The sequence below is a fragment of the Dehalococcoidia bacterium genome (genome assembly GCA_030018455.1).
GTDB lineage: Bacteria > Chloroflexota > Dehalococcoidia > DSTF01 > JALHUB01 > JASEFU01.
Genome location: JASEFU010000001.1, coordinates 654,195 through 711,865 on the forward strand (window position 1 = coordinate 654,195; position 57,671 = coordinate 711,865).

54 protein-coding genes (1 of these 54 only partly in view) are annotated in these 57,671 nt (G+C 65.8%); 30 read left to right on the forward strand and 24 right to left on the reverse strand.

Translation table 11 applies throughout. From position 1 onward, the window contains the following. Positions 1-193 (forward strand): hypothetical protein (locus QME71_03155; protein MDI6857295.1); only part of this gene is annotated, 193 nt, incomplete at its 5' end. A gap of 34 nt (positions 194-227) precedes the next feature. Then, positions 228-1,163, forward strand: coding sequence for a diacylglycerol kinase family lipid kinase (locus QME71_03160; protein ID MDI6857296.1), 936 nt, complete (start codon positions 228-230; stop codon positions 1,161-1,163). On the opposite strand, the gene QME71_03165 is transcribed toward QME71_03160, so the two are convergent. From QME71_03165 to QME71_03185, 5 genes are all read right to left on the reverse strand, one after another. Further along, positions 1,129-2,346 (reverse strand): DNA replication/repair protein RecF, encoded by a 1,218-nt coding sequence (locus tag QME71_03165; protein ID MDI6857297.1) that lies wholly within the window; start codon positions 2,344-2,346, stop codon positions 1,129-1,131. The genes QME71_03160 and QME71_03165 overlap by 35 nt on opposite strands. A 182-nt stretch (positions 2,347-2,528) precedes the next feature. Beyond that, entirely contained in the window at positions 2,529-3,572 is a 1,044-nt protein-coding gene (locus tag QME71_03170; GenBank protein ID MDI6857298.1) for a hypothetical protein, read from the reverse strand. A gap of 178 nt (positions 3,573-3,750) precedes the next feature. Then, the gene (locus QME71_03175; GenBank protein ID MDI6857299.1) at positions 3,751-4,242 is read right to left on the reverse strand and encodes a hypothetical protein; all 492 of its coding nucleotides are present in this window, start codon (positions 4,240-4,242) and stop codon (positions 3,751-3,753) included. Beyond that, positions 4,178-4,465 carry an RNA-binding protein gene (locus QME71_03180; GenBank protein ID MDI6857300.1) on the reverse strand — a complete coding sequence of 96 codons (288 nt, stop codon included), beginning with the start codon at positions 4,463-4,465 and terminating at the stop codon, positions 4,178-4,180. Before QME71_03180 ends, QME71_03175 begins: the two co-directional genes overlap by 65 nt. Before the next feature lie 78 nt (positions 4,466-4,543). Next, entirely contained in the window at positions 4,544-4,864 is a 321-nt protein-coding gene (locus QME71_03185; GenBank protein ID MDI6857301.1) for a zinc-ribbon domain containing protein, read from the reverse strand. A 322-nt stretch (positions 4,865-5,186) separates the two neighbouring features. Here QME71_03185 and QME71_03190 point away from each other — a divergent pair, with 322 nt between their 5' ends. The 4 genes from QME71_03190 (at position 5,187) to QME71_03205 (ending at position 10,487) form a co-directional block, all read left to right on the forward strand. Next, positions 5,187-6,869 carry a CTP synthase gene (locus QME71_03190; protein ID MDI6857302.1) on the forward strand — a complete coding sequence of 561 codons (1,683 nt, stop codon included), beginning with the start codon at positions 5,187-5,189 and terminating at the stop codon, positions 6,867-6,869. A gap of 91 nt (positions 6,870-6,960) precedes the next feature. Then, a complete protein-coding gene (gene fsa, locus QME71_03195) occupies positions 6,961-7,629 on the forward strand; it encodes a fructose-6-phosphate aldolase (protein MDI6857303.1) in 669 nt (222 codons plus the stop codon). A 139-nt stretch (positions 7,630-7,768) separates the two neighbouring features. Beyond that, complete coding sequence (gene rho, locus QME71_03200) at positions 7,769-9,049, forward strand: transcription termination factor Rho (GenBank protein ID MDI6857304.1); 1,281 nt, start codon at positions 7,769-7,771, stop codon at positions 9,047-9,049. 544 nt (positions 9,050-9,593) lie between these two features. Further along, entirely contained in the window at positions 9,594-10,487 is an 894-nt protein-coding gene (locus QME71_03205) for a M23 family metallopeptidase (GenBank protein MDI6857305.1), read from the forward strand. A 38-nt stretch (positions 10,488-10,525) separates the two neighbouring features. On the opposite strand, the gene QME71_03210 is transcribed toward QME71_03205, so the two are convergent. Next, a complete protein-coding gene (locus tag QME71_03210) occupies positions 10,526-11,179 on the reverse strand; it encodes an MBL fold metallo-hydrolase (GenBank protein ID MDI6857306.1) in 654 nt (217 codons plus the stop codon). Between the two features lie 230 nt (positions 11,180-11,409). On the opposite strand from QME71_03210, the gene QME71_03215 reads away from it, so the two are divergent. The 8 genes from QME71_03215 (at position 11,410) to QME71_03250 (ending at position 21,227) form a co-directional block, all read left to right on the forward strand. Continuing rightward, positions 11,410-12,297 (forward strand): hypothetical protein, encoded by an 888-nt coding sequence (locus QME71_03215; protein ID MDI6857307.1) that lies wholly within the window; start codon positions 11,410-11,412, stop codon positions 12,295-12,297. Between the two features lie 327 nt (positions 12,298-12,624). After that, positions 12,625-13,653: a heat-inducible transcriptional repressor HrcA gene (gene hrcA / locus QME71_03220; GenBank protein ID MDI6857308.1), complete on the forward strand. Its 1,029-nt coding sequence runs from the start codon at positions 12,625-12,627 to the stop codon at positions 13,651-13,653. A 24-nt stretch (positions 13,654-13,677) separates the two neighbouring features. After that, the gene (locus QME71_03225) at positions 13,678-14,283 is read left to right on the forward strand and encodes a nucleotide exchange factor GrpE (GenBank protein MDI6857309.1); all 606 of its coding nucleotides are present in this window, start codon (positions 13,678-13,680) and stop codon (positions 14,281-14,283) included. Positions 14,284-14,599: 316 nt separating this feature from the next. Continuing rightward, positions 14,600-16,489: a molecular chaperone DnaK gene (gene dnaK, locus QME71_03230; GenBank protein ID MDI6857310.1), complete on the forward strand. Its 1,890-nt coding sequence runs from the start codon at positions 14,600-14,602 to the stop codon at positions 16,487-16,489. A 337-nt stretch (positions 16,490-16,826) separates the two neighbouring features. Continuing rightward, on the forward strand, positions 16,827-18,179 hold the full coding sequence (locus QME71_03235; GenBank protein ID MDI6857311.1) for an MFS transporter: 1,353 nt from the start codon (positions 16,827-16,829) through the stop codon (positions 18,177-18,179). A 75-nt stretch (positions 18,180-18,254) separates the two neighbouring features. Further along, complete coding sequence (gene dnaJ, locus QME71_03240; protein MDI6857312.1) at positions 18,255-19,367, forward strand: molecular chaperone DnaJ; 1,113 nt, start codon at positions 18,255-18,257, stop codon at positions 19,365-19,367. Between the two features lie 197 nt (positions 19,368-19,564). Continuing rightward, the gene (gene prmA, locus QME71_03245; protein ID MDI6857313.1) at positions 19,565-20,473 is read left to right on the forward strand and encodes a 50S ribosomal protein L11 methyltransferase; all 909 of its coding nucleotides are present in this window, start codon (positions 19,565-19,567) and stop codon (positions 20,471-20,473) included. Position 20,474: 1 nt separating this feature from the next. Continuing rightward, positions 20,475-21,227, forward strand: coding sequence for a 16S rRNA (uracil(1498)-N(3))-methyltransferase (locus QME71_03250; protein MDI6857314.1), 753 nt, complete (start codon positions 20,475-20,477; stop codon positions 21,225-21,227). Between the two features lie 164 nt (positions 21,228-21,391). On the opposite strand, the gene QME71_03255 is transcribed toward QME71_03250, so the two are convergent. The 3 genes from QME71_03255 to QME71_03265 form a co-directional block, all read right to left on the reverse strand. Then, the gene (locus QME71_03255) at positions 21,392-22,453 is read right to left on the reverse strand and encodes a M23 family metallopeptidase (GenBank protein MDI6857315.1); all 1,062 of its coding nucleotides are present in this window, start codon (positions 22,451-22,453) and stop codon (positions 21,392-21,394) included. A gap of 80 nt (positions 22,454-22,533) precedes the next feature. Then, positions 22,534-23,619: a DUF2961 domain-containing protein gene (locus tag QME71_03260; protein MDI6857316.1), complete on the reverse strand. Its 1,086-nt coding sequence runs from the start codon at positions 23,617-23,619 to the stop codon at positions 22,534-22,536. Positions 23,620-23,695: 76 nt separating this feature from the next. Next, positions 23,696-25,801 carry a diguanylate cyclase gene (locus QME71_03265; protein ID MDI6857317.1) on the reverse strand — a complete coding sequence of 702 codons (2,106 nt, stop codon included), beginning with the start codon at positions 25,799-25,801 and terminating at the stop codon, positions 23,696-23,698. 169 nt (positions 25,802-25,970) lie between these two features. Between QME71_03265 and QME71_03270 the strand changes: the two genes are divergently transcribed. The 9 genes from QME71_03270 (at position 25,971) to QME71_03310 (ending at position 33,977) form a co-directional block, all read left to right on the forward strand. Next, positions 25,971-26,858, forward strand: coding sequence for an amidohydrolase family protein (locus QME71_03270; protein ID MDI6857318.1), 888 nt, complete (start codon positions 25,971-25,973; stop codon positions 26,856-26,858). 15 nt (positions 26,859-26,873) lie between these two features. Further along, a complete protein-coding gene (locus tag QME71_03275; GenBank protein ID MDI6857319.1) occupies positions 26,874-27,368 on the forward strand; it encodes a glycine/sarcosine/betaine reductase selenoprotein B family protein in 495 nt (164 codons plus the stop codon). Between the two features lie 24 nt (positions 27,369-27,392). Further along, positions 27,393-27,755, forward strand: coding sequence for a hypothetical protein (locus QME71_03280; GenBank protein ID MDI6857320.1), 363 nt, complete (start codon positions 27,393-27,395; stop codon positions 27,753-27,755). Further along, on the forward strand, positions 27,752-28,654 hold the full coding sequence (locus QME71_03285; GenBank protein ID MDI6857321.1) for an alpha/beta fold hydrolase: 903 nt from the start codon (positions 27,752-27,754) through the stop codon (positions 28,652-28,654). Before QME71_03280 ends, QME71_03285 begins: the two co-directional genes overlap by 4 nt. 9 nt (positions 28,655-28,663) lie before the next feature. After that, positions 28,664-29,068 carry a hypothetical protein gene (locus QME71_03290; GenBank protein ID MDI6857322.1) on the forward strand — a complete coding sequence of 135 codons (405 nt, stop codon included), beginning with the start codon at positions 28,664-28,666 and terminating at the stop codon, positions 29,066-29,068. A 36-nt stretch (positions 29,069-29,104) separates the two neighbouring features. Then, entirely contained in the window at positions 29,105-29,620 is a 516-nt protein-coding gene (locus QME71_03295; GenBank protein ID MDI6857323.1) for a nitroreductase family protein, read from the forward strand. Between the two features lie 359 nt (positions 29,621-29,979). Then, complete coding sequence (locus QME71_03300) at positions 29,980-31,947, forward strand: efflux RND transporter periplasmic adaptor subunit (GenBank protein MDI6857324.1); 1,968 nt, start codon at positions 29,980-29,982, stop codon at positions 31,945-31,947. Between the two features lie 20 nt (positions 31,948-31,967). Next, the gene (locus QME71_03305) at positions 31,968-32,702 is read left to right on the forward strand and encodes an ABC transporter ATP-binding protein (GenBank protein MDI6857325.1); all 735 of its coding nucleotides are present in this window, start codon (positions 31,968-31,970) and stop codon (positions 32,700-32,702) included. A gap of 9 nt (positions 32,703-32,711) precedes the next feature. Next, positions 32,712-33,977: an ABC transporter permease gene (locus QME71_03310; GenBank protein ID MDI6857326.1), complete on the forward strand. Its 1,266-nt coding sequence runs from the start codon at positions 32,712-32,714 to the stop codon at positions 33,975-33,977. 38 nt (positions 33,978-34,015) lie between these two features. Here the strand turns inward: QME71_03310 and QME71_03315 are convergent, their stop codons facing one another. Both QME71_03315 and QME71_03320 read right to left on the reverse strand, forming a co-directional pair. Further along, positions 34,016-34,678 (reverse strand): CocE/NonD family hydrolase, encoded by a 663-nt coding sequence (locus QME71_03315; GenBank protein MDI6857327.1) that lies wholly within the window; start codon positions 34,676-34,678, stop codon positions 34,016-34,018. Between the two features lie 88 nt (positions 34,679-34,766). Further along, positions 34,767-35,216: a MarR family transcriptional regulator gene (locus QME71_03320; protein ID MDI6857328.1), complete on the reverse strand. Its 450-nt coding sequence runs from the start codon at positions 35,214-35,216 to the stop codon at positions 34,767-34,769. 246 nt (positions 35,217-35,462) lie between these two features. Between QME71_03320 and QME71_03325 the strand changes: the two genes are divergently transcribed. The 3 genes from QME71_03325 (at position 35,463) to QME71_03335 (ending at position 39,583) form a co-directional block, all read left to right on the forward strand. Next, a complete protein-coding gene (locus QME71_03325) occupies positions 35,463-35,963 on the forward strand; it encodes a winged helix DNA-binding protein (GenBank protein MDI6857329.1) in 501 nt (166 codons plus the stop codon). A 235-nt stretch (positions 35,964-36,198) separates the two neighbouring features. Next, on the forward strand, positions 36,199-37,809 hold the full coding sequence (gene groL, locus QME71_03330; protein MDI6857330.1) for a chaperonin GroEL: 1,611 nt from the start codon (positions 36,199-36,201) through the stop codon (positions 37,807-37,809). A gap of 787 nt (positions 37,810-38,596) precedes the next feature. Next, positions 38,597-39,583 (forward strand): ROK family protein, encoded by a 987-nt coding sequence (locus QME71_03335; protein MDI6857331.1) that lies wholly within the window; start codon positions 38,597-38,599, stop codon positions 39,581-39,583. Positions 39,584-39,883: 300 nt separating this feature from the next. On the opposite strand, the gene QME71_03340 is transcribed toward QME71_03335, so the two are convergent. After that, positions 39,884-40,303: a hypothetical protein gene (locus QME71_03340; GenBank protein MDI6857332.1), complete on the reverse strand. Its 420-nt coding sequence runs from the start codon at positions 40,301-40,303 to the stop codon at positions 39,884-39,886. A gap of 300 nt (positions 40,304-40,603) precedes the next feature. Here QME71_03340 and nfi point away from each other — a divergent pair, with 300 nt between their 5' ends. The 3 genes from nfi to QME71_03355 all read left to right on the forward strand — a co-directional run bounded on the left by nfi (position 40,604) and on the right by QME71_03355 (position 43,716). Continuing rightward, the gene (nfi, locus tag QME71_03345; protein MDI6857333.1) at positions 40,604-41,293 is read left to right on the forward strand and encodes a deoxyribonuclease V; all 690 of its coding nucleotides are present in this window, start codon (positions 40,604-40,606) and stop codon (positions 41,291-41,293) included. A 2-nt stretch (positions 41,294-41,295) separates the two neighbouring features. After that, positions 41,296-42,403 (forward strand): peptide chain release factor 2 gene (gene prfB / locus QME71_03350; protein MDI6857334.1). Its coding sequence is split into 2 segments (ribosomal slippage): positions 41,296-41,361 and positions 41,363-42,403, totalling 1,107 coding nucleotides; the frame shifts between segments, so codons are not numbered across the junction. After that, on the forward strand, positions 42,403-43,716 hold the full coding sequence (locus QME71_03355) for a peptidase MA family metallohydrolase (GenBank protein ID MDI6857335.1): 1,314 nt from the start codon (positions 42,403-42,405) through the stop codon (positions 43,714-43,716). The genes prfB and QME71_03355 overlap by 1 nt, the downstream gene beginning before the upstream one ends. A gap of 43 nt (positions 43,717-43,759) precedes the next feature. Here the strand turns inward: QME71_03355 and QME71_03360 are convergent, their stop codons facing one another. From QME71_03360 to QME71_03395, 8 genes are all read right to left on the reverse strand, one after another. Next, positions 43,760-45,289, reverse strand: a complete 1,530-nt coding sequence (locus QME71_03360; protein ID MDI6857336.1) for a hypothetical protein — start codon at positions 45,287-45,289, stop codon at positions 43,760-43,762. A gap of 19 nt (positions 45,290-45,308) precedes the next feature. Next, entirely contained in the window at positions 45,309-46,076 is a 768-nt protein-coding gene (locus tag QME71_03365) for a thioredoxin family protein (protein ID MDI6857337.1), read from the reverse strand. After that, entirely contained in the window at positions 46,060-46,698 is a 639-nt protein-coding gene (locus QME71_03370) for a CDP-alcohol phosphatidyltransferase family protein (GenBank protein MDI6857338.1), read from the reverse strand. Before QME71_03370 ends, QME71_03365 begins: the two co-directional genes overlap by 17 nt. After that, on the reverse strand, positions 46,698-47,876 hold the full coding sequence (locus QME71_03375; GenBank protein ID MDI6857339.1) for a glycosyltransferase family 4 protein: 1,179 nt from the start codon (positions 47,874-47,876) through the stop codon (positions 46,698-46,700). The genes QME71_03370 and QME71_03375 overlap by 1 nt, the downstream gene beginning before the upstream one ends. Further along, on the reverse strand, positions 47,873-48,628 hold the full coding sequence (locus QME71_03380) for a PHP-associated domain-containing protein (GenBank protein ID MDI6857340.1): 756 nt from the start codon (positions 48,626-48,628) through the stop codon (positions 47,873-47,875). Before QME71_03380 ends, QME71_03375 begins: the two co-directional genes overlap by 4 nt. Positions 48,629-48,888: 260 nt before the next feature. Continuing rightward, positions 48,889-51,327 carry an ATP-dependent DNA helicase RecG gene (gene recG, locus QME71_03385; GenBank protein MDI6857341.1) on the reverse strand — a complete coding sequence of 813 codons (2,439 nt, stop codon included), beginning with the start codon at positions 51,325-51,327 and terminating at the stop codon, positions 48,889-48,891. Further along, complete coding sequence (locus tag QME71_03390; protein MDI6857342.1) at positions 51,324-52,169, reverse strand: DegV family protein; 846 nt, start codon at positions 52,167-52,169, stop codon at positions 51,324-51,326. The genes recG and QME71_03390 overlap by 4 nt, the downstream gene beginning before the upstream one ends. 21 nt (positions 52,170-52,190) lie before the next feature. Next, positions 52,191-53,873 carry a DAK2 domain-containing protein gene (locus QME71_03395; GenBank protein MDI6857343.1) on the reverse strand — a complete coding sequence of 561 codons (1,683 nt, stop codon included), beginning with the start codon at positions 53,871-53,873 and terminating at the stop codon, positions 52,191-52,193. An 88-nt stretch (positions 53,874-53,961) separates the two neighbouring features. Here QME71_03395 and rpmB point away from each other — a divergent pair, with 88 nt between their 5' ends. Continuing rightward, positions 53,962-54,180: a 50S ribosomal protein L28 gene (gene rpmB, locus QME71_03400; protein ID MDI6857344.1), complete on the forward strand. Its 219-nt coding sequence runs from the start codon at positions 53,962-53,964 to the stop codon at positions 54,178-54,180. A gap of 98 nt (positions 54,181-54,278) precedes the next feature. Here the strand turns inward: rpmB and QME71_03405 are convergent, their stop codons facing one another. The 4 genes from QME71_03405 to QME71_03420 all read right to left on the reverse strand — a co-directional run. After that, positions 54,279-55,109: a DUF3800 domain-containing protein gene (locus tag QME71_03405; GenBank protein ID MDI6857345.1), complete on the reverse strand. Its 831-nt coding sequence runs from the start codon at positions 55,107-55,109 to the stop codon at positions 54,279-54,281. Positions 55,110-55,141: 32 nt separating this feature from the next. After that, complete coding sequence (rpe, locus tag QME71_03410) at positions 55,142-55,813, reverse strand: ribulose-phosphate 3-epimerase (protein ID MDI6857346.1); 672 nt, start codon at positions 55,811-55,813, stop codon at positions 55,142-55,144. Further along, positions 55,810-57,240, reverse strand: coding sequence for an argininosuccinate lyase (gene argH, locus QME71_03415; GenBank protein MDI6857347.1), 1,431 nt, complete (start codon positions 57,238-57,240; stop codon positions 55,810-55,812). Before argH ends, rpe begins: the two co-directional genes overlap by 4 nt. A 140-nt stretch (positions 57,241-57,380) precedes the next feature. Continuing rightward, on the reverse strand, positions 57,381-57,671 hold the 3' portion of the coding sequence (locus QME71_03420; GenBank protein MDI6857348.1) for an MraY family glycosyltransferase. 837 nt of this gene lie beyond the right edge of the window; the window shows 291 of its 1,128 coding nt (coding positions 838-1,128); the start codon falls outside the window, past its right edge; the stop codon is at positions 57,381-57,383.

A 57,671-nucleotide genomic window follows, 5' to 3' on the forward strand; every position in this document is an offset into this window, starting at 1 on the left:
GAGCGTCGAGGAGCTTGTGCCGGCGTCGAGCGAGGCGGTGGTGCTGGCGATACAGCGGTCGACCGGCGACCTGGTGCTGGGTCCGAGCAGTTCCGCTACGGTTCAGAAGGATGACATCCTTATCGTCGTCGGCTACGAGGCGGACCTGGAGCCGCTTTTCAGGCTGGGCCACCCCGGTCCGCACGCTCCTTGACAGGCCGCGACCCGCGAGAACGTGTCGGAGGCGCATGAGGAACAAGCGTTGCCTTCTCATCTTTAACCCCACTGCCAGAGGCGCCCCTTCGGTTGAGAAGCTGCAAGCGTGTCTTCGTTGGCTCGAACAGGAGGAGTGGGACGCGGCGCTCACGCTTACAGAGGAGCGCGGGCACGCGATCTCGCTGGCCCGCCGGGCAGCGGAGGAGGGTACAGAAATCGTCGTCGCCTGCGGCGGCGACGGCACCGTCAACGAAGTGACGAACGGCCTTGCCGGTTCAGCCAGCGCGCTTGCCGTCATCCCCGGCGGCACTGCCAACGTCTGGGCCAAGGAAGTCAGAATTCCGCGGAATCCCCTGCGCGCCGTGCGTCTGCTCGCCGAAGGGGAGGTACGAAGGGTCGACCTCGGCCGCGTGCGGTTCCACTCCGGGGGCGAGCGCTACTTCCTGCTCATGGCCGGCGTCGGGCTCGATGGGCATATCGTAGGCATTGTGCCCGAGCGGCTGAAGCGCCGGCTGGGCGCGGCCGCCTACGTTGTGCACGGCCTCCGGGAGGCGTTGCGCTACCGCAGCACCCGCACCACTCTCGCTATCGACGGCTCTCCACTGGAAGCAGAGCTCAACTGGCTGCTGGCCGGCAATACGCGCTCGTACGGCGGCGTGGTGAACGTGGCCCGTCAGGCATGCGCCGATGACGGGCTGCTCGACGTGTACGTCTTCCAGGGCCACGGCGTCCGGCGGATGTTCGTGCACGGGCTGCGGATATTGGCCCGTGCGCACGAAAGGGCGCCCGGCGTCGTCTATATGAGGGCGAAAGATATCGAACTTGCCGAGCCCTGCGCGCTACCCGTGCAGGTCGACGGCGATTTCGTGGGGCTGGCACCCCTCACGATGTCCGTCGCGCCCGCGGCCCTCGCGGTCGTCGTCCCCGCGGGCGTCAAGAGTCCGCTGTTCCAGCAGGCGCTCCCCTGAAGGCCTGCTCCAGCCTTCGCACCCGACCGTCTTCCACCACGAAGACTGTCGCTCCCACCGCAATCCGTTCGATCTCCCCTTGCTCGGCAGAGGTGATCCACACCTGGTCGAAGCCGCCGGCCGCCTCCAGGACGCTTGTCCGCCGCCGCGCGTCCATCTCCGAGAGGATGTCGTCGAGGAGCAGCACGGGGTGCTCTCCGGAGCGTTCGAGCAGCAGGCGGGCCTCGGCGAGGCGGAGCGCGAGGGCGATGGTGCGCGCCTGCGCCCGCGAGGCGAAAGCGACGGCGGGCCGGCCGTTCAGCGTGAGGGCAACGTCGTCGCGGTGCGGCCCCCACAGCGATGCGGCGGCCGCGACTTCGCGCTCGCGGTTGCGGTTCAGCGTTTCGACGAGGCCGGCGGCGATGTCGCGTTCCTCGGCGTCGCTGAGGTCGGCGCCGTCCCATTCTCTGCCGCCGCGCGGTCGGTACGCCACCATGAGCTCTTCACGGGCGTCGCTCAGGAAGGCGTGCGTCTCCCCCGCATAGCCGGAAAGGAGCGCGACGGCGCGGGCGCGCCTGCTGACGATGGCGGCGGCCAGGTCGGCGAAGCGGACGTCCCAGAAGGCAAGCTCGTCCCTGCCTGCTAGGGCGGACTGGACGCGGTGCAACAATGCGTTCCGCTGCGTCAGGACCTTGCCATACTGCTGGAGGGCGCCGAGATAGGCTTCGTCGACCTGCGAGAGCGCCACGTCGAGGTAGCGACGGCGCAGGGCGGGCGGCCCGCCCACGAGGTCGATGTCCGGTGAGGTGAAGAGGACGGCCTTGATGCGCCCCATCGCCCCCGACAGCCGCCTAGGGGTGCCGTTCACCCGTACTTTCTTCGCCGCCCGCGCGCGATCGTCCGTCGCGGACGCCGTCTGCTGTCCCTCGATAATCATCTCGACGCGGACGGGGCCCGAGGACGTCTCGGCATCGGCGACGAGGCGGGCGACGGGAATCGGGCCGTCGAGCGCTTCCCAGCGGATGAGTTCCACGTCCGTTGACACGCGCAGCGAGCGCATGGTCGACAGGAGATGGACGGCTTCGAGGAGGTTTGTCTTGCCCTGGGCGTTGTCTCCGAGGAAGAGCAGGCGTCCCGCCGGCAGCGAGAGGTCGAGGCGGCTGTAGTTGCGGAAGTCGCTGAGGCTCAGATGGGAGATGCGCATAGCGGCAAGGCTCCGGCGGCGGTGGAGTCACCTTCGAGTGTAGCGGAAGCGGGAGCGAGGGGATAGGGGTCGCGCGCCGCGGGGAAACGGTTGTGGGCGGGCACCGCCGCAAATGGGACGGGCGTCGAGCCCACGGGGTCGTTACCATAGGGCGGGCATCTTGCCCGCCTGGGAGAACAGGCCTACGGCGCTGCCGCGGCGAAGCGCACCCGCAGCCGCAGGGCGTCGGGGCGTGATTCCTCTATCTCCGCTTGCTGTCCCGTCGCCTGCGAGAGGGTATCGACCAGCTCGCGCGCGGTTACCGGCTCCCGGAGGGTGAGCACGATGCGAGCTTCGCCGTCGAAGTAGCGCTCTACGGATGCCCCTTCGACCGACGGCAACCGCATCAGCGCCCGTTGCGCCTCCATCAGCCCCTGGAAGCCGGGGACAGCGGAGATCGCCAGGGTGAGGGGCGCCTCTCCGGGCGAGAACTCCGGTTCCCTCTCCGCGGGCGGCGGCGCCTCTTCCGCCGGCTTGCCGGGCAGCGGCGTCGTCCGAAGCTTTTCGACCGAGGCCGCCAGCTCTTCCAGGCGCTTTTCCAGCCGCTCGTTTGCCCGCGCCAGCGAGCTCACCTGTTCGCTCAAGTGACGCCTGTCGTCGTCCATCCGGTCCTGCGCCCGCTCGATGTAGTCTTTGAGGGCGCGGGAGCCCGACTGGACCTCGTCGATAAGCGTGCGCCGTTCCTCCGTTAGGCGGTCGAGGGCGCGGTCGAAGTGCTCGGTGAGGGTGCGTATAAGCTGATTGATTTCCTCAAACGAAGGCCCCTGAGCGGGGGCGGCGACGCCGGCGGGGGTCGGCGCCGGCTGTTCCGGGGGAGCGCCCCCAAGCAGAGTTTCCGCCTCCGAAAGGGCCTGTGCCAGGATCTCTGCTGCCCGGCGGGCTGCTTCTCTTGCGGGTTCACGGCGTTCCTCGCCCGGCGTCTCCTCTGACGGAACGGGCTCCTCCGGCCGTTCCGGTGGTATCTGCGTCTTCTCCGGCATATATGCTACCTCTTCTTCGGAGGTCGAAGGTCGGGCGCGCGCCCGGCCCGCGGTCTTTTGCGGCTTCGGCGGCCCGGCGACGGCCTGCCACAGGCGCTCGAGCGGCGGAGGCAAAGGGATGCCTCGTTTGCGTCGCGCTTTGTGTGGGCTTTTCGGGAAGTCCTTTTCCGGCCCGCCTCTGGTCTCCGGTGACTTCTTCTGCTTCATCCCGCTTCCATGATGACAGTGGGGCCGTGGGAAGACGGCCTCATACGTTATATCGGCAGGAGAGGTGCCACATCGAAGAGAGGGCTTACCCCTATTCGAGAACAGCGATCATTATACCGCAGCGTCTTGAACGATGGTGGGGGCGGGAAATCGGCCCAAGATAGGCGACAGCAGCGTTTCAGGGCCGGCGTCGCTGCCGCGGCGGCGGGCGCACCTGCCCGCACCAGGCGCGTGCCTCCATCTTGAGGCGGGGGCCGACCGTCGTGTGAATGCCGTCGGACTGGCCGAGCAAGTCGCCGCCGCTTGTATAGAGCCGGTAGCAGATGTGTCCGTCAAGGTCGGCGGGGAGCTTGAGCAAGAGTTCGCCGTGGGAACAGCAGACGGTCAGACCATCGGGGAAAGGCACGGCGTTGCCGGAGTCGGCAACGGGCCGGCCGGCAGAATCGTAGAGGTGGAAAAAGACACGCGAACCCCCGTCCTCATCGATGCCGATATTGAGGATGACTTCGCCCGTAGGCGCGTCTATGAAGGCGATTGACGTGCCGGGCCTTCGGTGTCCGAGCCTCGTAGGGTCCTCCTGTCGCGAGAGTGTCCGGCGGCCGCTGTCAGCGACGGCGCCGAAAGCCTGTCCGCCGCGGATGCCGCCCCTGATGGCCGGAGGACGTATCAACAGCGACGTCCATCGTCCGGCCTTTGAGACCGGCCCCCTTGAGGGCCTCCATCGCTGCCCGCGCGGCTTCATCCTCGAGCTCGACGAAAGCAAAACCACGCGACCTGCCGCCGCGGCTGCGGGCAACGCGGAGGGATGTAATCCTTCCGAATGCCGCGAACGTGGCGTGCAGGTCGCTTTCGGTGGTTTCAGGGGACAAGTTTCCGACGAAGAGAGTAGTCAGTTCGCTCCTCCTTTCCGGGCGCCTTCGCCAGCGGCGACGGCGTCCCTGCCCCCTTACTGGAGACTTCGCTACCAGTCGTTACCAGTAGCGGCTTCGGGCGGGCGAGCGCTGAGCGAAGCAGTCGCGACAGTAGACGGCCCTATCGCCGCGGGGCTCGAAGGGCACCTCGGCGGTGCGGCCGCACTGCGCGCAGACGGTGGTGTACATCCTTCGCGGGGATGCTCCGTAACCGCCGCCCCAGCCCCCTCCGCGCTCCATCTTCCTGGCGGCGCGGCAGGTGGCGCAGCGCTTGGGCTCGTTGGTGAACCCGCTGCGGGCATGGTACTCCTGGTCTTCTACGGAGAAAATGAACTCGGCTCCGCAGTCCACGCAGGTTAGGGTTTTGTCGGTGTAGGACACTCGACGACCTCCTTTATTTGCTGCTCCTTGTCGTCGAGTGCGAGAGAGAACGAAGGCTCTGTACTGGCAGTTCGAGGACAGGACACTAACTTGCACGTAGTATATCACACCCTGCGACCTTTGTCACTCGTGTTGGCGATTCTCCAGGGCTCCCCCTGCGTCCGGGTGTGGGGACGCATCTGGCCGCCCTGATGCCCCTGCCGCGCAACCCCGAATCCACGGGCACCCGCGCCGTCGTCTCCCGCGGGAAAAGTTGACACTGTCGGTGCCCTCCAGTAAGATACTCGGTGGGCGGCGCCTCCCGGCGTCGCTGAGTCTTTAGATGGCCAAATACATATTCGTCACCGGCGGTGTCGTAAGCTCCGTCGGCAAGGGAATAACCACAGCCGCCATCGGTCGCCTTCTCAAGAGCCGCAACATCTCCGTCTCAATCCAGAAGCTCGACCCCTACCTCAACGTCGACCCCGGCACCATGTCGCCCTACCAGCACGGCGAGGTCTTCGTCACCGGCGACGGCGCCGAGACCGACCTCGACCTCGGCCACTACGAGCGCTTCATCGACGAAGACCTGACGGGCCGCAGCTCGGTGACGACGGGGCAGATCTACCAAGCGGTCATCCAGAAGGAGCGGCGCGGCGATTTCCTCGGCGGCACTATCCAGGCCATCCCCCACATCACGGGCGAGATCAAGGCGCGCATCCGCGAAGTGGCGGAGGTGAGCGGCGCCGACGTGGTCATCGTCGAGGTCGGCGGCACCGTGGGCGACATCGAGGGGCAGCCGTTCCTGGAAGCGATACGCCAGATGCGCAACGAGGAGCCGCGCGACGCCATACTCTCGATACACGTCACGCTGCTCCCTCACATCGGCTCCACCGGCGAAATCAAGACCAAGCCCACGCAGCACAGCGTCCGCGAGCTGCGGAGCGTGGGCATCCAGCCCGACATCATCGTCTGCCGCAGCGATTATCCGGTGACCCAGGAGATCAAAGATAAGGTCGCGCTGTTCTGCGACGTGGAGAAGCGCGCCGTGATCCCTCTGCGCACCATGCCGAGCATCTACCAGGTGCCGCTCGTCCTCGAGGAGGCGGGCCTGGGCGACCTCATTATCGAGCGCCTCCGCCTGCCCGCCGGCTCGCGCGACCTCTCCGGCTGGCGACAGCTGGTGGAGCGCTTGCTTCACCCGAGCGGGCGCGTGCGGGTGGGCATCGTCGGGAAGTACACGGAGCTGCCCGACGCGTATCTCTCCGTCAAGGAGTCGCTCATCCACGCCGGCATATACTATGACGTGGCCGTCGACATCGAGTGGATTCATTCGCAATCGCTGGAGGAGCCGGACGGGGAGTCGGCGTTGCAGCGGGTGCAGGGCATCATTGTGCCGGGAGGCTTCGGGGAGCGCGGCATCGAGGGGAAGATAAAGGCGGCGCGCTTCGCCCGCGAGCAGGGCGTGCCCTATCTGGGGCTTTGCCTGGGGATGCAGGTGATGGTGGTGGAGGCGGCGCGCCTCGCCTTCGGCTGCGACCTGCCCAACTCGACCGAGTTCGACGCCGACACGCCCTATCCCGTGATCAGTCTGCTCGAGGAGCAGGAGGGCGTGCGTCAGAAAGGCGGCACGATGCGGCTCGGCGTCTACCCCTGCCGCCTGGTGCTGGGCACGAAAGCGCATGCCGCCTACGCCGTCGACGAGGTGAAGGAGCGGCACCGCCACCGCTACGAGTTCAACAACGCCTTCCGCGAAGCGCTGGAGGGGGTCGGGCTCGTCGCCAGCGGACTCTCGCCCGACGGCTCGCTGGTCGAGATATGCGAGATCAGGGACCACCCGTTCATGGTGGGCACCCAGTTCCACCCCGAGTTCCGCTCCCGGCCCGACCGTCCGCACCCGCTGTTCCGCGAGTTCATGGCCGCGGTCAAGGAGCGCTCGCTGGCGCACGCTTCGCTCCTCGGCATGAGAGCGGCCGCCGATGCGCCGGTCAGAGAGAGCGTGAGCGACCATCCGAATGGCCCGTAGGGTCGTAACGTCGGCGCAACGTGTACATTCACCCGGCAAACCGATTAGAATCGTGAGAAGAGAGCCTTAGTCCGGAACTTGGGAGAAGCGAGTGCGTCTGTTCCTCGACACGGCCAATATCGACGAGATACGCGAAGCGGCGCGGCTCGGCGTTATCTCCGGTGTCACCACCAACCCCACCCTCATGGCCAAGGAAGAGGGGGTCGACTATAGAGACAGGGTGGTGGAGATATGCGAGGTCGTGAACGGCCCCGTCTCCGCCGAATGCCTTTCCCGCGATGTCCCTGGCCTGATTGCTGAGGCGAAGGAGGTCGCGTCCTGGCATCCCAACGTGGTGGTGAAGATCCCGATCGATGCCGCCGGCCTCGAAGCCACGTCGAAGCTCGCGCGCGAAGGCGTGAAGGTGAATATGACGCTCGTCTTCTCCGCCAACCAGGCGCTCCTGGCCGCTCTCGCCGGCGCGGCCTACGTGAGCCCGTTCGTCGGGCGCCTCGACGACGCCGGCCACGACGGCATGGAGGTGGTCCGCGACGCGGTGGAGATAATTGACCGCTACCGGCTTCCGTCTCAGGTGATCGCCGCCAGCCTGCGCCACCCCAGGCACGTTGTCGCCGCCGCCAGGTGCGGGGCGCCCATCGCCACCGTGCCCTACCAGGTGTTCAAGGCGATGCTGAAGCACCCGCTGACGGACGCCGGGATAGAGCGCTTTCTGGCCGACGCACGGCGCTATTCGAAGTCGGAGGCGCGGCGGGAAAACTGAATTTGTGGCAGATGTAGTTGTTGCAAATCCGGTGCTGGTGTAATATATAGTCGAACCGCGGACTGAAGTGCCTTATCTCCCTGCACCAGTTACCGAATCCCCAATCCCTGACAATCTTAAAGAATAGAGGACTATCAAGATGGGTCCAGCCAATGGACTGAATATCGCTGAGTTGGAGACGAAGACCCGCGAGGACCTCATGGACATCGCGAAGGAGCTGGGTATCTCCGGCTACAGCACACTCAAGAAACAAGACCTCATCTTCCGCCTGCTGCAGGCGCAGACGGAACGAGAGGGGAATATATTCAGCGGCGGCGTCCTCGAGGTCGTGGATGACGGCTACGGCTTTCTGCGCGGCGAAAGCCTTCTTCCCGGCCTGAACGACGTTTACGTCTCGCAGTCGCAGATCCGCCGCTTTGCCCTGCGCACCGGCGATTACGTCACCGGCCAGGTGCGGCCGCCCAAAGACAGCGAGCGCTACTACGGGCTGCTGCGCGTGGAGGCGGTGAACGGGCTCGACCCGGAGGTGGCCAAGAACCGGCCCTACTTCGAGAACCTGACCGCCATCTTCCCCAACCGAATGCTGAACCTAGAGACGGCGCCTAATCAGCTCTCGCAGCGCGTCATCAACCTCGTGGCGCCGATTGGAAGGGGACAGCGCGGGCTCATCGTCTCGCCGCCCAAGGCCGGCAAGACCTTCCTCCTAAAGGCGATCGCTAACGGCGTGACAACGAACGCCAGCGACGTCCACCTCATGGTCCTCCTCATCGGTGAGCGGCCGGAAGAGGTGACAGACATGCGACGCTCCGTCCAGGGGGAGGTCATAAGTTCCACGTTCGACGAGCCCGTGGAGGACCACGTGCGCGTCGCCGAGCTAGGACTCGACCGCGCCAAGCGGCTCGTGGAGTGCGGCAAAGACGTCGTGATCTTGCTCGATAGCATCACGCGCCTCACCCGCGCCTACAACCTGGCGATGCCCACGAGCGGCCGCACCCTCTCTGGCGGCATCGACCCCATTGCCCTGCACCCGCCCAAGCGCTTCTTCGGCGCCGCCCGCAACACGGAAGAAAGCGGCAGCCTCACCATCATCGGCACGTGTCTCGTCGACACCGGCAGCCGCATGGACGAGGTGATCTACGAGGAGTTCAAGGGCACGGGCAACATGGAGATCCACCTCGACCGGCGCCTCGCCGAGCGGCGAATCTGGCCCGCCATCGACATCCTGCGCAGCGGCACCCGTCGCGAAGAACTGCTGCTGGACGAGGAGACGCTGCGCCAGGTGTGGCTCGTCCGCAGGATGACGGCGATGATCGGCGCCAACGCGCCCAACCCCACTGAGGCTACCGAGCGGCTGCTCGAGAGACTGGCCAAGACGCGGAATAACGCGGAGTTCCTGGCCACCCTCAAGCAAGAGATGTAGCGTTCTCTTATTCCTCTCGTTCCTTCCGAAAGACCGCGCGCGGGCAACAACTGCCGCAAAAATTACATTTTCGTGTCGAAAACCCCTAGACTTATAAGAGAATGGCGGCTAAAATGCGCGCAAATCGGCTTGTCGCCGTCTTGACAACGTGGTGTAGAATAGCAAAGGTTTTTCGGCGGCCACGACCGAGTAGGAGGCAGGGAGCATTAGAGGCACGCTCAGCCCACGCTACCCGGGTCGTAGAAAACGATCAGGGACGTGTACCGGAGACCAGGGACAGACCTCTCCCGCCACTGCCGCCTTCTGTGGAAAACACAGGGCAGGCTTCCACTTAACCGTCCTCATCGCAGCTTTCATCGCCGTACTCTTCACCTCTTTTCTCGCCGGGCGCATCGATCTCGCTAAACACCGCTTTTCTTCCCCCGTTTCGCTTTCTCTGCCGGGAGTGGCGGCGGCTATCATCCCGCCCGAGCACTCGGTGCTGCGCTCGCCTATGCTGCCGTACACGGAACGGGGCATCCGCGGTGAAGAACCCTTGCCGACAGTGGCGCCGGTGCCCACCCTGCCGGCGCAGCAAGAAGAGGACATGCTCTTCGCGGCCGCGGCCCCCTTGCCCGCTCCTAAGCCGCCGTTCTTCGTCTACACCGTGCAGGAAGGAGATTCCGTCGGCGCCCTGGCGTCCCGCTTTGGTCTGGCGCCCGCTTCCATCCTCTGGAACAACCTTGACCTCGAGAACGCCGACGTCCTTACCGTCGGGCAGCAGCTGCGAATACCCACCAGCGATGGCCTGATCTACGAGGTCAGGCTGGGAGACACCCTGAGCGACATCGCCGAGCGCTTCGGCGTAACTGTCGACGACATCGTTGCCTTCCCTGCTAACGGGCTGAGCGGGCCGGACGGCATCGTTGAGAACCAGACGCTGTTCGTGCCTAACGGCGTGTTGCCTGCGCCGGCGGAGACACCGGTCGTGGAAGTCCCGCCGCCCGCTCCCATACTACCGTCGCCGGGGCCGACGAGCCCGCCGGCGAGCCCACCCCCGACGATCCCGCCCGCGAGAGGGCCGTCGTCCACCGGCTTCATCTGGCCGACCACCGGCAACATATCCAGCTACTTCGGGCCGTCGCACCCCCTGGGCATCGACATCGATATGTTCGGGCGTGGAGGCGCGCCTATCTACGCCGCCGCGTCGGGCACCGTCACCTTTGCGGGCGGGAACGCCTGCTGCTCCTACGGCCTCTACGTAATAGTGAACCACGGGAACGGCTTCGAGACGCTATACGCCCACCTGGGTTCGATCGCCGTGTACCAGGGGCAGTGGGTCGAGCAGGGGCAGATTGTCGGCTACGTCGGCCTCACCGGCTACACCACCGGTTATCACCTGCACTTCGAGGTCCACCTCAACGGAGTCCACGTTAACCCGCTGAACTACCTCCCTTAGGGGCAGCCCGTCCGTAGCGTAGTCTCCTGTCGCCTGTGCTACTTTGGGGTTTTTCGCGGCGCCGTGTGGTCGAGGAGCACTATCTCCGATTCGGCGGGAAGCGTCGCGTGGGTAACGGTTAGCCGCGGCTGAAGCTCGGAGGGGGACGCCCCCATCTCGCGCAGGAAACGGTCTACTCCGTCGAGCTTGAGGTCGGAGCCGGGCATCGCGTAGTGCATGGGCACGATCATCCGCGGCTCGAGGAGGCTCACCGTCTCGGCAGCGGTCGCCGCGTCGAGACCGCCCTGCCCGCCGATGGGGACAAGCAGGAGGTCGACGTTGCTCATCGTCTCCGCCTGCTCTGCGCTGGGGACCTGCGCCAGCCGTCCCAGGTGGCAGACGCGCATCCCCTCGAGCTCGATGACGTAGGCGGTGTTCTTGCCGTCCTTGCCGCGTCCCTTAGCGGAGTTCGTCGCGATCCCCGTAATCAGGATGCCCGCGCTCTCGTACTCCCCGGGGCCCCAGATCACGAGCGGGGAACCGCTGACGCCGCCCACGTAGCTATGATCGGGGTGGGCGCAGCTAACGGTGACGATATCGGCTGCGGGGCGGCCCATCGACAAACCGCCGGTCTTGGGGAAGGGGTCAGTCAGAATTGCGGCCTCTCTGCCGCGAATACGGAAGCAGGAGAGGCCAAGCCATATGAGTTCCATCGGACGCAGTATAGCATCCCTTTCCTCTTCAGGCAGCCCCTGCGACGGGGGTTGACAGACCCACCGGCACGCTTATTCTTGTCGCGAGAGTTGCGTCGAGTATTACAACTGGACCGGCATAGACTGGGTAGGGTTCAGCGGCGAGCGGGAAGGCTCTGGGCAGGTCCCTTATGAACACCTTCTCCAGCAAATCAGATAGAGGTGGCGCAATGCCAGCAAGGAGGCGATTAATGAAACGATTTATGCTGGCAGCGTGCGCCGTGGCTGCGGCGCTGGTTGTGCTCAGTGTTGCGGAGGCTCAGACGCCGGAGCCTGTTTCCACGGTGCCGGAGACTCCGGCTGAGAACCTGCCCACGATCGCGCCGCTTCCCACGGCGCAGCCGACGGCCACCTTTCTTGGGAACGCTTGGGTCAACGCTAGGCTCTCGGATGAACCGGTATTCGCGAAGATAGGCGACGTGGTCTGTGGTGAGGCACGGCGGTTTGTTCCGCCCGGCGCATACGGATCCGTCTACGAAGTTGAAGTTGCGTCGGCAGACGACAGGGCAGGCTGTGGGTACGAAGGCGCCACAGTGACATTCCTCATCGGAGACCGCACGGCGAACGAGTCTGGAATCTGGCGTTCCGGCCAGACGACCCAGTTGGTGTTGACGGTTGGGCCGCCGTTTGCGCAGTTCTTTGGGACAGCCTCTGTGGACCCCGCCACAACCGATCTGAATGACCCCCAGGTCGTGCCGTATGTGAACGGCTTGGATTGCGGCTACCAGTTGAACCCGTGGCAAGGGGCGGGCTCCCCCTTCGGCTACCATGTAGTAGTCTATTCCGCTGAGATCAAGGCGGGATGTGCGACGGATGGGCAAGAAGTGTCCTTTAAGCTGGTAGATAAGAGAACAGGGGAGATCGCTGCCGAGGCGATGGGCAGAGCAATCTGGTATCCCCTTGCCTTTGAGAGAGATATCAATCTCGCTTTCACCCGCGTGCCCGTTGCGCAGATCCCGGTTGCCGGCGGTGATGGTGGCACGGGCGTGACGTGGGCACCCGTTTTCGCGATCGGCGGGCTACTGATTCTTGTGGGAGGGATCGGCGGGCTCCTGGCGATCAGAAGGCTGGTTCGTTAATCAGTCGTCCAATCCAGCTTGCGCTTGAAGGGCCGTCCTTGCGGGCGGCCCTCTTGCTCGCTAGAGAGTCGCGGGAGCGTGGTACCATATCGCGTCAGCGCTTGACATCGCATTGGGCTCGTGGTTAACTGAGAATTGGTTAGCACTCTCCACTTTAGAGTGCTAATCGGGAAGTGAAAGAGGACTGCAACCTCTGCTTCCGGTCTCGCATGCGTAACGCGCGGAGACTGGCGGGTTTCGGTTGCATGGTTTTTCGGCGGCCCGAAGAGCGCAGGGGACATCTGCTCTCCATCGGTCACGACGGCTGCCTTGTGTACGACAGGTAACATGACGATGCTGGCTGAAAGGACAGCGCAGATCTTACGTTGCATCGTCGGGGAGTACATCGATACGGCTGTGCCGGTCGGCTCCGAGACGATAGTCCGCAAGTACAACCTTCCCGTGTCTCCGGCCACCGTGCGCAACGAGATGGCGCGGCTCGAGGACGAAGGCTATATCACCCATCCGCACACTTCCGCCGGACGCATCCCTTCCGACAGGGGGTACCGTTACTACGTCGAGTACCTGATGGAGGAGGAAGAGCTGGACGGCGTCTTCAAGTACTCTCTCCGTCAGCGTCTGGTTGACGTTCGGCAGTTCAGCGGCCCGTTCGACGAATGGCTGCGGCTTGCGGTCGCCGTGCTGGCGGAGAGCGTGCGCAACGCCGCCGTGGCCACGGTGCCGCGGCCCCCGCGCTGCGAGTTGCAGCACCTGGAGATCGTCGTCCTCGACCACGGACGGGCGCTGCTCATCGTCGTGTTCAGCGGCGCCTGGGTGAAGCAGCACGTCCTCACCTTCACGGAGCCGATGACGCAGGAAGAGGCCTCGGTTCTCGCCGCGCGCCTGAGCGACCTCTTCGGGCGGCTCACGTACCCGGAGGTCGTTGGCCGGAACGTCGCGCTGTCGCCGGCCGAGAGGCAGGTCATGGACGCGGTCGCCGACATCATGGCGGCCGAGGACGAGGCCCTGTTCGACGCGGCCTACCTCGACGGGATATTGCACGTCTTCCGGCAGCCGGAGTTCGCCGCGATGGACGTGGTGCTGGAGCTGCTGGCAAACCTGCAGGAGGAGAACCTCCCCAAGGCGATCCCGTTCAAGCGGTTGGCGGGGCAGGACATCGCCATGGTGATCGGCGGCGAAAACGAGCAGGATGCGCTCAGACGTTGCAGCATCATCCTCACCGGATACGGCGATCCGGGAAGCGCCAGCGGCGCCCTTGCCGTGCTCGGCCCTACCAGGATGCGGTATTCGCGCATCATACCCACCCTCCGCTTCCTTTCGGAGGTGGTCGGTGAGCAAATGGCGTACTTATCATAATTATCGAAAGAGCTGGGGGCATGGATGTCTGAACAGGAGAAGGAGAACGAACAGCCGGAGATAGTCGATAAGCGCAGTTCCAGCGGCGGCAAGAAGAAGGCGGAGGAGCGCCCCGCGGAGACGGAGGATGTCGAGGCCCTGCGCACCGGCCTGGAGGAAGAGCGCAAGAAGGCAGAAGCCTACCTCGCGAACTGGCAGCGGGCCGCCGCCGACTTCCAGAACTATAAGCGTCGCGTCGAACAGGAGCGCGACGAGGTGGCGCGCCTGGCGAACGCCGCCCTCATCATCAACATCCTGCCCATTCTTGACGACCTCGAGCGCGCGCTCCTCAGCGTCGACACGCACCTGGCCGGCCTGACCTGGGTCGACGGCATCCGCCTCATCTACCGCAAATTTCAGGCCGTGCTCGAGGCGGCGGGCGTCAGCGAGATCAAGACGGAGGGGCAGGACTTCGACCCGCGGGTGCATGAGGCGGTGATGTACGGCGAGGGGGAGGAAGGGAAGATCGTCTCGGAGGTGCAGCGCGGGTATACGCTTGACGGCCGCGTGCTGCGCCCGGCGATGGTCGTCGTCGGCCGCGGCAAGCCGGGGGCCGGTCCGGAGGGCAAGGACGAGGGCGAACAAGGATAAGAAGGGGAAGTTCGGAGGGACACTCTGACGGGGTTGAAGGCTTGCCTGCTGCGGGCAGGGGTGTTGCCTTCGCTTCCATGACTGGTCAGCGGGCGGGTGGGTGGGAAGATAAGCGTTGGCTTGCAGACAGACGGAAAAACGGTGGATGGCCGGAAAACGTGGCAATTGTCGAATCCTACTCTGAAGACCAGGGAGCTTCAGATTTCGGCGAAGATATATGCTTGACGGGGGCTGCGGGATTTAGCCCGCAGAATTGTTAGCACCCACGACGTCGGCAATCATCAATCGAAGATGACTCTCAACGGAGGAGCCTGATATGGGTAAGGTAATAGGAATTGACCTCGGTACCACTAATAGCGCCATGGCCGTCATCGAGGCCGGCGAACCCACGATCATCCCTAACAGCGAGGGCGGACGCATCACCCCCTCCGTCGTCGCCATCAGCAAGTCCGGCGAACGGCTCGTCGGCCAGGTGGCCAAGCGCCAGGCAATCACCAACCCCGAAAACACCATTTACTCGATAAAACGCCTCATGGGACGCAAGTTCGAGGACCCGGAGGTGCAGCGCGACACGAAGCTGCTCTCCTACAAAATCTCGCGCGCCTCCAACGGCGACGCTCACGTCGTCATGGGCGGACGCGAGTACTCGCCGCCCGAAATCTCGGCCATGATCCTGCAGAAGCTGAAGATGGACGCCGAGGCCTACCTGGGCGAGCCTGTAACAGAAGCGGTTATCACCGTGCCCGCCTATTTCAACGACAGCCAGCGCTCCGCGACCAAGGACGCGGGCCGCATCGCCGGGCTCGAAGTGCTGCGCATCATCAACGAGCCCACGGCGGCATCGCTCGCTTACGGACTCGAACGCAAGGAGGAGGAGATAGTCGCCGTCTACGACCTCGGCGGCGGCACTTTCGACATCTCCATCCTCGAACTCGGCGAAGGCACCTTCCAGGTGAAGTCGACGAACGGTAACACACACCTCGGCGGCGACGACTTCGACCAGCGCGTCATCGACTGGCTGGTCGAGGAGTTCCGGCGCGACCAAGGGATCGACCTCAAGCAGGACCGCATGGCGCTGCAGCGGCTCAAGGAGGCGGCGGAGAAGGCGAAGACGGAGCTCTCCACGGTGATGCAGACGGAGATCAATCTCCCCTTCATCACCGCCGATGCGTCGGGCCCAAAGCATATGAACATCACCCTCACGCGCTCGAAGCTGGAGCAGCTCGTCGGCGACCTGGTCGAGGGGACGCTCGGGCCCTGCCGCCAGGCCCTCGCCGACGCCGGCGTCACCGCCGCGCAGGTCGACGAGGTCGTTCTCGTGGGCGGCCAGACGCGCATGCCGCTCGTGCAGGAGACGGTGCGCCAGTTCTTCGGCAAGGAGGCGCACAAGGGCGTCAACCCCGACGAGGTCGTCGCCGTCGGCGCCGCGATCCAGGCTGGCGTGCTGAAGGGCGAAGTGCGCGAGGTGCTGCTGCTCGACGTCACGCCGCTTACGCTCGGCATCGAGACGCTGGGTGGAGTGGCGACGCCGCTCATCCCCCGCAACACGACGATACCGACAAGCAAAAGCCAGATCTTCAGCACCGCCGCCGATAACCAGCCCAGCGTGGAGATTCACGTCCTTCAGGGCGAACGCGCGATGGCCGCCGACAACAAGTCGCTGGGGCGGTTCGTTCTCGACGGCATACTGCCGGCACCGCGCGGCGTCCCCCAGATCGAGGTGACGTTCGATATCGACGCCAACGGCATCCTTAACGTTTCGGCGCAGGACAAGGCCACGGGCAAGGAGCAGAAGATTACGATCACCGCCGGCTCCGGGCTCAGCAAAGAGGAAGTGGAGCGGCTCCAGCGCGAGGCGGAGCTGCACGCGGAGGAAGACCGCCGCCGCCGCGATGAGATCGAGACGCGCAATATGGCCGATAGCCTCGCCTACAACGCCGAGAAGATACTGCGCGAGCAGGCCGAGCGCATCCCCGCCGACATCAAGAGCGAAGTCGAGGGGAAGGTGGCGGCGGTGCGCAACGCCCTGCAATCAGGTGGCATCGACCAGATACGGAGCGCGATGAACGAGCTATCGGAGGCGATGCAGAAGATCGGCGCGGCGGCGTACGGCGGCGCAGCGGGCGCGGAAACGCCTCCGGGCGGCGGCGAGGGCGCGCCTCCACCCGAAGAGGGCACCGTCGAAGGCGAATTCCGAGAGGTCTAGAGTCGGTCTGGGGGGACACCTCTACCTGCTGTCAAAGCCCCAGGCCATCGGCAGGGGACGGCGTCTCTTGCACCCTCGTGTGGTCGATGGCGCCGCCTCGCAGGTCGGGGACTCGGGACGGCGTCGAGCAAGTGCCCCAGCCTTCAGGTTGGGGCATGTTTTCGCAGCACGCTGCGGTAATTCCGGCCCGTCGTTATCCTTCAGAGAGCCCACGACTTCGCCGAAAGGGGCGAGTCGGGCACAGAGGGCCGACCTGCCGGGGGGAGATGGATCGGTGCCAGGCCCTGGCCCCGGCGCGTTCTCTGACATGCCGCCCCCCGCGTGATATCATCTTCGCATGGCGAGCACGCCCGACAGCGCCAGAGAGCTGCCGCTACGCAATAAGATGCTCTATGCCTCCGGCTCACTCGGAGGCAACGTCATCTCCCGCAGCAAAGACCTCTGGATCATCTACTTCTATGCCCCGCCTGCCGACGCCGATCTCCCCACCCTCGTCCCCCGCGTCACGCTCGGCCTGCTGCTCTTCCTCGCCCGCCTCATCGAAGCCTTCGACGACCCCCTCATCGGCTACTGGAGCGACCGCACGAGCAGCCGTTGGGGACGGCGCATCCCCTTCGTAATCACCGCCACGCCCTTCTACGCCTTCTTCTTCTTCCTCCTCTGGACGCCGCCTGACGACTCGACCACCGTGCGCAACGCCGTCTACTTCTTCGTGGTCCTCGAAACCTTTCACCTTTTCAGCACGCTGTCCGGCGGCCCCTTCGAATCCCTACTGCCTGAAATCGCGGTGACCAGCAAGGACCGCGTCGCCGTCGTCGCCTGGCAGGTCGCTTTCGGGGCGGTCGGCGCCGGCATCGGCCTCGTCGCTAGCGGCCTGATCATCGACGCCTTCGGTTTCACCATCATGGGACTGATCATGGGCGCGACGGGCCTTCTTTCGCGCTACGTTGCTCTCGCCGGCGTCTGGGGGCACGTTAAGCGGGAGGTGCCCCCGGCGCGCATGAAATTGATGCAGGCCTTTCGCACCACCTTCTCCAATGACCAGTTCCTCTTCTTTCTCCCCACATACATCCTGTTCAACGCCGGCATCTCGATGATGACGGGCGTGCTGCCCTTCTTCACGACGGCGGTGCTGGAGATCGAGGAGGAAGGCGCGATAGTCGCTGCCCTGACGGCGACCGCGATAACCGTTCTGATGCTTGCCCTCGTGCCGATGTACCTCATCTCCCGACGCAAGGGCAAGGCGTGGACGTATTCGCTGGCGATGCTTATCGCCGGGCTGTACCTGCCGTGGCTGTTCTTCATGGGCTTCGTTCCCGGCATCGACCGCCTCGTCCAGACCTTTATCTTCGCCGCCTTCATTGGCTTGCCGATGACGGCCATGCAGACGTTCCCCAACGCGATAATGGCCGACATCATAGATTACGATGCCGTGAAGACGGGCCTCCGCCGCGAGGCGATGTACTACGGGACACAGGCCACCCTCGAAAAGATGGCGTCGGCCCTTTATCCGCCCATTCTCGCCGGCCTCCTCGAGCTCGGGAGCACTACGGCCGACCCACTCGGGATCAGGCTCGTCGGGCCGGTGGCAGGCCTCCTGTCGCTAACGGCGTATTTCTCCTTTCGCGGCTATCGTCTGCCGGATACCGTCACGCCGGAGACCCTGGCCGAACGCGGCATGACACGGTGAAAGCAAGGCGCGTGTCTGCTATCATTAAAGGTCGGGCCATTATGCCCGAATCGCTCCCATACCGATAATAGACCGATGACGACGAAACTCGACTATTACGACGTGCTGGGCGTTCCCCGCAACGCGACGCCTGAAGAGATAAAGAAGGCGTTCCGGCGGCTGGCGATGCGGCATCATCCTGACCGCAGCAAGGAGCCGGACGCGGAGCAGCGGTTCAAGGAGATCAATGAGGCCTACGAGGTCCTCTCCGACCCCCAGAAGCGCTCCGCCTACGACCGCTTTGGGCACGCGGGCATCGATGGGCCGTACGTGCGCGGCTTCGACGGCTTTGATTTCGGAGGCTTCGGCGATATCTTCGATGCCTTCTTCGGCGGCACCGCATCGCGCCGCCGCCAGCCGCAGCGCGGCCCCGATCTGCGCGTGAATCTAACGCTCTCGTTCGAGGAGGCTGTCTTCGGCTGCGATAAGCAGATCGAGGTGGTACGGCACGAGGCGTGCTCCGCCTGCAAGGGGCTGCGGGCCGAGCCGGGCACTGACCCGCGCAAGTGCCCCAACTGCGGCGGCAGCGGCGAAGTGCGGCGCTACCAGCGGAGCATCTTCGGACAGTTCGTCAACATCGCCACCTGCGAGCGCTGCGGCGGCGAGGGCCGCGTCGTCGATACACCCTGTCACAAGTGCAGGGGTAGCGGCCGCGAGCGCATGAAGCGGCGGTTGGAGGTCAAGGTGCCGGCGGGTGTCAACACCGGCTGGCAAATGCGCCTAACCGGCGAAGGCGAGATGGGTAGCCACGGCGGCGGCAGGGGTAACCTGTACGTCCTGTTCGAGGTCGAGGACCATCCGCTCTTCAAGCGCGAGGACGACGACCTGGTGTACGAGCTCAAGCTGAACTTCGCGCAGGCAGCCCTCGGCGACGAGGTGCCGGTGCCGACGCTCAACGGCGAGCGCCGGCTGAAGATACCGGCGGGCATCCAGAACGACCACGTCTTCGTGCTGAAGAAGGAAGGCGTGCCCCACCTGCGAGGCGGCGGCCGCGGCGACATGTTCGTGCGGGTGCGGATCGAGACGCCGACGCGGCTGAGCGACGAGCAGAAGCGGCTGCTCGAGCAGTTGAAGGCGTCGCTTGCTGAGGAGCACGGCAAGGACGGCAAGGGCTTCATTGGCAGAATAAAGGACTCGCTGGGCGGGTAAAGATCTTGCCCGCCTGGATGCGCCACCGGGGGCTCGAGGAAGGACAGGCAGTGCGAGCCCAGGCATCCGGCGACAAACACGTAGCCGAGCCTTTTCAGGCTCGGGGGTCAATTGGCGGCCAGGCTGGAAGCCTGGCCTACACTTTCGTGTTTTCGATGCGCGCCGTGGATAGCATGTCGCGCCAACTGGAGCCGCCATTGGCTGAATGGGTTGAGATAGCGGTGCCCGTCGCGCCCGGCGACGTGGAAGCCGTCGCCGAGGTCATGCGGCGCTACTCTTCCGGCGGCGTAGCCATCGAAGAGCCGCTGCTCTCGCGCGACGAGCCGCCCGTCATCGATCCCGACAGGCCGCGCTTCGTCAAAGCATACCTGCGCCGGGACCATCATCTGCCCTCTCTTCGTCGCGCCCTGCGCCGCGACCTCGCGCGTCTCGACCTATCCGGCCCTCTGCCCCGCCTCCGCGGCCGCGTCGTCCGCGAGGAGCACTGGGCGGAGGCCTGGCGCCGCTACTTCGATATCGAGCGCGTGGGCGAGCGTGTCGTCGTGTGTCCCGCATGGCGGCGCTACCGCGCGCGGTCGGGAGAGGTCGTTATCCGGCTCGATCCCGGCATGGCGTTTGGGACAGGGCAGCACCCCACGACCCGCATGTGCCTGGTCGCGCTCGAGAGACGCGTGCGCGCGGGCTGCCGCCTGCTCGATCTGGGCGCCGGCTCCGGCATCCTCGCCATCGCCGCCGCGAAGCTGAGCGCCCGCGAAGTCGTCGCGCTCGACACCGACCCCTTGGCAATCGCTGTCGCCGAGAAGAACGTCGCCCTGAACGGAGTGGGCGGGCAGGTGACGGTGCGGCCGGGCAGCGTGGGCGAGAAGTGGCCCGCCTCGCCGCCCTTTCGCCCCTTCGATTGTCTCGTCGCCAACATCAACGCCGATACCATCGTCCGTCTCGCGCCCGCCCTTGTTGCCGCGCTTCGGGAGGGCGGCGTCGGCATCGTCAGCGGTATAATCGACGAGAAAGAGGAGGGGTGCCGCCGCGCGCTTGAGAGCGCCGGCGCGCGCATCGTCGAGGTGATGGCGGACGGCGATTGGCGGACGCTCGTCTTCGAAAGTTGAGATGCGCAGGTTCTTCGTCCCGCTGGAGCTGAGCGCCGGACAGACGGTCGATCTGGAGAGCGATCTGACGCATCGCCTGCGTCGCGTGCTCCGTCTGGGCGCGGGGGACGGCGTCATCCTCGTCGACGCCGCCGGGCGCGAGTGTGAGGCCGTGCTGGAGAGCGTCGACGGCTCGCGGGCGACGGCGCGGGTCGTTGGGGAGCGTCGCGGCCTTCCGGAGCCGGCGGTGGAGATCGTCCTCTACCAGTCGCTCATCAAGGGCGACCGCTTTGAGTGGGTGCTGGAGAAGGGCACGGAGCTGGGCGTGGCGAAGTTCGTGCCGCTGCTGGTGGAACGAGGAGTCGTGCGGCCGCGGACGGAGCGGCTCGGGCGGCGGGAGCGCTGGCAGCGCATCGTGAGGGAGGCGGCGGAGCAGTGCGGACGGAGCGCGCTGCCGCCGGTCGAGCCGCCGGTAGGGCTTTCGGAGGCGCTGGCGTCGCCCGGAGGGCTGCGGCTGCTGCCGTGGGAAGAGGAGCGGACGCTTGGGCTGCGTGCCGTCCTGCGAGAGGGGCTGGCGCAGCGGGAAGGCGGGAAGCGGCCGCTGGTCGGCGTCTTCATCGGGCCGGAGGGTGGGTTCACGCGTGCGGAAGTGGAGGAAGCGCTCGCGCTGGGCGTCCGCGCCGTCTCGCTGGGGCCGCGCATTTTGCGCTCGGAGACGGCGGGCATCGCGACGGTTGCCGCCGTGCTCTACGAATGCGGCGAACTGGGCGTCTGACGAAAAGTGTAGCGGAGGGCTTTCGCCCTCCACGTCCTGTCTCAGCCAATCGAGACGACTAACGACAACGTAGCGGAGGGCTTTAGCCCTCCACGTCCTGTCCCTGTGAATCGAGGCGACGTGGAAGGCTGAAGCCTTCCTCTACATTCCCCATCCCGTTGTCTCTACGGGCCGATGGTCTGTAGCGTCCACGGGATGGGGTCCATCTCCACGCCGCGCACCACGATCTCCCAGTGCAGGTGCGGCCCCGTCACCATCCCCGTCGACCCGACGGCGCCGATGAGGTCGCCCTTGTTCACCATCTGCCCCGCCTGCACGTTCATCGCCGAGAGGTGGGAGTAGCAACTGAAGACGCCGACGCCGTGGTCGATGATGACGGTGTCACCCCGTATAGGCGACGGCCCCGCGTACGCCACACGGCCGCTGTTCGACGCCGCTACCCAGTCACCCTCGTTGCCTGCCAGGTCGACGCCGTGGTGATAGCCGGTCACCGGCCCGCCGTTATAGCTGCGCCCGATGCCGTAGGGGCTGACGATCACGGCCTGGACGGGATAGATGAAGGGCCCCGACCACAGCTTCTGCGGGGTGAACAGGGCGAAGACGTTCGCCCGTATTGCTTCCTCCTGCTGCGCCAGCTCCGGCGTGAGCAGCGACGAGCTTTCCGGCGGCAGGTCGATGTTCTCCACCGCGTACTGGATATCGACGACGTTTATCTGCGTTTCCAGCGTCTCGAAGAGGCCGCCGCTGGCGTGGAAGAGTTGCACCGTTACCGGGTAGACGCCCGGCTCCTGGAAGGCGCCCGTCGCCAGCACGCCCCAGAAGTACCCGCCGTCGGCGACCAGCGGGTAGAGGCGCCCGGCGAACGTCGCCGAAGCGCTCGCGGCGCCGCGGCCCCACAGTCTTATCGTCGCGCACTCCCCCTGTCCGATGTCCGGCGGCAGCAGCTCGATGACCGGCACGCCGGCGGGATCCAGGGCGGGCGTAGGCTGGGTGGCGGGTGTGTCGACAGGGGGGACAGGCGATGGCTCAGGGCTGGGGATCGGTGTCGCTTCCGGCGTGGGCTCGAGGGTGGCGGTCGCCAGGGGCGCGGGCGTACGCGACGGCGCCTTCGTGGCGGTGGCGGCCCGCAGCGCTTCCTCGCCCTCCGACGCGCCGGAGCAAGCGAGAAAGAAAAGCGCCGCTCCGACCGCCGCCGCGCAGACCGCTCCTCGCGCCGAGATCCTCATGCCGCCTCTTCCCCGCCTAACATCCGCAAGCTTTCCCAATTCTAGCCGTTCCCTCGAAGACGCGCAAAACCCGGCCCTTCTTACTCCCGGTCGGGGCGTGGAAGCCGCTGCTCGACGGGCAGCATCGGTGGGAAGGGGGCGTGCGGCTCCGTCTGGTACCAGTAGGCGGTGCTCGAGTAGTCGTTGCTCAGGTTGTTGGCGTGCCCGTGCTCGATGCTGACCCGGATCTCCCGCTCGAACATGATCGGGTCTTCGATGTGGAAGCGGTACATCGAGTTCTTCCCTTTCCACGGCCACTCCGGCGTGCCGCTGTAGACGGTGACGCCGTAGTAAGGGGTGCAGTACTCCTGCCGGGGCGAGAAGGCGGTGTTGAAGTAGTCCTCGGTGCCCGTGCCGTGCAGGGTCGGCGGCCAGACGTCGCCGTCGATGAAGACCATGTCGTCGCCCTCGCCGAACCAGTCGTTCTTCTCCCGCTGGAAGCAGTCGACGTTCAGGTTGCAGCCGACGTAGTGTCCTCTGCCCTTCGCTTCGAGAATGACGTAGTTCGCCTTTCCGTCGAGGTTGGGCGTCGACCACACCGTCCGTCGCAGCTCGCTGACGACGCCCGCTTCCAGGTCGTCATCGAAGCGGCCTTCGCCCCAGCCCTTAGTCGGGTTCTCGCGCCGCCACTGGGCGTGGAAGCGCCCCAGGCCGTTGTCCGGCGTGTCGTGCTCCTCGTAGTCCACGTAGTAGTAGAAGATCATCCCTGCCTCCGCTTCGTTCACCACCTCAATCCTGGCGGCGCGGGCGTAAGGCATGGGGAAGAAACAGTTAAAGCCGCGGCCGTCCTGCGGCCCCATCGACAGCGGGAGCGACCACAAGTTCTTGACGATGCCGTGGCCGATGCCGAAGAAATCGCCGATGGGAGCTTCGACGCAGGGCGACGCCGAGCCGTCCCAGTACATGCGGAGGAGCGTCGTGCGCGGGTAGAAGGGGTTGTTGCGTGTCGCCATCGTGCACCAGATGTGGCGGATTATCCCCGCGCCCTCGATGTCGCACAGCGTCGCCGTCTCGCCGCCGCGAATGATCACGAAATCGGCGTTACCGCCGCTCCTGTCCCAGCTCGACGCCCGCCGTCGCCTTCCCGGCCGCAGGCGCGCGATATCCGCCAGAGATGACCCGATCATCGTTCGCACTCCTTGAACGTGGAAGTCTCGACGGGAGTCTAGCAGATAGCGATCAGTGGGGCGAAGGGACAGACGGTCAGGCGGCAGCCTTCTCGGCCAGGCGCGCTTCCATGAGGTTGACGAAGGTGTCGACAAGCGCCGGATCAAACTGGGTGCCGGCGTTGGCGCGCAGCTCGGCGACGGCGTGCGCATGGCTCTGCGCTTTGCGGAAGGGGCGGTCGGACGTCATCGCGGAATAGGCGTCGACGACCGCCATTATGCGGCCCAGCAAGGGGATCTCTTCGCCCTTGAGGCCGCGCGGGTAGCCCGTGCCGTCCCAGCGTTCGTGGTGGTTGATGACGGCGTCCGACACGTCGCCGGCATGCGGCACCCCTTTGATGATGAGGTCGCTCAGTACCACGTGGCGGCGCACGATCTCCCGTTCGTCCGGCGTGAGAGGCCCGGGCTTCTTGAGGATGTGGTCGGGGATGCCTATCTTGCCGATGTCGTGGAGAAGGCCGGCGATGCGCAGAGCGCTTTGCGTGTCCTCTGACAGTCCCAGCGCCTTGCCGAGCATCATCGCGTACTCCGCGTTCTCCTCGCTGTGCGACTTCGTGTAGCGGTCCTTCTTATCGACCGCCTGCACGAGGCCGTCGAGCACGCCGAGGGTCGTGTTCTGGTAGGCGTAGAGCTCGCCGGGGTTGCGGTTGGCGAGAGTTATGGCGTCGCCGCCCGCGCGCTTGGACTCGAACAGGGAAGCGTCGACGTAGGCGAGAAGCTCCTCTTTGTTCGCGCTGTCCTGGGGGAAGACGGCTATTCCCATGCTGACGCGGAGGGGGAGGCGCTGGCCGCCGTCGAAATAAATGCCCTGGTCTATCAACCGCCGGCGTATGCGCTTCGCCACCAGCATCGCTTTTCGCCGGTTGCTGCCGGGGGCGATGATCATGAACTTGTCGCCGCCGTGCCTTCCGACGATCATCTCGCCTCTCACCAGCGAGATGAGGATGTCCGCTACCAGCTTCAGCACTTTATCGCCGGCCGCATGCCCATAAGTGGAGTTGAACAGCTTGAAGTCATCGATGTCTATGAGAATGACCGCGAGCGGCTCGTTGCGCTTCCTGGCCCGCTCCATCTCCCTGGACAGCCTCTCCTGAAGATAGCGATGGTTGCAGAGGCCGGTCGGGGCATCGGTATTCGCCAGATTGGAGAGTTCCTGATAGCTCTGGTAGAGGGCGAGGCTCATCTGGTTGAAGCTTCGCTTCAGCGCCCGGATCTCCTCGACCCCCTTCACCGGGATGGTCTGTCCGTACGCTCCCTTGCTTATTCTCTGCGCATGCAGGACGAGTCCGTGTATGGGCCTGGTGACGCTCCTGGCCGCGAAAATGACAACCAACGAGAACAGGAAACCTCCCAGCCACACGAGCCCGATGACCGTCATCGCCGTAGTGCGGATGCGGGTCGTGATGTCGTCGGTAGGTATGGAAACGGTAAGGGAAGCTGCGCCGGGCGGGCCGATAGGCAGATCGGTGGTCAGAATGCCGTAAGAGCCGTTTATGACGGCTTCCCCGGCGGGCGGGGGAGCCCCGGCGTCCGGCGCCGTCGCAGCCGTCGAGCCGACGGAAACTTCGCCTGCCGTCAGCGTCAATTCGGCGCCCAGGACGCCGGCGATGGTGTCGAGCATGTCCCGGTCGAGTTGCTTGCCTGCCAGCACGAGGGAGGTTGGGGGAGAGTTTTCCCGTTCGACAGGCGCGAGGCCGATAAGCCAGAGTGAGCCGTCGAACGCCGTGATAGTGGAGAAGACCGGGGTTCTCTGCGCCCTCTTAAGTTCGGCCGCCGTTACGAGCGGGAGAGGCCCCACCCCCGCGACCGACATCCCGTCGCGCGTAATCAGTTGAAGGGCGTCGACGTTGCCGACGGTCATGGCGGGAATGAAGTAGCCGTCGACGGGGGAGGTATCGCCGCCGGCGCCCGCCGCCTGGACCTCCGACGTGTTCGCGAGCGAGCTCGCGAGGCCCATTAGATCGCGCTGTTGCTGCGTCAGCAGCAGCTCAATGGCCGCGCTCCTTCTCTTGAGCTGATCGCGGACCATCTCATGCGCGTTGTGACTCGATAGTCGCAACCCGACGAACGTGCTGGCGATGGTCAGCAGCACGAAGACGGCGGCCAGCGGCAACAGGAGCTGCTTATCCAGTGTCCATTTCATTTGTAAAGCTCAAGTGGTCACCTGAGCATAATCGGATACAGATTGCGTCTTCTGCACACGGCGCTTACCGTAATCGCTTCAGGCCGTGGCGTTTTCGGCGCTCTTTGTCCTTTCGTCGCTATCTGCTATCGTAGAGCCGCCTCGTGGCAACGGGGCCGAAAGAGGGGAAATGAGCGCTCTGACTGTTATCGATGCTCACGTCCATACTTATCCGTCGCCGCAAATAGGGCTGCAGGCCACGGGCGGGATGAATTTCAGCGGCTGCGCAGGCACGGTGCAGGAACTCCTGGCCCTTATGGCGGTGGGCGGCATCGATAAGGCGGTGATGGTCAACATGACGCCTGTGGCGGACATGAGAGAGGCCGCCCTCGCCTCCGGGAAGGGACCGTACGAGGAGGTGGCGCGCCAGATGGTCGAGAGGATGAAGCGGCGCAACGCCTGGACGTGTCAGGTGGGCCGCGATCATCCCAGCCTCGTGCCGTTTATCAGCCTCGACCCATCGATGGGGCCGGACGAGGCCGCTGCGGAAGTGCGCACGCGGGCGAGCGAAGGGGCGCGGGGTATCAAACTTCATCCCTCTGCGCAGCGCTTCAATCCCGACGACCGCAACCTGTGGCCTGCCTACGAGGAGGCGCAGTCGCTGGGGCTGCCGGTGATCTCGCACGGCGGCCTGTTCCTCGGCGACCCCGAGACGTCGGACCACTCGCGGCCGCGGGCGTTCGAGCGGGTGCTGGCGGCGTTTCCGCGCCTCACGCTCGTCGTCGCCCACCTCGGCCAGGGCTACGTCGAAGAGTCGATCGCGATGGCGGAAAAGCACGCGAACCTCTTTTTCGACTGCTCCGCAGCCGTCAACGGCACGGTGGAGCCGCAATCGATGTCGGACGAGGAGGCGGCGGACGTAATCAGGCGGATCGGTGTTGACCGTGTGCTCTTTGGCTCGGACTGGCCGTGGTTCCACCCGCTTCGGGATGCGGAGCGCATCGAGTCGCTGCCGCTTTCCGATGCGGAAAAGAGCCTGGTCCTGGGAGGGAACGCCCGCCGCGTTCTCGGCCTGTAGCTGGAACGGCAAGGCATGGTCGATAGCTTCAAGTGGCTGCCGCCGTCGATGGCCGCGTACTACCGGGCGCGGCCGATCGAGAAGCAAGAGGTGCCCTGGGCCCCTCTGAAGAAGCCCTTGAATCAGTGCCGCTTCTCAGTCGTCACTACTGGAGGCGTGTACGTGAAGGGAAAGCAACCGCCGTTCGATGTCGAAAGGGAGCGGCGGGAGCCCTTCTGGGGGGACCCGACGTATCGGGTCATCCCCAGGGACGTGCGGCAGGAGGAGATCGGCGTCGCGCATCTTCACATAAACACCAGCGACATCGAGGAGGACGTGAACATCGTCCTCCCCATCCACCGTTTCCTGGAGCTGGAAGAGGCGGGGGAAATCGGCTCGCTGGCGCCCAGCAGCTACTCGCTGATGGGGTTCCAGTGGAACCAGGACGAGTGGCGCGACCGCTACGGCCCCGAGATCGCGGCCCGCATGAAAGAGGAGGCGGTGGACGCGGCGCTCATCACGCCCGTCTGACCGGACTGCTGCCGGAACGCGCCCGTGCTGGCGCGCGCAATCGAGGCGGCAGGGATCAGCACGGTCCTCTTGACGATGATGCCCTTTCTCGCCGAAGCTTCCGGAACTCCGCGCATCGTCGGGATCGAGTTCCCGTTCGGACATACCGTGGGTCACGCGCATGACCGCGACGAGCAGCTTGCCGTAATTCGCGGCGCTTTGCAGGCGCTCGAGGAAGCGCAGCAACCGAACAACGTCGTTGAGCTGCCGTTCGAGTGGCCGGACTTCGAACACTGGAAGAGGGCGTGGCATCCGCCGGAGCCCGCGCCGGTGATAGCGTTCCTGCGGGAGCAGGCGAGGCGCCAGGCGGAAGCGCGGCGCGCAGGCAAAGACAACTCGAATCAATGATACCTCCGGAGCTTCCGGCCGCTGTCCGCGCTCTCTACCCGTTTAGGAGCAACTACAAACGGGTGAACGGACGCTGGATGCATTACCTCGACGAGGGCGCCGGCGAGCCGATAGTGCTGCTTCATGGCAACCCCACGTGGTCGCTCCTCTACCGTAACTTCATCCCGCCGCTGGCGGAGCGCTATCGCGTTGTCGCGCCCGACTACGTGGGCTTCGGCCTTTCTGAGAAGCCGGCCGACGAGTCGGCGTACAGCCTGCGGAACCACACGGCGATCCTAACGTCGCTTCTGGACGGACTGGGGCTGCGGAACGTGACGCTGGTGATGCAGGACTGGGGCGGCCCAATTGGGCTCGGCTATGCGCTGGCCCGACGCTCTAATGTCCGCACGCTGGTGATCATGAACACGTGGGCGTTCACCGACGCTTCCCGCTTTCACCGCTCGGTCTACCCGTGGCGGCTGCTGCACGCGCCCATCTTCGGGCAGTTGCTCTTGAAGCGTCGGAACTTGATGGTGGAGGCCAACCTGGCGATGGGCGTCTTCCACAGTGAACGCATTTCGGGAGCCGTGCTGGAAACATACCGCTTCCCGTTTCCCGATTACGACTCCCGCACGGGCATCCTCGCGTTCCCGCGCTCAATACCGCTGCAGCCCGGCGACGCTGCCTATGAGGTGATGGCCCGGATATCGCGGGGTCTCGGCGACCTGGACGTGCCGGCGAAGATCATCTGGGGAGAGCAGGACATCGTCTTCCCCGTGGAGTTAGCGTACAGGTTCCAGGCGGCGTTGCCGCAGGCGGACGAGCCCTACGTTATCCACGAGGCGCGGCATTTTCTTCAGGAGGACGCGCCGGAGGAGATAACGGAGCAGATAATGGCGTTCCCGGCATCGATTTCGTAGGAGCAGACGATGGAGTTTCTAGACGCGCCGGATGTGGCGCTGGAGCAGTACCGCAGGGAGCTGGTGCTGCGGGAGCCGAGTTTGCGCCACTACGAGGAGTTCGGCGAGTTCATGCGCCGTCATTTCCGGCTCACGCCGGCGGATGTCGCTGCCAGACGCAGGGTCTATTTCCGATCAGACGGGGGGCGTCTGTACGAGATCGCGTTTCTCGGCGGCACGGGGGGCGCTTTTCCGAGCGGCCTCGAGATCTTCCTCCTGATGCCAGAACTGGAAGCGACGCCGGAGCAGGACGACATCGACGCCGATATCTGGTTTTTCCTCCGGCGCGTCGTCGAGGGGGTAGGCGGCGAGTGGACGCTGGAGCGGTTCAACCGGATGGTGGGACTGTACGGGCTGCCGTTCACGCCACCCTGAGCTGGGCTTGGCGGCCGCGGATGAGGAGGAGCGAGCATGGAATTCGCAAAGCTGATCGATGAGAGACGCTCGGTGCGCGCCTATCAGCAGAGGGAGGTGGAAGACGACAAGCTGCGGCTGGTGCTCCACGCCGCGAACCGCGCGCCCTCCGCCGGAGACCTGCAAGCGTACGGCATAGTCGTTGTGCGGGACGGGCAGGCGAAGCGCGCGCTCGCCGGCGCCGCCTACGACCAGCTTTTCGTGAGCGAGGCGCCGATCGTGCTCGTGTTCCTCGCCCGGCCGTCGCTTTCGGCGGTGAAGTACGGCTCGCGGGGGAGGGCGCTGTACTGCGTTCAGGACGCGACGATCGCCTGCGCCTACGCGCAGCTCGCAGCGCACGATCTGGGACTGGGCGCGTGCTGGGTGGGCGCCTTCCGCGACGAGGCCGTTTGCGAGATTGTGGGGTGCTCCTCGGACGAGCTGCCGGTGGCGCTGCTTCCGCTCGGCTATCCGGCGGAGAGGCCGGAACCGACGCCTAGGCGGCGGCTGGAGGAGCTGGCGCGAAGCATGTGAAGAAAGACAGCGAGGCGCTCGGGGTGCCGCTGATGTGGGGCCGCCGCCGGGTGCCTGCGGCCCCCTGAGCCTGCTGCGCAGGCTCCGCCCGCTGCGCGGGCGCGGCGGCCCCACACCCACGTTACCCGCGTCGCGTGCGTTCCACACCCCGGAATCGCCACGCCGCCCGCATCAGAAACCGGGCCATTCGCCTCGGGGAGGCGCGAATCGATGCTCTCCCTGCCTTGCTTGCGATGCCCTGTACTTGACGCGCCTTTCTCTTCCTGATACAGATATCTCTGTAAACTGGTGGCGTGGGCGGAGGCATGCAGCAACCGGAATTACACGACCTCGAACCGAATCGGCGTTGGCGCGTTTTGGTGTTCCTTCTTGCCCTTGTCGCGGCGGCTGTTTGCGCCTTCCTCGTGCAGCGCTTCTTCTTCGCCGAAGGCGGCACGAAAGAACAGCCCTTCGAGCCCTACACCGTCGGCACCATGACCCTTCGCGCCCAGATGATCACCTCCGGCATCGCCGTCGCCGAAAACGAGGCCGCCCTCACCTTTCCCGTGCCCGGCCGGGTGAAGGAGATCCACGTCAAGCTCGGCGACGAGGTCAAGGCGGGGCAAACCCTGATCTCCATCGAGGCCGATGAGCTGGAAAATGCAGTGAAAACCGCCCAATCGGGCCTCGAGGCGGCGCGCCTCCGTCTCCGAAAACTGAAAGAGGGCGCTACCACCGCCGAACTCAGCGCCGCCGAGGACGCCGTCACAAGCGCGCGCAGCGCTCTCACCAAGGCCGAGAACGACCTCTCCGATGCGCTCGACCCCCCGGACGAACCGGAGCTGACCGCAGCCGAAGAGGCCGTCGCCCGCGCCAAGGCAGCGCTCTCGTCCGCTGAAAGCCAGCTCAACACCCTCCTGAACGGCGCCTCCGACGCCGACCTCGCCGCCGCCGAAGCAAGAGTCGTCGAAGCGGAGACCGCGCTGTCGCGGGCGATCAGGACGCGCGACAACGCCGAAGAAGACCAGGAGAACTCCCAGAGCGCCTTCGAGTACGCCGCCGAACGCTACTGCGAGGTCGAAGGGTCCCTTCAAGACGTCTGCATCGATATGGAAAGCAATGACTACCAGGAGCCGCTCACCAGCGACCAGATAGACGACCTCCTCGAACACATCCAGCCGGAGCCGACCCCCACCAAAACGCCGGGACCCACACCCACCCACACCCCCACCGCTACCCCCGTACCCACCGGCGAACCGACTCCTACCCGCACGCCCCGGCCCACCGCCGAGCCCCTCACCGATCTTGAAGAAGTCACGCGCGACCTCGTCTACGCCAGCACCAACTACCGCAACTCCATCACGTCGCTCGAGACGGCTGAGGAATCGGTGCTGACGGCGGAAGCGGCGCTCTACGCCGCCGAGCTCGCGCTGGACGAGCTGAGGGAGGGCGCCTCGGCCGAAGACATCGCCGCTGCCGAGGACGCCGTGGCGTCCGCGCGCGCCGCTCTCGCCGCCAGCCAGGCCGCCCTCGACGAACTTGTCTTCGGCCCCACCGAACGCACAATCGCCAATCTGCGCGCGGCCGTAAACTCCGCGCGCGCCGGCCTCGAAGCCGCCATCGACGCCCGCTCGGAACTGCTCGACGGCGCGACCGCTACCGAGATGGCGCTCCAGGAGGAAGAGGTGCGCCAGGCGGAACTCGCGCTTGAAAAGGCGCAGAAGGCGCTCGACGACACACGCCTCGTCTCGCCCTTCGACGGCGTCGTCGCCGCTCTGTCAGTCAAGGTGGGCGAATTCGTTTCCACCGCTTCCGCCACCCCCGCCGTCACCATCCTGACCCCCGGCCTGCTTGCCTTCGAGCTCAACGTCGGCGAAACAGAGCTGCCAAGCATCAAGGTTGGTCAGGTGGGAGGCGTCATCTTCGATGCCATACCCGGCAAGGTCTATCCCGTGCGCGTGTACGCGGTCGGCCTCGCGCCCGAAACGCAACAAGGAGTCATCATCTACAAGGTCAAGTGTCAGATACTCGGCGACATCAATCAGGGCGAGGGCCCCAGGCCGGCGCCAGGAATGAACGGTTCCGCGTCGATCATTACCGAGCAACGGGCCGACGTTGTCGCTGTGCCCAGCGCGGTCATTCGGAGCCGGGGAGGAGAAAAGGTGGTCGAGGTCGTGGTCGATGGAAAGGTTGAGATGAGGCCTGTCCAGACCGGACTGAGCGACGGCGACAACACCGAGATAACCAGCGGCCTCAGTGTAGGTGACGTGGTGGCTCTGCGCGGGGCGGCGGCGGCGAAAAACGCAGGCAATGAGAACAAGGAGGAGCTGCCCGAAGGGATCCGATAAGGAGTGGTTGAGAAGGCAGCATGATCAGGCTTACCGATATCAGCAAGGTCTACCGGACAGGCGACGTTCCGATCTACGCCCTCCGCTCCATCAGCCTGGAGATACAGGACGGCGAGTTCGTGGCCATAATCGGGCCCTCCGGTTCGGGCAAGTCGACGGTCATGAACATCATCGGATGTCTCGATGTCCCTTCGGCGGGGAAGTATTATCTGGACGGGTACGAGGTCAGCACCCTTGGCGACAACGCCCTCGCCACCATCCGCAACCGGAAGATCGGCTTTGTCTTCCAGAGCTTCAACCTCCTGCCGCGCCTCACCGCCGTCGAGCAGGTCGAAGTGCCCCTCACGTACCGCGGGACCCGAAACCGGCGCCGGATAGCGAAGCAGGCTCTCGCCGACGTCGGCCTCGCGAACCGGATCCATCACAGGCCCACGCAACTCTCCGGCGGCGAGCAACAGCGCGTCGCCATCGCCCGCGCCATTGTCGGACGGCCCTCCATTTTGCTTGCTGACGAGCCGACCGGCGCGCTGGACACGGCTACCAGCGTCGAAATAATGCGCATCTTCGAGAGCCTCAACCGTGAGCTGGGCATGACCGTCGTCTTCGTCACCCACGACATGGAAGTGGCCGACCACACCCGCAGGATCGTTAGATTGCGTGACGGACAGATTGTCGGAGACGAGGCGAACTTTCCCAGGCCCATCCCCGCCCCCGAGCCCGTCGGGCAGGCGGTCGGTGGTATGGAACCCTTCTGATTTCCGCCGGTGAACGTTCTCGATACGATCCCCATCGCGATTCGCGCCCTGGCCGCCAACAAGCTGCGGTCGTCGCTCACCATGTTGGGCATCATCATCGGCGTGGGCGCCGTCATCGCTTTGATGGCCGCCGGTCAGGGCGCCCAAAAGGGCATCACCGACCGCATCAGAGGCCTGGGCAGCAACCTTCTCTTCATCCGCCCCGGCCAAGCCCAGGATGCTAGCGGAAATCCCACCGGGGGAAGCGTCTATACCCTGGTGAGCGCCGACGGCGACGCGATCAACGATCCGGAGCGGTTCCCCTATGTGGAGAGCGTCACGTCTCAGGTGTTCTTTGAGGCCCCCGTCAGCAGCGGCGGGAACAGCATGACCGTCAACTGCACGGGCGTCACCCCTGACTACCAGTTCACGCGCGACCACTACGTCGCCAGGGGGCAGTTCATCAGTGACGAAGACGTAACCCGAAAGGGTCTTGTGGCGGTCCTGGGAGCCAACGTGGCCGAGGAGTTGTTCGGCGATATCGACCCCATCGGCAAGCAAGTCAGGATGACGGTGGGGGCGTTCCGCATCTACTTCAGCTTCAGTTTTCGCGTCATCGGCGTGATGGAGCGCAAGGGCGCCACCGCCACCGGCGACGAAGACGACCTCATGCTCATCCCTCTGCCGACGATGCAGGCGCGCATCCCGTACATCAGACATCCCAAGGGGCTAAGCAACGTCCATCAGATCACGGTAAAGGTGACCGACTCAAGCAAATTCGAGCAGGCCAAGGAGGAGATAGCGGCGCTACTGAGAGAACGCCATAACGTCACCAAAGACGATTTCACAATCCGCTCTCAGGAAGACCTTGTGGCCACAGTCACCGAAGTCTCCCAGACCCTGACTGTCCTCCTCGGCAGCATAGCCGGCATTTCTCTCGTTGTGGGCGGCATCGGCATTATGAACATCATGCTCGTTTCCGTGACTGAGAGGACGCGCGAGATCGGCATCCGCAAGGCGCTCGGGGCCAAGAGGGCGGACATCCTCTTTCAGTTCATCGTGGAAGCGTTGACGGTCACACTGCTCGGAGGGATGACAGGCATCCTCCTCGGCGTCTTGGCGGCGCGTCTCGCCGACGGGCAGCACGTCTTTGGCCGTGACCTCCACACTGCCGTGACGCCGTTCTCTATCATCGTCGCCTTCACCGTCTCCGTCGGCATCGGGCTGTTCTTCGGGATCTATCCCGCATACAGCGCCTCGCGCCTGAACCCGATAGAGGCCCTCCGTCACGAGTAGCCCCCGGCCTGTGAACGGCGTTTTTCGTGGCTCGGCCGTCAGATTGCCCCCGTCCCTGCGTCGCCCGCATCTGCGGACAGCAGCCTCCTGCGAAAGAAGTCGGCAACGTGTGCGGCTGCCACTCCCGCCTTTCCCGACCAGAAATGGTCGGCGCCGGGGACGACGATTATCTCCTGCTCGGCGAAAGACTGCGGCGCGACTGCTGAGAGGCCGCTTGCAGGGGCAATGCCGTCGCGGTCGCCGAACACAAAGAGGGTGGGGCAGCGGGGTAGGGGCGAGGTACCGCCCATGGCCAAAGGCGGCGAGACGGCGGCCAGCGCCCGCACCCGTTCGTCGATCGTGGAGAGGGCGACGATGGCGCCGAAAGAGTACCCGGCCAGCCCTAGTGCGCCGGCGCGTAGCGAGGGCCATTTCGCAAGGAAGCCGAGGGCCGCCCGCGCGTCCTGCTGCTCATCGAGCCCGCCGCCGAACGAGCCCTCGCTCTCCCCTGTGCCGCGGAAGTTGAAGCGGAGCGCGGCGATCCCGCCCGCGACGAGAGCCTCGCATACGGCGACGACAACCGAGTTGTGCATGTCGCCGCCGTACAGGGGGTGGGGGTGGCAGACGGCGACGCCGGGAAACGGAGGCGCGCCTTCCGGGAGGTGGAGCGCGCCTTCCAGCCTCAGCTTCCCCGCCGCGAACGTGACCGGTTCAATGGCCATTTCGATGCATGTAGACGGTTGAAGACCGGCCGTCGGTCTCCATGGTCCGCGCCGGCCCGAGGACTTGTCGTCGCCTTTTCGCCGGCTGCTAGAGCCGTGAGATATTCTGCCGGAACTTGGCGAGGAGGGCTTTGAACTGCTCCCTCTCCTCGGGCGTGAACACGGCAAAGAGTTCTTCGCGGATGTCCCGCCACATGTCGCGGATGGAATCGCGCGTCTTCCTCCCCTTGTCGGTCATCCTGACAAGCACCTTGCGGCGGTCTCGCGGGTCCTGGAGCCGCTCGACAAGCCCCCGTTCGCACATGCGGTCGAGCAACGTGGTCATGCTGGGGCTTTCCTGGAGAAGGAAGCGGGCGAGCGCTGTCACCGACAGGGGACGTCCCGCGGCCTCATCGAGAGCGACGAGGACGATCGCCTGCGGGATCGTGATCTTAGCCCGCGCCAGCGTTCGTTCCGTCTCCTTGCGCATGATCATATAAGCTGTGTAGAGGGAGGCCCACTCTCCGCGATCGGCTGGAGGCGGTCGTTCGTTCGCCACGTCGCTGTCCCTCATTCGCCCTTGTCGCGATCTTGTTCTAAAGGATGAAGCGTAACGTGTTAAAAGTGAGTATGCTACTTGACACAAAACATATACCCTATTACTAATTAAAAGCAATAGCCTATATTCGATGCAATCGCGCAGGCGGTTTCTCAACATAAGCTTGCCTTCGCGTTGCGGAACGGGTAGAGGGCGACAGCGGCAGGATCGGCGTAGATGTCTTAGTTAGACGATGGAGGAGAGCTTGTGACGACCGGAACCCCCTATCCCAAGGCAGTAGATGTGGACAAGATCAAGGGCTTGGGCGAATGGCGCGCTCTTTACCAGGCGTATAACGCCGTGTTCAAGCTGCAGGAGCTTGCTCTCATATCGCAGGGGATATCGCTGCCGCAACTGCAACTCCTTGGGCTGCTCGCCATGGAGCAGCGCCCGCTGGCCATTAGCGAGCTGGCGATCTGGATGGTGAAGGAGCCCAACAGCCTCACCGGCCTCGTTGACCGGGCGGAGGCGAAAGGCTGGGTGCACACCCACGGCGACCCCAAGGACAGGCGCAAGCGGCTTGTCGAGTTCACGGAGGCCGGTGTCCGCAAGTTCGAGGAGGCGTTCAATCTCTCGAACAAGGTGGCCGGAAAGATATTCGGCAATCTTTCGGCGAGCGAACTGAGCCAGTTCCGCGCCGCCTGCCAGAAGGTGCGCGACGCCGCTCTCGGCGAGATGAGGAACCGTCCCGGTTTCAAAGTCAGATAATCGCTTTGTGAATCAAGCGCCGGCGCCGGCGTCCTCTTGACGGGCGCCGGCGCCCCTGTTCGACGCCGCCCTGGAGACGCCGTTCTTGCGCGCGTCTCCGCTCACCTCTTGCATTTCTCGATTCCGTCGGCTAAAAATATAATGGTTAGCACTCTCCCCTCAGGAGTGCTAAAGTGTGTGTGAGAGCCTATCCCTGAAGGCAATAAGACCCATACTACACAACAAGGAGTGACGCATGGCAAAACAACTCCTCTTTGACCAGGAGGCGCGACAGGCGCTCAAGGACGGCATCGATGCCCTCGCCGATGCGGTGAAGATCACCCTCGGGCCCAAGGGGCGCAACGTCGTCCTCGACAAGAAATTCGGTGCGCCGACCATCACCAACGACGGCGTGACCATCGCCAAGGACGTGGAACTGGAAGAGCCGTTCGAGAACATCGGGGCCCAGCTTGCCAAGGAGGTGGCGTCGAAGACCAACGACATCGCAGGCGACGGCACCACCACCGCCACCGTGCTCGCCCAGGCCATCGTGCAGGAGGGGCTGAAGAACGTGGCCGCCGGCGCCAACCCCATGGCGCTGAAGCGCGGGCTGGAGATGGGAAGCGAGCTCATCGTCAAGACCCTGAAGGACGGATCAACGCCCGTTACCACGCGCGAACAGATGGCGCAGGTGGCGTCCATCTCCGCTAACAACGACGAGGCGATCGGCAACCTCATCGGCGAGGTGATGGAGAAGGTGGGCAAGGACGGCGTCATCACCGTCGAGGAATCGAAGGGGATTGCCACCGAGGTGGAGTACGTCGAGGGCATGGCCTTCGACCGCGGCTACATCAGCCCCTACTTCGTCACCAACCCTGAGAAGATGGAAGCGGAGATCGAGGACGCCTATATCCTCGTCACCGACAAGAAGATCTCCGCCGTCGCCGACATCCTGCCGGTGCTCGAGCGCTTCCTCCAGGTGAGCAAGAACCTGCTCATCATCTGCGAGGACTGCGACGGCGAGGCGCTGGCGACCCTGGCGGTGAACAAGCTGCGCGGCACCCTCAACGTCGTCGCCGTGAAGGCACCCGGCTTCGGCGACCGGCGCAAGGACAACCTGGGCGACATCGCCGCCCTCACCGGCGCGCAGGTCATCAGCGAGGAGCTGGGCCGCAAGCTCGACTCCGTGACCGTCGACGACCTCGGCCGCGCCCGCCGCGTCGTCGTCGCCAAAGAAGAGACGACGATAATCGAGGGCAAGGGCGACCCGGCGGCCGTGCAGGCCCGCGTGAACCAGGTGAAGGCGGCGATGGAGACGACGACCTCGGAGTGGGACCGCGAAAAGCTGCAGGAGCGGTTGGGCAAGCTCTCCGGCAGCGTGGCCGTGATCAAGGTCGGCGCCGCCACCGAGGTCGAGCTCAAGGAGAAGAAGCACCGCGTGGAGGACGCCCTCTCGGCGACGCGCGCCGCCGTCGAGGAGGGGATCGTGCCCGGCGGCGGCGTCGCGTTCATCAACGCCCTTTCCGCTCTCGATTCCCTCAACCTTGAAGGCGACGAGAAGACGGGCGTGAACATCCTGCGGCGCGCCCTCGAGGAGCCGCTGCGCCGCATCGCCATCAACGCCGGCAAGGACGGCTCGGTGATGGTGCAGCGGGTGAAAGAACTGCCCGCCGGCCAGGGCTACGACGCCGCGAAGGACGACTTCGGCGACATGCAGGAGAAGGGGATAATCGACCCGCTGAAGGTGACGCGGGCGGCGCTGGAGAACGCGATAAGCATCGCCGGGATGGTGCTGACCACCAACTGCCTGGTGACCGACATCCCCGAAAAGAAAGAAGCAGGCGTCCCTCAGCCGCCGATGTACTAGACGCGTATTGCCGAACAGACCGTAGTAGGGGCGCACGGCTGTGCGCCCCTATTTGTATCCCACTAGGAAGACGCTTCAACTGGGTAGCCTCTTCTGGGCGCTTCGTGTGAGAACTGCTGTCCCCCCGGCCAGCGACGCCGCGCCGCCCGCTAAGACCAGCGCCGCCCACCAGCGGGCAGCGCCTGCGCCTGGGTCACGCGCGCCGGTGCCGGGCATCGCCACGGTGACAGGAGTGGCTGTGGCAGGCGGCAGACACATCGGGATTCCCGTCTGGAGGAAGGTTGACGCCTGGCCACACGCGTTGAACGCAGTGACCTTCCACGCGAGGTACGAACAATAGCATTCGCTCTTCGCCCTTTGATACTCTGGCGGGAAAAGGAAAGTAGTCGTATCAGCGGCCAGCTGATAGTGGAGATGTTGCTCAAGTGGCGTGAAGCCGCACACAGTTAAGTCGATAAGGAAACCCTCTTCGTTGTCGGAGTTGTCGGTCCAGCGCATAGCGGACAAGTCCACTTCCAGGGCGGAAGGCGCGGCGGGTATCGCCGTACACGGGGTTGCGGTTGCCATGACGGCAGGGGTGGGAGTACTCCGTTGCGCTCCTTGTGCGGTCGAGCCCTCAATGATAAAACAAGCGAGAGCCGTCAGGACGATGGCGAGCATCATTGGCAATGTGCGTGTACTCATCGTTCCTATCTTTTACAGAACGCACGAATGCGCAGAAAGTCAACGCGGACGCAACAAATGGCGTCCCCTTGTACGATTTGTTGCGGCCCGTTAACCTAACGCTGTGACTAACCAGCCGGCCCGTCTGCTCGCCGGGCTCGACCTCGGCGCCACCAAGATCTTCTCCGTCGTCATCGATGCCGGCGGGGCGATACTGGGCCGCGACATCCGCCCAACGCTGGGCACGGAAGGCCCCGACGCCGTCATCGCCCGCATGGTCGACTCCCTCAAGGCCGCGATCGCCGACGCGGGGGCGACCATCGACGACGTGGCGACGGTGGGCGTCTCCGCGCCCGGCCCGATCGACTACGCGAGCGGCGTCGTCACCAACCCGCCCAACCTGCCCGGCTGGCGCGACGTCCCGCTCGCCCTCATCCTCCAGCGCGAGCTCGACGCCCGCTGCCTGCTGGAGAACGACGCCAACGCCGCCGCCGTCGCCGAGCACCGCTGGGGCGCCGGACGCGGCTCGCAGCACATGCTCTTCCTCACCCTGAGCAGCGGCATCGGCGGGGGAATCATCATTGACGGCGCGCTGTACCGTGGCGCCTCCGGCTCGGCGGGCGAGATGGGGCATATGACCATCGACAAGCGCGGCCCCGTCTGCTCCTGCGGACGCCGCGGCTGCCTGGAGGCGCTCGCCTCCGGCCTGGCGATAGCGAAGCGAGCGCAGGAGGCAGCGGCAAAGGCGCCACGTTCGCGGCTGGCGCGCATGGCGGAGGAGGACCCGCCGCTGACCGCGAAGAAGGCCTCTCAGGCCGCTTCCGAGGGAGACGCGGCGTCGCGGCGGATTATCGCCCGCGCGGGACACTATTTGGGTGTGGGCATCGCCAGCCTCGTCAACATCTTCAACCCGCAGGTCATCGTGCTCGGGGGCAGCCTGACGAAGATGGGCGACCTCTACCTCGGCCCGATGCGGGAGGCGGTGCGAGACGAGTGCTTCCCGCAGCCGTTCGAGGACGTCCGCATCGTCGTGGGGCGGTTTGTGGACGAGGCGCCGGCGATGGGCGCCGCTTTCCTCGCCGCCGAGTTCGCTTCCAGTGTCAGAGGCTGACGGGAATTTTCCGCGGGACGCTCACTGTTCGACGCCCGCCGGCGCGGACCTTACAATTCCTGCCGCGCCAATTCTCTTGAGACGCCTCTAAGAAATGACGCATTGGAAAGCACCGCAAGAGCATAATCATCATGGACTTTTCGCCCTGATCGTAGCCCTGAAGAGCTGACTGAACGTTCTTGTGATTAAACGTGGTCGAGGCCGAGGGCCGTTTCAGAATCGAGGGCAGCGAGACGATGCCGCGGACCGGTGCAGCGCATCTTCTCCTCCACTACGGCAGCACGCCGCGCCGGCGTCCCTTTAGCCGCCTTCGCGCGGCGCGATGGTCAGCGTGCGCTTGAGCTTGTTCTCCGTGTCCGCTGGCGTCAGGCATTCCAGCCGGTACTCGCCCGGAATGTCGACTTCGAACGTGAACGAGAGCGTGCCCGTGACGGGCGTCGCTTCGGGCTCGCCGTCGGGGTTCGCTTCGACCGTCTCCGTGCCGATGACCTGCACCACGTTCGACCCCTGCTTCAGCCGGCACTCGACCTCGACCGGCACGGGATACGTCTGCGCGTAGTCGAGCTCGAGGCGCAACTCCTCGCCGGCGACCGGCGTCCCCGAGACGCGCATGGCGGCCAGCGGCTCGTGGTTCCCGTCGCCGTCGCCGAACTCGATGCCGCAGGCGGACGCCGCCAGCGCGAGCAGGACTAGCGGTGCAAGAAGGCAGATTCGTTTCAATGCGGTTCCAGTCTGTCCTTGATACTAAGCTCCCTCTGCCGATGAGACAAGGCGCCGTGCCCCTGGGGAGCGTCGCCGTCCTCGCCGCAACATGAACGCTTGTCTTCCCACCTGCCTGCCGGCAGGCAGGCCCTCCCGCCCGCTGGCGTCTTATTGGATCTGGGGGACACCCCTGCCTTGCCGGCAGGCGGGCCCAGACCCCCGGAAGAGGGGGCAAGCCCCCTCTTCACTCCTCCTGGCCCCCGGATGCAACAGTGAGCGTCCGTTGCCGGGCTCGGTTTCGGCGTCTATAATGAAGTTGTGAAGGCCCCGGAAACGCAACGTTGGGACGTCTCCACAGCGGAAGCTGTGGAGATTCAGCGTAAGCTGGCCCCTCTCGTCGTCAGCGAGGGGAGCCCCGCGGACGTGCGCCGCGTAGCCGGGGTCGATATCTCCGTCGACCGCTACCGGGCGCGGGCGCGCGGCGCAGTCGTCGTCCTCAGCTATCCGGAGCTTGCGATCGAGGAAGAGGTGGTCATCGAGACCGCGCTGCGCTTCCCCTACGTGCCCGGCCTGCTCTCGTTCCGCGAGGCGCCGGTGATACTCGAAGCGTTCGAGCGCGTCCGCCGGATGCCCGACCTGCTCCTCGTCGACGGCCACGGACTGGCGCATCCGCGGCGATTCGGCATCGCCTGCCACCTGGGCGTGACCCTCGGTCTGCCGACGATCGGCTGCGCGAAATCGCGCCTCTGCGGCGTGCACGACGCGCCGTCGCTGGAAGCGGGAAGCCGCGCGCCGCTGTGGGACGCCGGCGAAGTGATCGGCAGCGTCGTGCGCACGCGCGACGGCATAGCGCCCGTGTTCGTCTCCGTCGGCCACCTCATCGGGCTCGACGAGGCGGTAGAATGGACGCTGCGCTGCGCCAGCGGCTACCGGATACCGGAACCGCTGCGGCAGGCGCACATGGCGGCGGGACGACACAAGACGGCTGAAGCCCTGAAAGCGGGATAACGATGCAAGAGACGATCGATAGACTCACCGCGTTGCAAAAGCGAATATCCGAACTCCTGGTGCGTCTTTGACGTGGCTGGCCTTGAGCAAGAGGCCCGGCGCCTCGAGGCCGAGTCGTCGCGTCCCGGCTTCTGGGAGGACGGCGCCTCCGCCCAGGCGACGATGAAGCGGCTCGCCGAAGTGCAGGAGACCGTCTCCACCTGGCGCGACCTCGAGAAGACGGCGGGCGATCTGCGCCAGCTCGCCGACCTCGCGCAATCGGAGGAGGACGAGACGCTGGCGCAGGAGCTGGCCGAAGAGACCGAGGCCCTCGCTGAGCGCCTCCACCGCCTTGAATTCGACCTCTCGTTTTCCGGCCCCTATGACAAGCGCAGCGCCATACTCGCCATACACGCCGGCGCAGGCGGCATCGACTCGCAGGACTGGGCGGAGATGCTGCTGCGCATGTTCCTCCGCTGGGCGGAGCGCCGCAACTACCAGACCGACGTGCTCGACGTGACGCCCGGCGAAGAAGCGGGCATAAAGAGCGCCACCGCCGAGATCGCCGGACGCTACGCCTACGGCCGGCTACGCAGCGAGCGCGGCGTGCACCGTCTCGTGCGGCTCTCGCCGTTCGACGCCGATCACGCCCGCCATACCTCCTTCGCCCTCGTCGAGGTCATGCCCGAATCGGAAGGCCTCGCGGAGCTGAAGATCGACCCCGAAGAGCTGCGGATCGACGTCTTCCGCGCCAGCGGCCATGGCGGACAGAACGTCCAGAAGAACGCCACCGCCGTGCGCATCACCCACGTTCCCACCGGCGTAGTCGCGACCTGCCAGAACGAGCGCTCACTGCACCGCAACCGCGAGTCGGCGATGAAGGTGCTGGAGGCGCGCCTCCTCGAGTTGGAGCTCGAGAAGAGGGCGGAGGAGCAGTCCCGCCTCAAGGGCGAGCACGTCGCGGCCGGCTGGGGGAACCAGATCCGCAGCTACGTGCTGCACCCCTACAAGATGGTCAAAGACCACCGGACCGGCTACGAGACGAGCGACCCCAACGCCGTGCTCGACGGCGAGCTTGACCCCTTCATGGAGGCCTACCTGAAGTCGACAATCGGAGGGGGGACAGCGTAATGAGAGCGTTAACGGCCTTTCTCCTTCTCCTCGCCGCCGCGCTGCCGCTGACAGCGGTGCGGGCGCAGGAGGGGATAACCGTCACCTCGGCGACGGCGCGCAACCAGTTCCCCGACGGCGTCGTCTTCAATATGGCCGCCGAAAGCGACGCCGAGATCACGAGCGTCGTCTTCCGCTACACCATCCCTCCCGAGGGCGCGAGAGTCTACGGCGACCCCGAGTGCACCGAAGGCGCGAGGGTCGAATGCAGCTTCAACCTCAAGAGCACCGCCAAGCTCTTCCTCGTGCCCGGCGCCAACATCATCTACCACTGGGAGATAAAGGACGACGCAGGCAACGAGCTCAAGACGGAGCCGAAGACGTTCGTTTACGAGGACGACCGCTTCCAGTGGAAGAGCCGGACTCAGGACGACCTCGTCATCTGGTACTACTCCGCGGACGAGTCGCAGTTGCGCGACCTCCTCAACACCGGCGTCGACGGGCTGCGGCGGATGGAGTCGCTCCTCGGCACTTCGCTCGACTTCCCGGTGAAGGTGTTCCTGTACGATTCCGCAGCGGATATGCAGGCGGCGGCTTACGGCGGCAAGACGGGGCAGAGCGGCGTCATCACTCTCGGCGAGGTGTTCTTCTCCGATACCGCCATCGTCGCCGCCGATGTTTTCCCCCACGATGTCCTGCGCCATGAGCTGGCGCACATCGTCATGCGGCAGGCGCTGGAAGGGCCCTTCGGCAACGCGCCCGCCTGGCTGGACGAAGGCACGGCCGTCTATGCGCAGTCGCAGCCGCTGTCGGGCGAGGAGGGTGTGCTTCAATCAGCCATCCGCGGCAACCGCGTCTTCTCGCTGCGCATGATGACCTCGGGGAGTCTCGCCCGCAATGAGTCGGACGTCAGCCTCTTCTATGCCCAGGCGTGGAGCGTGGTGTCGTATCTTATCGAGACGCACGGGGAGGAGAAGTTCGCGGCGCTGCTGGCGGCGCTAAGGGAAGGCAACGGGATCGACGAAGCGCTGGAGTCCGTCTACGGGTTCGACCAGGACGGCCTGGACAACGCCTGGCGCGAAAGCGTGGGACTGCCGCCGCGGGCCAGCGAAGGCGGCGCGGGCAGGGCCACGGGGATACCACAGCTCACCCCTTACGGCGCCGGCGGCCAGCAGACCGCACCGACTTCGACGCCGACGCCGGGAGCGGAGAGCGGACCTGTGGACGACGACGGTTCGGGGTTCCCGTTCGCGCTGGCGGGAATTGTCGCAGCGGCCGTGGCAATCGGCGGCGGACTGATAGCCGGAGGCGTTCTCTTCGCCCGCAGGCGCTAGTCTCCCGGCAGGGTCGGGGCTCTGTCCCCGACCAGCCAGCCCTTTAACGGTCGGTCTTCGCCGTCCCTTCCGCGTCCGACGCCGTCTCCCTCGATAACGTCAGCTTCGTCGCACCAAAGTAGGCGGGCCGGTACCCGAACACGCTGGCGTTGCTCTTGCCGGCGTCCGGCACGTAGAAGAACCGGTAGCCCTGGCTCCGAAGTTCCTGGAAGGCGTCGTACTTGAGGAGCCAGACGTAGCGAATGTCCTTCTCCCTGTCCACCGCCTCGCCTCTGTCCGAGAGCATGCTTATCGCCTCGTAATCGCGCTCTAGGATGCCGATCTCCAGCCGGTCCTTGTGCCGCATAACGAGCTGCGGGTAGATGAACCCCGTAAGCACGACCGAATGCGGCGGGACATCGAGGGCGGCGATCTCGTCTGCAAAGGCGCGCTGGTTCTCCAGCGTGTCGATATCTGACAGAAGCATCCCCTCGCCGACGCGCGCGTTCGTGAACGTCTCGCGGTTGATCTCGTCGCCGGGTGAGGTTACGTCGACGAAGCCCGCGAGCACGATCAGCGCCACGACCGCCGCGAGCGCCGCCCTGTGTAAGTAGCGGGCCATGAAGAAGAAGGCGAACGGGAAGATGGGGATGAGGTACGCTACCTCGTGGGGCAGCCGGGTGAACGAGACGAAGAAGAGCACTCCCATGGCGACCCAGAGCGCGACGTGGGAATCGTCGGCGAGGTCGCGCGGGAGGCGCGTCAGCCGCGGCAGCGACACGGCAAGCCCCGCCAGCACGGCGAGCGCCCCCAGCACTCCCAGCGTCTCCTTCCCCAGCAGACGCAGGAACGAGAGAAAGCCCACCTTCGCGTCGTAGAAGTTGAAGGCGTCGATGCCGTAGCGGGCGAGCACCGGCGAGTACGCCACGAGCGACGTGACCGCCAGCGCGCAGGCGAACGGCAGCCCTTCGCGCCGCAGCCGCCGCTCGCGCCACAGCCAGAGCAGGAAGGCGGGCGCCGCCCACAACGAGGTGAGGCGGAACCCGGTTGCCAGCCCCAGCGCGACCCCGCCCAGCAGTGTCCGCTCCTTCATCAGCGCCAGGTAGCAGGCCAGCAAGCAGGTCAGCGCCCACATGTAGTCCATGGTCGACACGCTGTTTATCCACAGCAGGGGCGTGAAGGCGAACCCGAGCGTCAGCAGCCCCCTGTAAGGCAGCCCAAGCTCGCGGACGATGCGGGCGAAGACGTAGACGCCGGCGAGGGAGACGACGACGGTCGAGAGGTTCGTCCACACCCAGCCGAAGGGCAGCAGCGGCAGCGTGACGAGCTCGTGCAGGGGGAAGCCGGGGAGCCGCGATGGGAAGTACTCGCCTTCCGACAGCAGGTACTCGCCGGTGAGCGCGACGCGCCAGGCATCGGGGTCGGTGCCGTAGCCGAGGTCGAGCCAGGGGACGCGGGAGACGACGTAGATGACGGCGAGGGCCGCGAAGGCGAGGGGATGGGTGAGATCGAGATCGAGCGCGCGCTCGACATAATCCCAGGCGGCGAGACGCGGCCGCGGCCTCCCTTCCTCCGCCGTCTCAACCGATTCCACAAGGCCTCCTTTCCGTCGTCTATCCGGGCAGGATGATCCCGCTCTCGCGGCGCTCCTGGGGCCGTTGCTGCTCCACCGGCGACGTCGGGCCGAGGGCGCCTGCCGCGGGCTGGAGCGCCTTCCTTTGCGCGAACTGCATTATCTGCGCCATCAGCGTCTGCTCGCTCATCGCCCCCACGAGGGCGACCCGCCCGCCGATCACCGTCACCGGCACGGCGCTAATGTTGTGGCGCTCGATGAGTCGCGGGAACTCCATTATCTCGATCACGTCGGCGCGCACCCGCGGGCTTTCCAGCGCCAGCTTGTGCGCCAGACGGGCCATCGCCGGGCAAGAAGGGCAGGTGGGGGTTACGAATGCCTCGAGCGAGACGTCGCTTTTCAGCCGCTTGAGCTGGCGCGCCGTCTCCGTCGCCAGGTCCACCTTGCCGCGCGAGACGTCGATAACCCCCTCGACGAAAGCGGGGAACTCGTGGCCGCCGGGCAGGCCGAAGAATCGTATCGGACGGTTAAGGGCGCCGCGGAGCACGATCCCCGGCACGCGGTCGACGCCCAGGCGCGCCGCCTCCTGCGCCGCCTCCGAGAACTCGTGGACGGTCAGCCGGATCTTGTCGGAGAGAGCCGACAGCTCCTTGAGGAGTTGCTGTGTCTCCTCGCAGAAGGCGCACTCCTCGCGGCCGGGTATGAAGATGGGGAGCCGGCGCTGCGTGAACAGATCGATGCGGACGGCGCCCGTGAGTTCGCGGGCAAAGCGCTCCCGCAGGTATTCCTGGTCACGAAGGGGTATCAACTCTCTCTCCGCGCTCCCTGCTCTGCCGCTGCTCGATCGAGGGGGCTGCCCGCCACTTCATCCATACAGCGAAAAGACGCTCGAAGACAGTGAAGTTGCCGAGCACGGCGACAATCCAGAGGGCGATTCTCGCCTGGTCTATGATAAGGCCGATCCCGAGAACGATCACGCGTTCGGGCCGCGTGAACAGCCCTTCGCGCAGCTCGAGGCCCGCTGCCTCAGCGCGCGCCCGCATGTAGCTCGTCAGCAGCGAGCCGGCGGCGGCCGCGAAGGCCAGGACGCTCTCCTCGACGTCGCCCCTGTCGGCGAAGTGGAAGAGGAGACCGCCGAGGACCGCCGCTTCCGATAAGCGGTCGAAGAGAGAGTCTAGGACGCCGCCGAACGCGGTGACGCGGCCCGTAACGCGGGCGAGGAGACCGTCCATCATGTCGAAGGCGGCGGCGACGAGCATCACGATACCGCCCGCCAGGAACTCTCCCCGGGCGATGAGAACCGCCGCTGCCAGCGCGCCCGCGAACCCGATGAGCGTTATAGCGTTAGGGGTGAGACCCGTGCGCGCGAGCAGGCGCGCGAGCGGCCCGCTGATGCTCTCAGGAAGGGCCCGCGGGCTGAGTCTGAACATTACTCTGGACTCCAGCGGTGCATCAATGCAGCCTGCTCTTCCCGGATGCCGGCCGCCCGCTCGTACTGGAGGCGCTCATAGTAGCTCAGCACTTTCTGCGACACCCGCTCCCAACTGTACTCCTGCGCCCGCTGTCGCGCCCTTTCGCCCATCTCATGTCGCTTGTCCGGATGGGAGAGCAGCTCGATGAGGGCGGAAGCCAGACCCTCCGCGTCCTTCGGGCGGACGAGCAGCCCCTCAACGCCGTGGGTCAGCACGCTTGCGTACCCCTCGATGTTGCTGGCGACGAGCGGCCTGCCCGCGGCCATCGCTTCCAGAAGGACGATGCCCTGGCTCTCGTTCCCCGTCGCGGGCGCGCAGACGACGTCGGCGGTGTGATGATAGCGGGCGAGCTCGTCGTAAGAAACGTAGCCGATGAACTCAACGTCTGCCAACCCCTTCTCGGCGACCCAGCGTCGGTACCCGCGCGCTGCCCGTGTCGGCGGCCCGACGATGAGGAGCCGCGCCTCCGGCATCTCGCGCTTCACCGTCTCGAACGCCTGGAGCAGGTACTTTACGCCCTTTCGCTTCTCCAGCCGTCCCACGAACAGAACGTTCGGCCGCCCGTCGGCGTAGCGCTCCACCGGCGGTCGTTCGAGCGCGAAGTGGTCGACATCGACGCCGTTGGGGATGATGTTGTAGTAGCCGGGGAAGTAGCGAGACACGAGACGCATCGCCGGCACCGATACGGCGATCTTGCCGTCGAGGCGGCGGAACCAGCGCTTGAGCACGTGACGTCCGTACAGGTACCACTTGGTCGTCCCGCCCTCCTTGGCGGCGTGGAAGGTGCCCACGTTGATGGCCGTAGAGAGACGCAGGAAGTTTAGGGGCAGGAAGGGCGCGAACGGCTCGTGCACGTGGACGATGTCGAACTGCTCCTCCTGCAACACCTTCTTCACTTTTGGCGCCAGACGCAGCGACAGCGTAACGCGCGCCACCGAGCCGCTCGCCGGTATGCCGTAGGCGCGGCTGATGGGGATCACGTTCTCTTCTGCTCGATGCAGGGAGGGCCGCGACGACGGCGCGATGACCCGTACCTCGTGGCCGAGGGCGACGAAGTGGTCTCTCAGGTGGGCGATGTGGTTGTTGACGCCGCCGGGCACCGCCCAGTCGTACGGCGAGACAAAGCCGATCTTCATCGCGGTCTCCAGCGCTTCACGAAGCTGGCGATAGTCGGCAGCCAGCCCGCTTTCCTGGGTGTAACGCTAAACCCCCGCCACTGCTGCAACAGGAACCGCCGGTACCCGATCTCGGAGAGCGAAGGGTAGCGTCCGTTGGTGGCGCCGGTCGTGCCCTCGAGGATAGCCCTTCGCAGATCGGCCGCTGTTTCGCCCGGGAACTCGGTGAGGGCGGCGCCGATGACGGGCAGAAAGTGGGCGTCGCTGCCGCCTACCTCCGGAAGATGGTACCTCTCGCGGTTCAGCCGCAGCGCTTTCCCGGCGTTGACGTTAGAGCCGGGGCCTGAGTTGGCGATCTGGATGGCGTCGAAGTAGACGCCCGTGCCCCGCTTCAGCATGATCCGCTCGATCGTGTGCTCGCTGATGCTGCGGGTGAGCCAATTCATGGGATGGGGTATGATACACAGTCCGCCCTGCCTGTGCACCGCCTCAAGTGTCTCCATCACAGGGCGCAACGGCGCGACCGGCTCCTCGAGGAACAGCGCGATGAGGTGCCCTTCGAGGGTGGTCAGCTCTATGCCGGCAATAACCTCAAACCGGTAGCGGCCGCGCGCCCAGAGCTCGCGCGCCTTCAGGCCGCCCGTGAGATCATCATGATCGGTGACCGCGATCACCGAGAGGTCGGTGTTCGCCTCTACGTAGTCGAGTATCTCCTGCGGGCCGGCCATGCCGTCGCCGACCGCGGAGTGGATGTGAATGTCAGCCTTCCCCACTTCTCGATCCTTCTCACGGATTTCACAACATTGTACCACCAGGAGGCCGGCTGCGGCGTGACCAAAGTCACCCTTTCGACGGTGAGCGAATCTGTCAACGGATGGTCAACGGATAAGCGGATGGCGCAGGGGGCGTTCATGCTTTGGGCGGCGTCGACGTGGTGGCCGTAACATGAACGTCCGTCTTCCCGCCCGCCCACCCGCAACGCGTTGGACGACCCCGGGGGACACCTTCGCAGCTTCTCTTCGCCGCCAGGTCCCTAGTGCGCTTCGGCGGTGACGCGCTCCCAGGCGGCCGCGACCTCCCGCGCCAGGGCCTCGTGTTCGGGGCGTTGCAGGTCGGGATCGCTCTCGAGGAGGCGGGCCGCTTCCTCGCGCGCGAGCTCGATCAGACGGACGTCGGAGAGGCGCGCCGCCCTGAACTCGGGCAGCCCGCTCTGGCGCGTCCCGAAGAACTCGCCGGGGCCCCGCAGCCGCAGGTCGGCTTCTGCCAGCGCGAAGCCGTCCGTCGTCCGCTCCATCAGTTGCAGCCGCTCCCGGGCCTCGTCCGACGGGCTATCGGAGAGGAGCAGGCAGTAGCTCTGGGCGTCGCTGCGCCCCACGCGGCCGCGGAGCTGGTGGAGCTGCGCCAGCCCGAAGCGCTCCGCTCCCTCAACCATCATCACCGTCGCGTTCGGGATGTCGACGCCCACCTCGACGACCGCCGTCGACACGAGGATATCGAGGCGGCGGTCGCGGAAGTCGCGCATCACCGCGTCCTTCTTCTGCGCCGCCAGCCGCCCGTGCAGCAGCCCGAGGCGCAGGTCGGGGAAGACCTCCGCTCGCAGCCGCTCGAACTCGTGGGCGGCGGCCCGCGCCGTCAGCGTCTCCGACTCCTCGATGAGCGGACATATGATGAACGCCTGCTCTCCCTGCCCGACGCGTTCCCGCACGAAGGCGTAGGCCTCGTCGCGGCCCTCCGGCGGCACCCATCGCGTCTCGACGGGCTTGCGTCCCGGCGGCATCTCGTCGATGACGGAGATATCGAGGTCGCCGTAGAGGGTGAGGGCGAGGGTGCGCGGTATGGGCGTCGCCGTCATTACCAGCAGGTGCGGGTTGACGCCCTTCTCGCGCAGCGCCGCCCGCTGCATCACCCCAAAGCGGTGCTGCTCGTCGACGACCGCGAGCGCGAGGCCTGCGAAGTCGACGCTTCCCTGGATGACGGCGTGCGTGCCGACGACGATATCGATCTCGCCGGCGGCTATGCTTTCGCGGACGGCGCGCTTCTCCGCCGCCGGCAGGCTGCCCGAGAGGAGGGCGATGCGCAGCGGCCGCGCCAGATAGGGGGCGTCGACCTGCGCCACCGGTGCCTTCTCGTCCCCGCAGCCGAAGATGCCGCAAAGGGTGCGGAAGTGCTGCTCGGCGAGGATTTCGGTGGGGGCCATCATCGCGCCCTGGCGACCCGACGCCGCTGCCGCCAGCAGGCTGGCCGCCGCCACCACCGTCTTGCCGCTGCCGACGTCGCCCTGCAGCAGGCGGTTCATCGGGCGCTCGCCGGCGACGTCGGCCAGCGCCTGCTCCAGCGCCTTCTCCTGCGCGGAGGTAAGCGTGAAGGGCAGCGCCCCGACGAAGCCGCGTCGCACGTCCGCCGGCAGGGGCAGGGGCAGCGCCAGCCCCCGCTCGCGCCACTCCCGTCTCCGAACGAGAACGCCGAGCTGGATGACCAGCAGCTCGTCGAAGGCGAGCCGCCGTCGCGCCGCCTCCAGCCGCTCCCAGCCGTCGGGGTAGTGCATCTGACGGACGGCTGTCGTCAGCGGAGTCAGGCGGAGCCGCGTCAGCATCTCAGGCGGCAGGGGCTCCGCCAGCGCGTCGGCGAACGAGTCGAGCGCTTCCTTGACGACGCGGCGTATCGTTCTCGGCGGCAGGCCGGACGTCGAGCGGTAGACGGGGACGAGACGGCCCGTGTGCACGAGCTCCTCTTCCAGCGGCTCGTACTCGGGGTTCTCCATCGTCTTCTGCCCCTTGAACAGCGTGACCTTGCCCGCGAGCACGACCTGACGGTTCGTCTTGAGCTGCCCGGCAACATAGGGCTGGTTGAACCAGACGACGCGCATCGTGCCCGTGGCGTCGCCCACGAGCGCCTCCGTCCCTCGCAGACGCCGTCCGATGGTGGTCTCGGCGGCGCTCCACACCGTCGCCACCAGCGTCTGCTCCTCGCCGACGACGAGTTCCGCTACGGGACGGATGCGCGCGAAGTCGTTGTGGCGGCGGGGGAAGAAGTAGAGCAGGTCGCGCACGGTCTCGACGCCGAGGCGGGCGAACTTCACGGCGAGGGCGTCGCGCACCCCCCTGACGGCGGTGACCGGCGCTGAGAGGTCGCCTGCTGTCGCGGACGCTTTCGGCCGTCGCGGCTTCTTCGCCGCCGCCGGCTCGCGCGCGGGAGACGGCGCCGCCTTCAAGGGGGCGGCACCCGGTTGCCCGTCGATGAGATGGATGGTCTGCGTGAGCCAGCGGGCGCGTTCCTCGACGCCGAGCGACGCGTAGCCGCCGCGGGGAAGCGCTCTTATCGATGCGCCGACGGGAGACGCGGGAGGGAAGACGTTCTGCTCAATGAGCCGGTCTAGGTAGCGGTCGATGCCGCCTATCACCGCCTTATCGGCGCAGCCCAGGCGGCGCTCGTGCTCCAGTATCTTGCGGAGCTGGCCCTCCCGCTCGTTCAAGCTTCCTTTTCCCCCTCCACCACTGTCATGCCCATGATGCCGGGCCCGCCGTGCGCCCCCAGCGCCGGCCCGATCCTGACGATCTCGATCTGCGCCTCGGGGAGCGAGGCCCGCACCCAACCGGCGATCATCTCCGCGTCCTCCGGGGTCGTCGCGTACATGATACCGACGTGCGTGATGTTGGGGTACGACATCGCCAGCTCGAACATGCGCTTGAGCGCGGCGGCGCGGGTGCGCGCCCTCCCGACGGCCTGGATCTCGGTCTTGACGGTGAGTATGGGCTTGATGTGGAGGAGGCTGCCCAGCGCCGCCTCGATGCGGCTGATGCGGCCGCCCCGCCGCGCCCACTCGAGCGTGTCGAGCGCGGCGAAAGTGTGCTGTCGCGCCGCCCACGAACGCGCGATTGCCGTCACGCGCTCCATCGGCGCTCCGTCGCGGGCGGCGCGAGCCGCCGCCATCACGGCGAAGCCCAGCCCCAGCGAAGCGCTGTCGGAATCGACGATTTCGATGCGGCAGCGGCCCTTCAGCATGTCCCGCGCCGCCAGCGCCGACGCCACCATCCCTGAGAAACGGCCGCCCAGGAGGACCGCTGCTATCTCGTCCGTTTCCCTGGAGAGCCTCTCGTACGCTTCGAGGAAGGCGCCCACAGGCGCCTGCGACGTGGTCGGGGCGACGCTGCTGTTCGTCATCCGCCTGAAGAACTCTTCCGTCGTCAGGTCAACGCCGTCGCGCAACTCCTCGCGCCCGAACATCACGAGCGCGGGCACGACGGTAATGCGGAGTTCTTCGGCGACGCCGGGTGGAAGGTCGGCCGTGCTGTCGGTTACGATGCGGACGGTCATCGCGGGCCGGTTCCCCCGGCGCTATTCGAGAGAGACGATGTACTTGTAGTGGGGCTGTCCGCCATAGACGACCTCAGTCTGGAGGGAGGGATGGTCTCTGGTTACCCGGTCCGCGAGTGAGCGCGCCTCCTCGGCGCTGCTGTCGGCGCCGTAGTAAATGGTGGCGAGGGCCATCTCCGAAGCCGACGCCTGCGCGAGAGCGGCAAGCACGGCTGCTTCCGCCGAGTTTTCCGCTGCCACGAGGCTGCCGTCTAGGAGCGCTATCGCCTGGCCCTTGCGCACGCGCACGCCCTCGATGACCGCCGAACGTATCGCCCGCGTCACCTCGATCGTCCTCACCTGGTGGCGGGCTTCCGACATGATCGCCGCGTTTTCGCGCAAACCCTTCTCGAGGTTGATGGCGAGCAACGCGGCTACACCCTGCGGCATCGATTCGGTAGGGACGACGCGCACGTCTTTTTTGCTGTGCGCGGCCGCCTGCTCGGCAGTGAGGACAACGTTTTTGTTGTTGGGCAGGACAATGACCTCGTTCTCGGGGCATGAGTCGATGGCGGCCAGTATCTGCTGCATGCTGGGGTTCATGGTGCGGCCGCCGGGGACGATGGCGGTTACCCCCAGGCTACGGTAGATGTCTTCGAGCCCCTTGCCGGAGACCACGGCGACGGTGCTGATGGGGGCAAGCGTGGGCTCGTAGCCGGCCTGCGCCTTCTGCACGAACTGTTCCGCCTGCGCCCGTATGTTCTCGATCTTTATGCGGACCACCTCGCCCAGCGACGTGCCGTAGCTGAGGGCGGCGCCCGGGTCGCTGGTGTGGAGGTGCACGCGCAGCAGCCGGTCGTCGCCCACCACGAGCACGGAGTCGCCCAGGCTCACCATCTTTTCGAGCGCGGCGTCGGCGCTGAGTCCCTCGCCCTGGACGAGGAACTCAGTGCAATAGCCGTAAGCGGCGCTCCCGCTCTCGTGGACGGCGGCGGTCGCGTTCAGCCAGCTCTGCTCGGGGTCTTGCATCGCCAGGGGGGCCAGCGGCGCCAGGTCGCCGCGCAGGTAGCGCAGCGCGCCTTCGAGCATGATGTAGAGCCCCTGGCCGCCGGCGTCGACGACGCCCGCCTCTTTGAGCACGGGGAGCAGCGTCGGCGTCTTGGCGACCGCTTCCTTGGCCGCCGCCACCGTCGACGCCAGGACGCCGCGGAGTCCGCTGCGGAGCCTGCCGCCGCGTCTGCGGGCAGCCTGCGCCGCCTCGCGCAGCACCGTCAGGATCGTGCCCTCGACCGGCTGGCGCACGGCGCGGTGGGCGCTGCTCGCCGCCTGTTCTAGGGCGTCCGCGAGGTCCACGCTGTCGAAGCGTTGCTTGCCGGAAAGACTATCGGCGAGACCTCGCAGCATCTGCGAGAGGATGACGCCTGAGTTGCCGCGCGCGCCCATGAGGGCGCCGTGCGCCATCGCGCTGGCGACCACGCCGGCGTCGTCGCTCCCTGTCTGGTACGCCTCGTCCATGGTGGAGCGCATGGTGAGGTACATGTTGGTGCCGGTGTCGCCGTCGGGCACAGGGAAGACGTTGATGGCGTTTATCGCCTCCGCGTTGCGCTCCAGCCAGGTGGTGGCGGCGGCGAACATCTCGCGCAGGTCTTCGCCCGTCAGCACATGGGGGTCTTCCCCGTTGCGGGTGCGTTGAACGGCGCTGGTCCTCTGATCGTGGCGTTTCATCGGGAGTTGTTTCGGGTCAGTCCCGCATGTTAGTATGGCAGTTGAATTCTAGCAACAACGAGTCCACCCCGTAAAGGAAAGCAATCTCATGGCCGGGAAGTGCGATATCTGTGGCAAGAGCACCGTATTCGGGCGCAACATACGTCACCGTCACGCCGGACGGTGGGAGCGGAAGGCGCCGCGAACAAACCGCGTGTTCCGACCGAACGTCCACAAGCAGACGATACGCGTTAATGGCGCGGCTGTGAAGGTCAACATCTGCACTCGCTGCCTGCGCACCCTCACCAAAGCCCCTGCCGCCCTTTGAAAGTCGGAGCCAGCAGAGGGGGCTTGACATTCTCCGCGTATGGACGATAATGACTTGTGAGGCCGGGTGCGGCGTTTAATCTAGCCGCTTCCCGGCGTCTATTTTTCTGTGCCCACCGTCCACCCGTTGGGCTCCAGTCCTTGAACCTCTCCTCCCACGTCTTCTGCCAAACGCTCCTCGTGCAAGTGCCGTTCTGGCATGAAGTAAATTCCGTGGAAGACTACTCCCCGGTCGTTTTGTAGGTCTATGCTCTTCTGTTGAACACAGCGATAGTATCGCTGGATGGCGGACAGGAATGTGTCTCCGGCTGGTAGCGGCCGCCGATGAAGCTCGTTCTCCTGGAAATGCCGCACGCACGACGCCACCATGTCGGCGATCTGAATGCCCGGCGTGATTCGGGAATCGACGAACAGGGGTGTCTCTACAATGCGGCTATAGGATTGGCCTTCCGGATGTTTGAACAAGAAGCCGCTTATTGCCGACGAGAGATCTCGCCCGAAGTTGGGGCCTTGACCGTCGAATATCAACAGTGCCATGTCATCGTGAGACTGAGCGTCTAGCAGGAGGGCAACGCGCTGCAGAATGTATCGGTACTGGTTTGGTAGCATCCCGGGTTGAAGCAAGGGAACAACGGTGGGCCTTTCCATAACGATTGCAAAAAGCGTCAGATCAATATTCCTGATAAGTTCAAATGTCGACTCCACGAGTTCCCGCTTAGCCGCCCTCTTTTCGAATGTGGTGCGGGTTAGCAGCTTGTGCCCTTTCAGTTCGAAGTTCTCCGGGTTTTCGGTCAGCCTCTTCTTCATGTTGAACATCTGCCGACTGAGGTCCCGACTTCTGGCCTGATCGATGCAAACGGCCGCAAGCACGGGCCTGAGCGTTGTGGCGCTAGGATGAACATCGCCGCTTTGATCGATGAAGACCAGCACCCGTTTCTACCTCACGGAACCAGCAGCAGAATTCACGCTCGTACAACGCTTTCGCGCAGTCGCTTGATGTTCTCCTCGACGGTCGATTTCTCGTTGAAGACGGCGGTGCCCGCCACCAGCACCCGCGCTCCCGCCTCCACGCACGCCGGCGCCGTATCGACCGTGATCCCCCCGTCCATCTCCAGCTCCGCGCGCAGCCCCTGCTCGTCGAGCAATCGCCGCAGACGCCGCACCTTCGGCAGCACGCCGGCTATGAACTCCTGCCCGCCGAACCCGGGGTCGACGCTCATAACCAGCACGAGGTCGAGCTCCGCCAGCATCTCCTCGGCGGCGGCGACCGGCGTACCCGGGTTGAGAGCGATGCCCGCCTTCACGTTGCGGCGCCTGATCTGCTCTAGCGCCCGGTGAACGTGGGGCGTCGCCTCCGGGTGCACTGTCAGGATGTCCGCGCCCGCGTCCGCGAACGCGTCGATGTGGCGCTCCGGCTCCTCGATCATGAGGTGGACGTCGAGCGGGAGGCCGGTGGCGCGGCGCGCCGCCCTGACGATAAGCGGCCCGATTGTAATGTTGGGGACAAAGCGTCCGTCCATGACGTCGACGTGGATGTAGTCGGCGCCCGCCGCTTCGGCGGCCTGCAACTGCTCGCCCAACCGCGTGTAGTCCGCTGCAAGGATGGAGGGGGCGATCTTGATGGTTGCGGTCACCGTTCTTCGAGCTCCTTCTGCAGCCGCTCGCGCTCTTCGCGCAGGGCCTGTCGCACCTGGCGGGGCGCCGTGCCACCGGGGATGTCCCTCGACTTCAGCGACGCTTCGAGGTCGAGCCGCAGCGCGTCCTCGTCGAACAAGGGCGAGAAACGCCGGTACTCGGCGAGCGTTAGCTCCGAAAGCTCCTTGCCCTTGCGCTGCGCATACTTCACGAGCTTGCCGACGGCCTCGTGCGCCTGCCGGAACGGCACGCCCTTTCGCGCCAGGTAGTCGGCGAGATCGGTGGCGAGGGCATAGCCGCCGGCCGCCGCGGCGCGCATCCGCTCCTCGTTGACCCGCATCGTTTGCAGCAGGGGCGCGAAGACGATCAGCGTGGACACCACGGCCTGGTGAGCGTCGAGCAGCGGCTCCTTGTCCTCCTGCAGGTCGCGGTTGTAGGAAAGGGGCAGGCCCTTGAGGGTCGCGAGCAGCCCGGCGAGCCGCCCGTAGACGCGGCCGGTACGGGCGCGCGCCAGCTCCGCCACGTCGGGGTTCTTCTTCTGCGGCATGATACTGGAGCCGGTGGCGAAGGCGTCGTCGAGCTCGATAAAGCCGAACTCCGCGCTCGACCAGAGGACGATCTCTTCGGCGAGACGCGAGAGGTGCATCATGCAGACCGCGGCGTCGAAGAGGAACTCCAGCGCGAAGTCGCGGTCGGAGACGGCGTCGATGCTGTTGCGGCTGATGTCGGCAAAGCCGAGCTCGCTTGCCACCGCACCGCGGTCGATGGGGTAGGGCACCCCCGCGAGGGCGCCGCTTCCCAGCGGGAGGACGTCGGCGCGCGAAAAGCAGTCGCCGAAGCGCTCGAGGTCCCGTTCCAGCATCTCGAAATAGGCAAGCAGGTGGTGGGCGAAGAGCACCGGCTGCGCCCTCTGGAGGTGCGTGTAACCCGGCATGACGGCGTCGATGTGGCGCTCCCCGACCTTGATAATAGTCATCTGCAGGACGCGGATGGCCCCCATGATCTCGGCGACGCGCTCCTTGAGGAACAGGCGCAGGTCGGTGGCCACCTGGTCGTTGCGGGAGCGCGCGGTGTGCAGGCGGTCGGCGGCCCCGCCTATCTTCTCCTTGAGGCGCGCCTCGATGTTAGTGTGTATGTCCTCGAGGCTCTCGTCGAAGGGGAACTCACCCTTTTCGATCTCGCGCTCGATCTCCCGCAGGCCGCGGACGATGGCGTCGGCGTCGGCCCTGGGGATGATTCGCTGCCGGGCGAGCATGCGGGCGTGGGCGATAGACGCGCGGATGTCTTGGCGGTAGAGCGCGGAGTCGACGCCCAGGGACGACGTGTAGATGTCGACCAGCGGGTGCGTTTTGGCGGCGAAGCGCCCGCTCCAGGGCTTCTTGCCGCGGCCGGCCTTTCGCGCCGGTCCTTGCTCCTTGTTCGCCACGTCGGCCACTCCTATGGCGTCGTCTGTAAAGCAACGGCCGGGCCCGACGCCCGACCTCATTTTCGCTCAGCGCGGCGCTTGTGCCAAGATGCCCGCCAGGAACGGAAAGCGACGGGTGCCGTCGAGGGCGCTCCGTCGCGTCACGACGGCTTGCCCCGCGAGTTGAACGCGACCGCCGCGATGCCGTTTACCCGCTGCCGCACCCAGACCACGACCTGGCTGTTCCAGATCGTCAGCAGGTAGCCCAGCCGAGCCAGCAGCACGGCCACCATGAGGCCGAACCCGAGGAGCACTACCAGCTCGAGGGCGAACACATCGACGTGGTGCAGGAGGATGGCGGCGCCGGAGAGGGCAACGCTTATGCCGTACACGACGACAAGCAGCCCGCGCGGGCCGAAGCCGGTCCTCTCCAGCCGGTCGTGGATGTGGTC

Bases quoted from the DNA above. Each gene is read 5' to 3' on its own strand.
- QME71_03160 (MDI6857296.1), top strand. From the start codon at position 228: ATGAGGAACAAGCGTTGCCTTCTCATCTTTAACCCCACTGCCAGAGGC.
- QME71_03165 (MDI6857297.1), bottom strand. From the start codon at position 2,346: ATGCGCATCTCCCATCTGAGCCTCAGCGACTTCCGCAACTACAGCCGC.
- QME71_03170 (MDI6857298.1), bottom strand. From the start codon at position 3,572: ATGAAGCAGAAGAAGTCACCGGAGACCAGAGGCGGGCCGGAAAAGGAC.
- QME71_03190 (MDI6857302.1), top strand. From the start codon at position 5,187: ATGGCCAAATACATATTCGTCACCGGCGGTGTCGTAAGCTCCGTCGGC.
- rho (MDI6857304.1), top strand. From the start codon at position 7,769: ATGGGTCCAGCCAATGGACTGAATATCGCTGAGTTGGAGACGAAGACC.
- QME71_03210 (MDI6857306.1), bottom strand. From the start codon at position 11,179: ATGGAACTCATATGGCTTGGCCTCTCCTGCTTCCGTATTCGCGGCAGA.
- QME71_03215 (MDI6857307.1), top strand. From the start codon at position 11,410: ATGAAACGATTTATGCTGGCAGCGTGCGCCGTGGCTGCGGCGCTGGTT.
- hrcA (MDI6857308.1), top strand. From the start codon at position 12,625: ATGACGATGCTGGCTGAAAGGACAGCGCAGATCTTACGTTGCATCGTC.
- QME71_03225 (MDI6857309.1), top strand. From the start codon at position 13,678: ATGTCTGAACAGGAGAAGGAGAACGAACAGCCGGAGATAGTCGATAAG.
- dnaK (MDI6857310.1), top strand. From the start codon at position 14,600: ATGGGTAAGGTAATAGGAATTGACCTCGGTACCACTAATAGCGCCATG.
- QME71_03235 (MDI6857311.1), top strand. From the start codon at position 16,827: ATGGCGAGCACGCCCGACAGCGCCAGAGAGCTGCCGCTACGCAATAAG.
- dnaJ (MDI6857312.1), top strand. From the start codon at position 18,255: ATGACGACGAAACTCGACTATTACGACGTGCTGGGCGTTCCCCGCAAC.
- QME71_03250 (MDI6857314.1), top strand. From the start codon at position 20,475: ATGCGCAGGTTCTTCGTCCCGCTGGAGCTGAGCGCCGGACAGACGGTC.
- QME71_03255 (MDI6857315.1), bottom strand. From the start codon at position 22,453: ATGAGGATCTCGGCGCGAGGAGCGGTCTGCGCGGCGGCGGTCGGAGCG.
- QME71_03260 (MDI6857316.1), bottom strand. From the start codon at position 23,619: ATGATCGGGTCATCTCTGGCGGATATCGCGCGCCTGCGGCCGGGAAGG.
- QME71_03265 (MDI6857317.1), bottom strand. From the start codon at position 25,801: ATGAAATGGACACTGGATAAGCAGCTCCTGTTGCCGCTGGCCGCCGTC.
- QME71_03270 (MDI6857318.1), top strand. From the start codon at position 25,971: ATGAGCGCTCTGACTGTTATCGATGCTCACGTCCATACTTATCCGTCG.
- QME71_03275 (MDI6857319.1), top strand. From the start codon at position 26,874: ATGGTCGATAGCTTCAAGTGGCTGCCGCCGTCGATGGCCGCGTACTAC.
- QME71_03285 (MDI6857321.1), top strand. From the start codon at position 27,752: ATGATACCTCCGGAGCTTCCGGCCGCTGTCCGCGCTCTCTACCCGTTT.
- QME71_03290 (MDI6857322.1), top strand. From the start codon at position 28,664: ATGGAGTTTCTAGACGCGCCGGATGTGGCGCTGGAGCAGTACCGCAGG.
- QME71_03295 (MDI6857323.1), top strand. From the start codon at position 29,105: ATGGAATTCGCAAAGCTGATCGATGAGAGACGCTCGGTGCGCGCCTAT.
- QME71_03305 (MDI6857325.1), top strand. From the start codon at position 31,968: ATGATCAGGCTTACCGATATCAGCAAGGTCTACCGGACAGGCGACGTT.
- QME71_03315 (MDI6857327.1), bottom strand. From the start codon at position 34,678: ATGGCCATTGAACCGGTCACGTTCGCGGCGGGGAAGCTGAGGCTGGAA.
- groL (MDI6857330.1), top strand. From the start codon at position 36,199: ATGGCAAAACAACTCCTCTTTGACCAGGAGGCGCGACAGGCGCTCAAG.
- QME71_03355 (MDI6857335.1), top strand. From the start codon at position 42,403: ATGAGAGCGTTAACGGCCTTTCTCCTTCTCCTCGCCGCCGCGCTGCCG.
- QME71_03370 (MDI6857338.1), bottom strand. From the start codon at position 46,698: ATGTTCAGACTCAGCCCGCGGGCCCTTCCTGAGAGCATCAGCGGGCCG.
- QME71_03375 (MDI6857339.1), bottom strand. From the start codon at position 47,876: ATGAAGATCGGCTTTGTCTCGCCGTACGACTGGGCGGTGCCCGGCGGC.
- QME71_03390 (MDI6857342.1), bottom strand. From the start codon at position 52,169: ATGACCGTCCGCATCGTAACCGACAGCACGGCCGACCTTCCACCCGGC.
- QME71_03395 (MDI6857343.1), bottom strand. From the start codon at position 53,873: ATGAAACGCCACGATCAGAGGACCAGCGCCGTTCAACGCACCCGCAAC.
- rpmB (MDI6857344.1), top strand. From the start codon at position 53,962: ATGGCCGGGAAGTGCGATATCTGTGGCAAGAGCACCGTATTCGGGCGC.